This is a genomic window from Pseudoalteromonas sp. SR45-1, assembly GCF_014163655.1.
GTDB lineage: Bacteria > Pseudomonadota > Gammaproteobacteria > Enterobacterales > Alteromonadaceae > Pseudoalteromonas > Pseudoalteromonas distincta.
This window is the reverse complement of the sequence record NZ_JACJDR010000001.1, coordinates 1-57,671: the sequence shown is the minus strand read 5'-3', so window position 1 is coordinate 57,671 and position 57,671 is coordinate 1. Positions and strand designations below refer to the sequence as shown.

Annotated in this window: 58 protein-coding genes and 2 tRNA genes (1 of these 60 running past the window's edge); 27 read left to right on the top strand and 33 right to left on the bottom strand. The window is 38.6% G+C overall.

Annotated elements, in window-relative coordinates:
- The 10 genes from prc to H5089_RS00255 all read right to left on the bottom strand — a co-directional run.
- On the bottom strand, positions 1 to 526 hold the start of the coding sequence (prc, locus tag H5089_RS00300; protein ID WP_165723491.1) for a carboxy terminal-processing peptidase. The gene continues 1,499 nt to the left of window position 1, outside the view; 526 of the gene's 2,025 nt are visible here — the first part of the coding sequence; its start codon is at positions 524 to 526; its stop codon lies off the left edge, out of view.
- A gap of 26 nt (positions 527 to 552) precedes the next feature.
- Positions 553 to 1,203, bottom strand: a complete 651-nt coding sequence (proQ, locus tag H5089_RS00295) for an RNA chaperone ProQ (RefSeq protein WP_182711194.1) — start codon at positions 1,201 to 1,203, stop codon at positions 553 to 555.
- Between the two features lie 15 nt (positions 1,204 to 1,218).
- Entirely contained in the window at positions 1,219 to 1,497 is a 279-nt protein-coding gene (locus H5089_RS00290) for a hypothetical protein (RefSeq protein WP_002961910.1), read from the bottom strand.
- Positions 1,497 to 1,955 (bottom strand): GAF domain-containing protein, encoded by a 459-nt coding sequence (locus H5089_RS00285; RefSeq protein ID WP_165723492.1) that lies wholly within the window; start codon positions 1,953 to 1,955, stop codon positions 1,497 to 1,499. The genes H5089_RS00290 and H5089_RS00285 overlap by 1 nt, the downstream gene beginning before the upstream one ends.
- A gap of 128 nt (positions 1,956 to 2,083) precedes the next feature.
- Positions 2,084 to 2,464, bottom strand: a complete 381-nt coding sequence (locus H5089_RS00280; RefSeq protein WP_002961912.1) for a hypothetical protein — start codon at positions 2,462 to 2,464, stop codon at positions 2,084 to 2,086.
- Positions 2,465 to 2,637: 173 nt separating this feature from the next.
- Entirely contained in the window at positions 2,638 to 2,883 is a 246-nt protein-coding gene (locus tag H5089_RS00275; RefSeq protein ID WP_165723493.1) for a hypothetical protein, read from the bottom strand.
- A gap of 13 nt (positions 2,884 to 2,896) precedes the next feature.
- The gene (locus tag H5089_RS00270; protein ID WP_182711193.1) at positions 2,897 to 3,709 is read right to left on the bottom strand and encodes a CPBP family intramembrane glutamic endopeptidase; all 813 of its coding nucleotides are present in this window, start codon (positions 3,707 to 3,709) and stop codon (positions 2,897 to 2,899) included.
- A 118-nt stretch (positions 3,710 to 3,827) separates the two neighbouring features.
- Entirely contained in the window at positions 3,828 to 4,724 is an 897-nt protein-coding gene (locus H5089_RS00265; RefSeq protein WP_259395140.1) for a LytTR family DNA-binding domain-containing protein, read from the bottom strand.
- 371 nt (positions 4,725 to 5,095) lie between these two features.
- Positions 5,096 to 5,186, bottom strand: a tRNA-Ser gene (locus H5089_RS00260).
- Positions 5,187 to 5,269: 83 nt separating this feature from the next.
- A tRNA-Ser gene (locus H5089_RS00255) sits at positions 5,270 to 5,360 on the bottom strand.
- A 251-nt stretch (positions 5,361 to 5,611) separates the two neighbouring features.
- Between H5089_RS00255 and H5089_RS00250 the strand changes: the two genes are divergently transcribed.
- From H5089_RS00250 to H5089_RS00220, 7 genes are read left to right on the top strand one after another with little or no spacing between them, the layout of a single operon-like run.
- Positions 5,612 to 6,277, top strand: coding sequence for a Bax inhibitor-1/YccA family protein (locus tag H5089_RS00250; protein WP_008133668.1), 666 nt, complete (start codon positions 5,612 to 5,614; stop codon positions 6,275 to 6,277).
- Between the two features lie 55 nt (positions 6,278 to 6,332).
- A complete protein-coding gene (gene tusD, locus H5089_RS00245; RefSeq protein ID WP_024596911.1) occupies positions 6,333 to 6,686 on the top strand; it encodes a sulfurtransferase complex subunit TusD in 354 nt (117 codons plus the stop codon).
- Positions 6,683 to 7,039, top strand: a complete 357-nt coding sequence (gene tusC, locus H5089_RS00240; RefSeq protein WP_182696472.1) for a sulfurtransferase complex subunit TusC — start codon at positions 6,683 to 6,685, stop codon at positions 7,037 to 7,039. Before tusD ends, tusC begins: the two co-directional genes overlap by 4 nt.
- On the top strand, positions 7,036 to 7,302 hold the full coding sequence (locus H5089_RS00235; protein WP_008133664.1) for a DsrH/TusB family sulfur metabolism protein: 267 nt from the start codon (positions 7,036 to 7,038) through the stop codon (positions 7,300 to 7,302). The genes tusC and H5089_RS00235 overlap by 4 nt, the downstream gene beginning before the upstream one ends.
- A 3-nt stretch (positions 7,303 to 7,305) precedes the next feature.
- Positions 7,306 to 7,635 carry a TusE/DsrC/DsvC family sulfur relay protein gene (locus H5089_RS00230; RefSeq protein WP_007375712.1) on the top strand — a complete coding sequence of 110 codons (330 nt, stop codon included), beginning with the start codon at positions 7,306 to 7,308 and terminating at the stop codon, positions 7,633 to 7,635.
- Positions 7,635 to 8,321, top strand: coding sequence for a pseudouridine synthase (locus H5089_RS00225; RefSeq protein WP_165723496.1), 687 nt, complete (start codon positions 7,635 to 7,637; stop codon positions 8,319 to 8,321). Before H5089_RS00230 ends, H5089_RS00225 begins: the two co-directional genes overlap by 1 nt.
- A complete protein-coding gene (locus tag H5089_RS00220; protein ID WP_033028398.1) occupies positions 8,314 to 8,751 on the top strand; it encodes an NUDIX hydrolase in 438 nt (145 codons plus the stop codon). The genes H5089_RS00225 and H5089_RS00220 overlap by 8 nt, the downstream gene beginning before the upstream one ends.
- Before the next feature lies 1 nt (position 8,752).
- Here H5089_RS00220 and H5089_RS00215 read toward each other — a convergent pair whose 3' ends face one another.
- Positions 8,753 to 10,024, bottom strand: a complete 1,272-nt coding sequence (locus tag H5089_RS00215; RefSeq protein ID WP_182711192.1) for a sensor domain-containing diguanylate cyclase — start codon at positions 10,022 to 10,024, stop codon at positions 8,753 to 8,755.
- A gap of 361 nt (positions 10,025 to 10,385) precedes the next feature.
- On the opposite strand from H5089_RS00215, the gene mnmA reads away from it, so the two are divergent.
- The 5 genes from mnmA to H5089_RS00190 all read left to right on the top strand — a co-directional run bounded on the left by mnmA (position 10,386) and on the right by H5089_RS00190 (position 15,349).
- The gene (mnmA, locus tag H5089_RS00210; RefSeq protein ID WP_002962705.1) at positions 10,386 to 11,486 is read left to right on the top strand and encodes a tRNA 2-thiouridine(34) synthase MnmA; all 1,101 of its coding nucleotides are present in this window, start codon (positions 10,386 to 10,388) and stop codon (positions 11,484 to 11,486) included.
- Positions 11,486 to 12,088, top strand: coding sequence for a high frequency lysogenization protein HflD (gene hflD / locus H5089_RS00205; protein ID WP_007375707.1), 603 nt, complete (start codon positions 11,486 to 11,488; stop codon positions 12,086 to 12,088). The genes mnmA and hflD overlap by 1 nt, the downstream gene beginning before the upstream one ends.
- A 31-nt stretch (positions 12,089 to 12,119) precedes the next feature.
- Positions 12,120 to 13,490 (top strand): adenylosuccinate lyase, encoded by a 1,371-nt coding sequence (gene purB, locus H5089_RS00200; RefSeq protein ID WP_182711191.1) that lies wholly within the window; start codon positions 12,120 to 12,122, stop codon positions 13,488 to 13,490.
- Positions 13,491 to 13,578: 88 nt separating this feature from the next.
- Positions 13,579 to 14,736 (top strand): cupin domain-containing protein, encoded by a 1,158-nt coding sequence (locus tag H5089_RS00195; RefSeq protein ID WP_182711190.1) that lies wholly within the window; start codon positions 13,579 to 13,581, stop codon positions 14,734 to 14,736.
- Between the two features lie 154 nt (positions 14,737 to 14,890).
- Entirely contained in the window at positions 14,891 to 15,349 is a 459-nt protein-coding gene (locus tag H5089_RS00190) for a GNAT family N-acetyltransferase (RefSeq protein ID WP_024594684.1), read from the top strand.
- Between the two features lie 62 nt (positions 15,350 to 15,411).
- On the opposite strand, the gene H5089_RS00185 is transcribed toward H5089_RS00190, so the two are convergent.
- From H5089_RS00185 to H5089_RS00175, 3 genes are all read right to left on the bottom strand, one after another.
- Complete coding sequence (locus H5089_RS00185; protein WP_024594685.1) at positions 15,412 to 15,858, bottom strand: DUF4826 family protein; 447 nt, start codon at positions 15,856 to 15,858, stop codon at positions 15,412 to 15,414.
- 117 nt (positions 15,859 to 15,975) lie between these two features.
- Complete coding sequence (locus H5089_RS00180; protein WP_002962717.1) at positions 15,976 to 17,379, bottom strand: M28 family peptidase; 1,404 nt, start codon at positions 17,377 to 17,379, stop codon at positions 15,976 to 15,978.
- A gap of 173 nt (positions 17,380 to 17,552) precedes the next feature.
- Complete coding sequence (locus H5089_RS00175) at positions 17,553 to 17,966, bottom strand: hypothetical protein (protein WP_002962719.1); 414 nt, start codon at positions 17,964 to 17,966, stop codon at positions 17,553 to 17,555.
- Between the two features lie 149 nt (positions 17,967 to 18,115).
- On the opposite strand from H5089_RS00175, the gene H5089_RS00170 reads away from it, so the two are divergent.
- Positions 18,116 to 18,913: a hypothetical protein gene (locus H5089_RS00170; protein WP_182696478.1), complete on the top strand. Its 798-nt coding sequence runs from the start codon at positions 18,116 to 18,118 to the stop codon at positions 18,911 to 18,913.
- 6 nt (positions 18,914 to 18,919) lie between these two features.
- Here H5089_RS00170 and H5089_RS00165 read toward each other — a convergent pair whose 3' ends face one another.
- Positions 18,920 to 19,324 (bottom strand): GFA family protein, encoded by a 405-nt coding sequence (locus H5089_RS00165; RefSeq protein WP_182696479.1) that lies wholly within the window; start codon positions 19,322 to 19,324, stop codon positions 18,920 to 18,922.
- 224 nt (positions 19,325 to 19,548) lie between these two features.
- On the opposite strand from H5089_RS00165, the gene H5089_RS00160 reads away from it, so the two are divergent.
- Both H5089_RS00160 and H5089_RS00155 read left to right on the top strand, forming a co-directional pair.
- Positions 19,549 to 20,385: a hypothetical protein gene (locus tag H5089_RS00160; RefSeq protein ID WP_182711189.1), complete on the top strand. Its 837-nt coding sequence runs from the start codon at positions 19,549 to 19,551 to the stop codon at positions 20,383 to 20,385.
- Between the two features lie 96 nt (positions 20,386 to 20,481).
- The gene (locus H5089_RS00155; protein ID WP_154903025.1) at positions 20,482 to 22,329 is read left to right on the top strand and encodes an ABC transporter ATP-binding protein; all 1,848 of its coding nucleotides are present in this window, start codon (positions 20,482 to 20,484) and stop codon (positions 22,327 to 22,329) included.
- Positions 22,330 to 22,456: 127 nt separating this feature from the next.
- On the opposite strand, the gene H5089_RS00150 is transcribed toward H5089_RS00155, so the two are convergent.
- The 3 genes from H5089_RS00150 to H5089_RS00140 form a co-directional block, all read right to left on the bottom strand.
- Positions 22,457 to 22,876: an MAPEG family protein gene (locus H5089_RS00150; RefSeq protein WP_002963227.1), complete on the bottom strand. Its 420-nt coding sequence runs from the start codon at positions 22,874 to 22,876 to the stop codon at positions 22,457 to 22,459.
- A 189-nt stretch (positions 22,877 to 23,065) separates the two neighbouring features.
- Positions 23,066 to 25,453 carry a GGDEF domain-containing protein gene (locus tag H5089_RS00145; protein ID WP_182711188.1) on the bottom strand — a complete coding sequence of 796 codons (2,388 nt, stop codon included), beginning with the start codon at positions 25,451 to 25,453 and terminating at the stop codon, positions 23,066 to 23,068.
- A gap of 177 nt (positions 25,454 to 25,630) precedes the next feature.
- On the bottom strand, positions 25,631 to 26,734 hold the full coding sequence (locus tag H5089_RS00140; RefSeq protein WP_182711389.1) for an endonuclease/exonuclease/phosphatase family protein: 1,104 nt from the start codon (positions 26,732 to 26,734) through the stop codon (positions 25,631 to 25,633).
- A 506-nt stretch (positions 26,735 to 27,240) separates the two neighbouring features.
- On the opposite strand from H5089_RS00140, the gene H5089_RS00135 reads away from it, so the two are divergent.
- The 4 genes from H5089_RS00135 (at position 27,241) to H5089_RS00120 (ending at position 33,257) form a co-directional block, all read left to right on the top strand.
- Positions 27,241 to 29,532, top strand: coding sequence for a peptidase U32 family protein (locus tag H5089_RS00135; protein ID WP_182711187.1), 2,292 nt, complete (start codon positions 27,241 to 27,243; stop codon positions 29,530 to 29,532).
- Positions 29,533 to 29,542: 10 nt separating this feature from the next.
- Positions 29,543 to 30,202, top strand: a complete 660-nt coding sequence (locus tag H5089_RS00130; RefSeq protein WP_154903022.1) for a glutathione S-transferase — start codon at positions 29,543 to 29,545, stop codon at positions 30,200 to 30,202.
- A 136-nt stretch (positions 30,203 to 30,338) separates the two neighbouring features.
- Entirely contained in the window at positions 30,339 to 31,601 is a 1,263-nt protein-coding gene (locus H5089_RS00125) for a valine--pyruvate transaminase (RefSeq protein WP_182711186.1), read from the top strand.
- A gap of 456 nt (positions 31,602 to 32,057) precedes the next feature.
- Entirely contained in the window at positions 32,058 to 33,257 is a 1,200-nt protein-coding gene (locus H5089_RS00120; protein WP_182711185.1) for an Nramp family divalent metal transporter, read from the top strand.
- Positions 33,258 to 33,360: 103 nt separating this feature from the next.
- On the opposite strand, the gene H5089_RS00115 is transcribed toward H5089_RS00120, so the two are convergent.
- Positions 33,361 to 33,813, bottom strand: coding sequence for a hypothetical protein (locus tag H5089_RS00115; protein ID WP_182711184.1), 453 nt, complete (start codon positions 33,811 to 33,813; stop codon positions 33,361 to 33,363).
- Here H5089_RS00115 and H5089_RS00110 point away from each other — a divergent pair.
- Entirely contained in the window at positions 33,798 to 34,988 is a 1,191-nt protein-coding gene (locus H5089_RS00110) for a PQQ-dependent sugar dehydrogenase (protein WP_182711183.1), read from the top strand. The genes H5089_RS00115 and H5089_RS00110 overlap by 16 nt on opposite strands.
- Before the next feature lie 196 nt (positions 34,989 to 35,184).
- On the opposite strand, the gene H5089_RS00105 is transcribed toward H5089_RS00110, so the two are convergent.
- The 11 genes from H5089_RS00105 to lrp all read right to left on the bottom strand — a co-directional run bounded on the left by H5089_RS00105 (position 35,185) and on the right by lrp (position 45,797).
- Positions 35,185 to 35,607: a hypothetical protein gene (locus H5089_RS00105; protein ID WP_259396021.1), complete on the bottom strand. Its 423-nt coding sequence runs from the start codon at positions 35,605 to 35,607 to the stop codon at positions 35,185 to 35,187.
- A gap of 126 nt (positions 35,608 to 35,733) precedes the next feature.
- On the bottom strand, positions 35,734 to 36,153 hold the full coding sequence (locus H5089_RS00100; protein WP_182711181.1) for a hypothetical protein: 420 nt from the start codon (positions 36,151 to 36,153) through the stop codon (positions 35,734 to 35,736).
- Positions 36,154 to 36,383: 230 nt separating this feature from the next.
- On the bottom strand, positions 36,384 to 37,499 hold the full coding sequence (locus H5089_RS00095) for an FRG domain-containing protein (RefSeq protein ID WP_182711180.1): 1,116 nt from the start codon (positions 37,497 to 37,499) through the stop codon (positions 36,384 to 36,386).
- Positions 37,500 to 37,573: 74 nt separating this feature from the next.
- Positions 37,574 to 37,888, bottom strand: coding sequence for a hypothetical protein (locus H5089_RS00090; protein WP_182711179.1), 315 nt, complete (start codon positions 37,886 to 37,888; stop codon positions 37,574 to 37,576).
- Between the two features lie 70 nt (positions 37,889 to 37,958).
- Entirely contained in the window at positions 37,959 to 38,645 is a 687-nt protein-coding gene (locus tag H5089_RS00085) for a hypothetical protein (RefSeq protein WP_154903015.1), read from the bottom strand.
- Positions 38,646 to 38,999: 354 nt separating this feature from the next.
- A complete protein-coding gene (gene serS, locus H5089_RS00080; RefSeq protein ID WP_182711178.1) occupies positions 39,000 to 40,304 on the bottom strand; it encodes a serine--tRNA ligase in 1,305 nt (434 codons plus the stop codon).
- Between the two features lie 9 nt (positions 40,305 to 40,313).
- Positions 40,314 to 40,694, bottom strand: a complete 381-nt coding sequence (gene crcB, locus H5089_RS00075) for a fluoride efflux transporter CrcB (protein WP_021032117.1) — start codon at positions 40,692 to 40,694, stop codon at positions 40,314 to 40,316.
- Positions 40,687 to 42,030, bottom strand: coding sequence for a replication-associated recombination protein A (locus tag H5089_RS00070; protein ID WP_154903010.1), 1,344 nt, complete (start codon positions 42,028 to 42,030; stop codon positions 40,687 to 40,689). The genes crcB and H5089_RS00070 overlap by 8 nt, the downstream gene beginning before the upstream one ends.
- Positions 42,023 to 42,649, bottom strand: coding sequence for an outer membrane lipoprotein chaperone LolA (gene lolA, locus H5089_RS00065; protein WP_182711177.1), 627 nt, complete (start codon positions 42,647 to 42,649; stop codon positions 42,023 to 42,025). The genes H5089_RS00070 and lolA overlap by 8 nt, the downstream gene beginning before the upstream one ends.
- Positions 42,646 to 45,144, bottom strand: coding sequence for a DNA translocase FtsK (locus H5089_RS00060; RefSeq protein WP_182711176.1), 2,499 nt, complete (start codon positions 45,142 to 45,144; stop codon positions 42,646 to 42,648). The genes lolA and H5089_RS00060 overlap by 4 nt, the downstream gene beginning before the upstream one ends.
- Positions 45,145 to 45,317: 173 nt before the next feature.
- The gene (gene lrp, locus H5089_RS00055; RefSeq protein ID WP_007582985.1) at positions 45,318 to 45,797 is read right to left on the bottom strand and encodes a leucine-responsive transcriptional regulator Lrp; all 480 of its coding nucleotides are present in this window, start codon (positions 45,795 to 45,797) and stop codon (positions 45,318 to 45,320) included.
- Positions 45,798 to 45,939: 142 nt separating this feature from the next.
- On the opposite strand from lrp, the gene ald reads away from it, so the two are divergent.
- Positions 45,940 to 47,061, top strand: coding sequence for an alanine dehydrogenase (ald, locus tag H5089_RS00050; protein ID WP_002962982.1), 1,122 nt, complete (start codon positions 45,940 to 45,942; stop codon positions 47,059 to 47,061).
- A gap of 120 nt (positions 47,062 to 47,181) precedes the next feature.
- Here ald and pssA read toward each other — a convergent pair whose 3' ends face one another.
- On the bottom strand, positions 47,182 to 48,507 hold the full coding sequence (gene pssA / locus H5089_RS00045; protein ID WP_002962483.1) for a CDP-diacylglycerol--serine O-phosphatidyltransferase: 1,326 nt from the start codon (positions 48,505 to 48,507) through the stop codon (positions 47,182 to 47,184).
- Between the two features lie 287 nt (positions 48,508 to 48,794).
- On the opposite strand from pssA, the gene trxB reads away from it, so the two are divergent.
- The 4 genes from trxB to infA all read left to right on the top strand — a co-directional run bounded on the left by trxB (position 48,795) and on the right by infA (position 51,565).
- Positions 48,795 to 49,745 carry a thioredoxin-disulfide reductase gene (gene trxB, locus H5089_RS00040; RefSeq protein ID WP_182711175.1) on the top strand — a complete coding sequence of 317 codons (951 nt, stop codon included), beginning with the start codon at positions 48,795 to 48,797 and terminating at the stop codon, positions 49,743 to 49,745.
- A 97-nt stretch (positions 49,746 to 49,842) separates the two neighbouring features.
- The gene (gene aat / locus H5089_RS00035; RefSeq protein WP_182711174.1) at positions 49,843 to 50,559 is read left to right on the top strand and encodes a leucyl/phenylalanyl-tRNA--protein transferase; all 717 of its coding nucleotides are present in this window, start codon (positions 49,843 to 49,845) and stop codon (positions 50,557 to 50,559) included.
- A complete protein-coding gene (locus H5089_RS00030) occupies positions 50,552 to 51,256 on the top strand; it encodes an arginyltransferase (RefSeq protein ID WP_182711388.1) in 705 nt (234 codons plus the stop codon). The genes aat and H5089_RS00030 overlap by 8 nt, the downstream gene beginning before the upstream one ends.
- A 90-nt stretch (positions 51,257 to 51,346) precedes the next feature.
- On the top strand, positions 51,347 to 51,565 hold the full coding sequence (gene infA / locus H5089_RS00025; protein WP_002962494.1) for a translation initiation factor IF-1: 219 nt from the start codon (positions 51,347 to 51,349) through the stop codon (positions 51,563 to 51,565).
- Positions 51,566 to 51,779: 214 nt separating this feature from the next.
- On the opposite strand, the gene clpA is transcribed toward infA, so the two are convergent.
- Positions 51,780 to 54,041, bottom strand: a complete 2,262-nt coding sequence (gene clpA / locus H5089_RS00020) for an ATP-dependent Clp protease ATP-binding subunit ClpA (RefSeq protein ID WP_024595509.1) — start codon at positions 54,039 to 54,041, stop codon at positions 51,780 to 51,782.
- A 93-nt stretch (positions 54,042 to 54,134) separates the two neighbouring features.
- Positions 54,135 to 54,443 (bottom strand): ATP-dependent Clp protease adapter ClpS, encoded by a 309-nt coding sequence (gene clpS / locus H5089_RS00015; protein WP_002962498.1) that lies wholly within the window; start codon positions 54,441 to 54,443, stop codon positions 54,135 to 54,137.
- A 208-nt stretch (positions 54,444 to 54,651) separates the two neighbouring features.
- Between clpS and cspD the strand changes: the two genes are divergently transcribed.
- Both cspD and H5089_RS00005 read left to right on the top strand, forming a co-directional pair.
- Positions 54,652 to 54,870, top strand: a complete 219-nt coding sequence (gene cspD / locus H5089_RS00010) for a cold shock domain-containing protein CspD (protein WP_002962500.1) — start codon at positions 54,652 to 54,654, stop codon at positions 54,868 to 54,870.
- A gap of 511 nt (positions 54,871 to 55,381) precedes the next feature.
- Positions 55,382 to 57,604, top strand: a complete 2,223-nt coding sequence (locus tag H5089_RS00005) for an NADP-dependent isocitrate dehydrogenase (protein WP_182711173.1) — start codon at positions 55,382 to 55,384, stop codon at positions 57,602 to 57,604.
- Positions 57,605 to 57,671 lie beyond the last annotated feature (67 nt).

Here is a 57,671-nt window from a genome sequence, read left to right as displayed (position 1 = left end):
AACGCAGTGCGTCGTACTTTACACGCTCACGCCAAATTTCATCAAGCTCAGCTTGTGACGCAGGCCATGCTGAATCTTCACGGTCAAAAAAGTATTCATCTTCTTTATCAAACGTCATCTCTTTTTCAAGCAGAGTAAGTGAATACTCGTAACGTTCAAAACGGCGTTTAAGACTTAAGTTAAAAATATCAAACGTAAAGTCTAATTTACCGGTAGTAATAGCGTTATCAAAGTCATCACGATATTGCTCAAATGAGGCTATATCGCTGGCTAAGAAAACGCTTTTATTAAAATCAAGGGATTCGATATAACGATCGTACACTTTACTAGAAAGCTCATCGTTAAATTGAACCGGTGTATAGTGTGAACGAGCAAATAAGCTAGCCACTCGTTTGCTAGCAGTACCATGTTGACTCTCTTGCTTGAGCTGGGGTAAATCGTCAATAGTGACGGCTTCTACAGCAGCAAATAATGAACCTGAAAACAGGGCAGCAACTAACGGAATGAGCGTAAACTTTTTACTCATACACAACTCCTTAATTTATTTACAACTTAAACAACGTATAAGCTGTCAGCTTTGGTTTTAACTTGCATACCTGTTACTAACTCAACATGAACATCATCTTTGTTCACTTCAGTTATTACTGCATTTACAAGTGCTTGGCCAAGTTTAACCTTAACCTTATTATTAACCTTGACCTCAGTTGCTGGCAAAGGTTCAATTTTTCCTGAACGCTTAGCCGGCGCTGCTTTAGCAGGTTTGTTAGCTGCAGGAGCGTTTTTATCGCCTGGTTTGCTAGCATGAGCTGGTTTTTTCTTGAAAGATTTAGAATCAGAATCTTGGCGAGGACGCTGTTGTTTTTTGCGTTTAGCCATTTTAGCGCGGCTTTCTTCCAATGCTTTTTGTGCATGGTCGATATGCTCTTGCTCAACTTTTTCACCTTGATTACCATCAAGATCAATACGAAACTCTGACTTGGTCACAGCTTCTAAATAACGCCAGTTAGACGTGTATTTTCTAAGCGCTTGACGAACTTGAGTCTTACTTACTTTTTCAGACCCTTCAATACGCTCAGCAATATCTTTAAAAATACCTACTTTAAGCGGCTTGATGCCATCTTTTTGTTTAAAACATTGTGGGAATTCTTGATATAAAAATTCCAACACTTCATTAATATCTTTTAGCTTGTTTGTGGTTTCCATTTTAGAACCTATTTTTCACATCTTTTCATCAAGGGACGAATCGACGTAGTGTGTTACCCAGTCGACCAACTCTTCGAAATCGGCTTCTATAACAGCCATATCACCTCGAAGGTGTTCCCAAATACCATTTATTGTTTCATCAATAAATTCACATTCTGAATCATCTGGAAGACGATCCCATGCAATATGAATCAAATCATTGAGCGTTTCCGCTACATGTTCTTCTTCGCCTTCCCAATCGCCGACATCTTGTACAGCAAATAGGTAGTCTTGAACATTTAGCAAATCTTTCATTACAAGCTCGCCTCTAAGCATTTTACTAATGCTTCTAGACCGGCTTTATCGTCAGCATCAAATCGACCAATACTCGGACTATCAATGTCTAGTACAGCAAATACTTTACCATGTTTCATGATAGGTACAACTACTTCAGAATTAGACGCTGCATCACAGGCTATGTGGCCTTCAAAAGCGTGAACATCTTCAATTAATTGTGTTTCTACGGTTGCCGCAGCAGTTCCGCATACACCCTTTCCTACTGGAATACGAATGCATGCAGGGTTACCTTGAAACGGGCCAAGTACTAATTCAGTAGGAGAATCCATAAAGTAAAAGCCCGCCCAATTTACATCCTCTAAAGAGGTAAATAACAGCGCGCTTATGTTTGCCATATTGGCAATTACATTGGATTCACCAGCTATCAGCGATTCAGTTTGCTTAACTAATGACTGGTAAAAATCGTGCTTTTGCATACCAAACTACTTCTTATTAAACATACAGTAGCTAAAGGTACTCTTTGTCGTGAAAAATTGGAACCTTTTGGAGGTAAAAAAAAGGAAATCACACCGTTTATCAGTGCGCTTGGTTAATAATGCTGCGATTATTTTTTTGCCGTTTTACGAAGACCAAACAAAAACAGCCCTGCAGCGAATGCTGACATTACACTATTGATCAAAAATATCTCGCCAGTTGTGGCACTTAATAAGTAACTAAATATCGCTCCGCCTAGTAATCCAAGAGTTAATACCCCTGAATAATTAACTTTAGAATACTTAAACATGAGTAAATACCCAGGCACAACAAAAGCAGCCATTGTTAAGCCTACTATGTGTGCATTTGATATAGCAGTCATTAATAAGGTAAGAAATATTGATACAAACTCGCCTTCAAGCGTAAGTGAGTAATAAACACCAAGTAAACTGCCTACAATAACAGGCGATAATAACGAAAGCCCTACGCTTTTTGCTAGCTGATGTTTCATTTAAAATCCTTAATACACAAATCTAAATTCTATGTATAAAGCATGCACCAAGATCTAAAGGTTAGAAACAGAGACTATGGTCGTAATTTATGATTAAAAATAAACCTTATTGCAGTTTGAGCCTATTCCTTTATTAATAGGCTCATAAGTTTGGGTTACACTTATCAAAATGCTTATAACTTAGCTATTTTATTTGATAACTCAAAGTGGCGAGATGTTACTATTTCCTCAAGCACTGCTACCCTTTTGCTCAACATCGCTGTTTGTTCCTCTAATTTTGTTATCTTGTTATTATTTAGTCCTTTAAATTTTGCGTGCGCTGCCATTATTGTAGTTTTATAGGAGAAATAACGTTTAGTAATAATAAGAATCAAAAAGGGTGAGCTAAATATAATTATTACAATAAATAATTCTAGCATGGTCATTTCCCACTCAGTTTAAGTTAGCTTGTTGCGTGTAAAGGCCATTTTTAGTGCATTGAAATAATTTTGATAATGTAACTTCGCGCTGCTTTCCTCGTCGAATTAGCATCTCAACATACACAATACTTAACACAATGGCTGTTGCTTTAAATAAGTTACCTTGTAGATCACCTACTGCGCCACCCGACATACCAAATATTCCGTAAGCTGCATTCATAAAAATATGCATCCACATAGGAAACCAAATACGATAACCACATTCACAATATAGCCACGCAAACCATGTACCTGCTACAGTAGTGATTGCAACCGCCATCAAAGCAGAAATCGCATCATTGCCTTGATAAATATGGCCCAGACCAAATATTACTGAACTAATTAATGCCGCAGGCACAAAGCCCCATCTACAATATTTAAATAAAACACCAAACAATGCAGCCCTAAAAATTAGCTCTTCAAAAAAACCCGCATAAACTGAGCCAGTTATTATTGCTGGTATTGATAGGTTAAGTTCATCACTCAAAAATCCATAACCTATTGCCATAGGAGTACAACAAATAATTGCTGCAAGTGCATAGTTAATAAAACCAGAGGAAGTGAGCCCTATAGTTTCAAAAGGCTCACTTTGTTTAAACAAAATAATAGCCGCAATAACTAACGGTCCATATAAAAAAGTATATTTAGCGGGGGTAAATAAAATGCCAGTTAGATTATCAAGTTCAGACAACCAGCTAGACCAACCTTCTCCCCAAAACTGCCTCATTACATAGTGGCAAAATACAAATATAGAAATTATTACAAATGCCTTGATAGCGTATTTCATATCTATTTTTCTCGTTAAGTTGTAAATTTCAACTTAATCTTGGCAATAGTAAAAATACAAAGCGACCTATTAGGTCTCAATTACAAGACGAGGTATAAAGCCCATGTTTTAGGGGGAATTAACATGTTTTTGGGATTAATGACAAAGCATCTTTTATTACTTTTACATAAGAACGAGACACAGGAATTTTAATATCAATTGTATGTAGCGATAATTGCAACCCTCCAGCATTACCACTGTAGTGTTGAATGTTTTGCAGGTTGACCGCATAAGAACGGTGGCATCGTAATATAATTGTTTTTTCTGGAAGCTGCTTTAATAAACCGCTAAGAGATACACGTAATAGTTTACGTGAAGTTGAAGCTCCTTCTTGTATTGTTATTTCACAATAGTTGTCTGAAGATTTAATAAATAAAATATGGTGAGGAGCCGTATTAATTTCGTCGTTTTTGTTATCGCCTTTGAGAGTAATTGTCTTTAACTCAACTTCTCTCAACTGCTCTTGAGCAACGCTAACTGTACTTGGCTTAGTTAAATCTATTACATGCCTATTTACCACAAGTAAAAAAATAAGAGGAAATACACCAATACAAAAAATATACCCTACAAAAAGTAATTGATTCTGCCAATGCCAAGATCCAAGTACAGCAACCACAAAATACCCATGATTGAATATCGCAGTAATTAAAATATATGTGATAGGAATAATAATTAAACGGTTTAATTTACTTAGCTTAAACTTAAGTAACACTATTTCTATGAAACCTGACAATAGCAAAGCACAAAAGGTTACTAACCCATAGCCAAAAAGTCGCAGAAACTTGTAAGACTCGGTATCGCTTGAAGTGCCAAAAGGTTGAAATACAAAAAGTACAAAAAGCGTTATAAACGAAAACATGACGGCACGATATACAACTAACTTTCTCGAATCTAGATCATCTTTGAGCCACAACATCCTATTTTGCATACCTTTAATCCACCAATATTTAAAAATAACACACATTAATATGTGCATTCCAACTCATTTAAAGTTTTTTGTGATGGTAGTTTTAATAAAAACAAAAATAGGAAGAGAACATCAACGTTTTTTAACATCAGAAGATGATGTGTGAGCAATTCTATCTGCTTTTAAGGTTTTACTAATAAGAGATAAGAGATGTAATACCAATTCGCTTAATTAAGTGATCTATTTAGAGGGCGGATAAACGTGTTTACAGCTAGCCAATAAATTCGCTATTTAGTTGTTCAAAATGAGAATTTTTTAACGCAGGGAGCGACACGTTTAGCCACGCAAAATGATTAAGTATTATTGCGGGTTGGTATAAGTGTACTGATTTTGTTCCAAACACAAAAAAACCCGCTAAGTTAGCGGGCTATTCTGTTATATGGTGGAGAGATAGGGATTTGAACCCTAGATGGGCTATAAACCCATGCCGGTTTTCAAGACCGGTGCATTCGACCACTCTGCCATCTCTCCGATACTGCTAAGTTAAAAGTAAGAGTGTACTAATAACTATTTAAATGAATGATATTTTAATTACCACACACTTATTAAATAAGTGGTGGAGAGATAGGGATTTGAACCCTAGATGGGCTATAAACCCATGCCGGTTTTCAAGACCGGTGCATTCGACCACTCTGCCATCTCTCCGCACGGCCTGCATAATAGGGAAACCCATCCCTTTTGTGAAGCTTTTTTTTAAATTAATTGTTTAAGTGCCTAAAAAACAATTGATTTGTTTAAAGTTAAAACAAAATGTTTTTAATTTAGCCATCAATATACTTTTATTTAAATATTTAACTCTATTGATCTACAAAGGTTTGCCCAAACATATAAGAGTTGGTAATCTAATTTTAGTTAAATTATCGAAACACACACGTTTCACTTAAAGGAGCTCTACAATGGCGTTTAATCAATCGTACAATACCGCGAAACCGGTAATGTCTACCATTGAAACAAACAAGGTACTTAAAAACACCTACTTTTTACTAGCTATGACACTTGCATTTAGTGCAGTTACAGCCGGTATTTCAATGGCACTACAATTACCTTACTTTATGGGAATTGTGTTTACACTCGTTTCGTTCGGTTTATTATTTGTTGTAAATAAAAAAGCAGATACAGCATCTGGTGTATTTTGGGTGTTTGCTTTCACAGGTTTAATGGGGGCAGGCTTAGGTCCATTGCTTAACCATTATGCCGCATTACCTAATGGCCCAATGCTTATTATGCAAGCCTTAGGTTCTACAGCGCTTATCTTTTTTGGTTTATCTGCTTATGCACTAAATACTAAAAAAGACTTCTCATTCATGGGTGGCTTTTTAACTGTTGGCTTAATCGTTGTGATTGTAGCAAGCATCGTTAATATTTTTATTGGCAGTTCATTGATGTTTATGGTGCTTAATGCAGCAGTTGTACTGATTATGTCTGGTTTGATTTTATTTGATACAAGCCGAATCATAAACGGTGGTGAAACTAACTACATTCGCGCAACAGTGTCTTTATACCTAAGCGTATATAACTTATTTACTTCTTTGCTTGCTCTACTTGGCGCAAGTGATGACTAATTAAATAGTTCTGTTAAAATAGCCCCTTTATTGGGGCTTTTTTATTGGAATTGTTTTGGCACGCTTTGTTCTTTCATTACATACACCACCATCCGATCACGATACCACGCAACGCATAGTTAAATTTGCGAATGCATGTTTAGCCCAAGGGCACACCATTGATGCTATTTTTTTATACCAGCAAGGTATTTATCATGCATCTACCCACTTTGATTTATCCTCAGACGAACTTCAAATTTCAGCACTTTGGCAGCAACTCGCTGATCAAAAACTAAATTTAATGCTGTGTGTTACCGCCGCGCAAAAGCGCGGGTTAGATATTAAAAACACAGGTGTATTTAAAGTCGCAGGGTTAGCTGAATTTGCAATGCTTGCAAGCGACGCAGATAAATGGGTGCAATTTAAATGATAAACGTATTAGTAATGAGTCAGTGCAGCCCATTTGACGATTTAAATATTCGTGATGCACTAGATATGACATTGATTTTTGCTGCTGTTGACCAAAATGTAAGTTGGTTGTTTAGCGGCCCCGCCGTTTTAGCTTTAAAAAAGCATCAGCAACCAAACAATATTGGCTTAAAAGACCTTTTTAAAAATATTAAAACACTCGAAATTTATGATGTTGAAAACATTTTCGTGTGTGAAAAATCATTGCTTGATTATGGTTTAAATAAACATGATTTACTCATAGAGGCAAAAGCTCTTAACTTTAGTCAACAACAAACACTAATTAAAGCGCAGCAACATGTGGTGAACCTATGAGTACGTTACATATTTTTTCAAAGCCGCTTAACTATTACTCGGCAAATCAGCTTGAGAATTTAATTTTATCAGGCGATAAGGTACTACTTGTTGGTGATGCCTGCTTTGCAAAAAAACAATTTAGGCAATTTGCAGATACACTGCTAATACTTGAACAAGACGCGCAAGTACGTGCAATAAAATTAGCAGATAACGATAAAGCAATTAGCTATGAAGACTTTGTGGCACTCACTTTATCAACTAACCAATCCATTACGTGGTAACTCATGCTTGAATTTAACAACCAACAGATTGAAACCGACAAACAAGGCTACTTGCTCGACCATACTTTATGGTCAAAGGAGCTGGCGCCTGTAATTGCTACTCAAGAAAACATCACACTTAGTGAGCAACACTGGGAAGTCATTAATTTTGTTCGTGATTTTTACATTGAATATAACACCAGCCCAGCAATTAGAATGCTTGTAAAAGCAATGGCTAAAGCACTCGGTGAAGATAAAGGAAATAGCCTTTATTTATATAAATTATTTCCTAAAGGCCCAGCCAAGCAAGCAACAAAAATTGCCGGATTACCAAAACCAGCTAGGTGCATATAATGAGAGCTAAATCAGGCAATAATCAAGCAACACAAACCAAGCCAAAAAGAAGTACTGGGCGTACTTATTCACGCAGTGCACTTAACAAAACGCCATCTGGTAAAAGAGAAATAAAGCCGCAGATAGCATCTAAAGACAGAAAAATTGTGTTATTCAACAAGCCGTTTGATGTGCTATGTCAATTTACGGATGACGCAGACAGAAAAACGCTTGCAGAGTTTATACCTATTAAAGAAGTTTACGCAGCAGGAAGGTTAGACAGAGACAGTGAGGGTTTATTGCTTTTAACAAACTGTGGGAAACTACAAAACACCTTAACTGCTCCTGATAAAAAAACGAATAAAACCTACTGGGCACAAGTTGAGGGTGAACCAACGAGTGAATCAATTAATGATTTATGTAATGGCGTAGAACTTAAAGACGGGCTTACACTCCCCGCTAACGTTAAAATAATTGATGAGCCAACAATTTGGGCGCGTAATCCCCCTGTACGCGAGCGAAAAGCAATCCCTACCACTTGGCTAAGTATTACCATTAATGAAGGTAGAAACAGACAAGTTCGTCGAATGACCGCGCATATTGGACACCCTACACTTCGCCTCATCCGCTATAGCATTGGCAACTATACGTTGGATGATATTAATTGTGGTGAATACAAAGTAATTAAGGGCGTAGTTGATGCATAAACCGCATGTCACGGTTGCAGCAATAGTAAAAAAGCAAAATGAGTTTTTACTTGTAAAAGAGCGCGATAAATTTACAAAGCAAATTTGTTACAATCAACCTGCGGGTCATTTAGAGCAAAATGAGACACTTGCACAAGCTGCAAGCAGAGAGCTACTAGAAGAAACAGGCTTAGCGCTTGCGCCTATTGGTTTTTTAGGTGTTTATAATTTGCATGCCGATAACGCAGTGCACTATTTGCGATTCTGCTTTTTATTTGAAGCACCTAATAATATAAAAGCACCAACACCAATAGATTCTGACATTATCAGCGCTAACTGGCATACATTAGAGCAAATAAAATCATTACCGCTTAGGAGCCCTTTAGTGCTCAAGTGTATTAACGACAGCCTGAATCGACCAGCGTTAAGCTTAGAAACTATTTATAATTGATTTACTCAGAGCTTAGCGCTATACAATTACGCCCTTGTTTTTTAGCATAATACAGGGCGTTATCAGCGGCTCTAACAAAGCTGACTTCATTGCTATTTGTATAGTTGCTGATGGTATTAATACCCATACTTATAGATAAAAATCCGGTAAAACTATCCTGGTGAGCAATAGCTAAGCTTTCTACAGCTTTTTGTATTTGCTCAGCTATAAACAACGCTCCTTGCCTATCCGTTTGTGGAAGTAAAACAACAAATTCTTCTCCACCATAGCGAGCCACAAAATCTTCTGGGCGACTAACCGTTGAAGCAATTTTTTGAGCCACGTCATATAAGCACGTATCGCCCGCTACATGCCCATACCGGTCATTAAATTGCTTAAAATGGTCAATATCAATAATAATCATCGATAGCATGCCTTCGCATTCTTTTGCTCGTTCAAACTCATGCGTTAGCTTTTCATCAAACCGACGCCTATTCGCAATTTTGGTTAATGCATCCAAAAAGGCCATATCCCTGAGTATATCTTCTGCTTCTAAGCGCTCTGTTGCATCATTAAAAACAGCTAAAAACTCTTCACCTATATCAATCCCTGAAATTTCCATCATCACTTGTGAGCCATCACGACAAGAAACTCGATAGTTATTTGCGGGTATGTCGTTATTGTTATTTAGTGCCTTTTCAAGTGAGTCTTGCCACAGCTCTTTTGCAAGTGCTCTGTATTGGGGATCTGGATACGCTTTTTCCCACCATGATTTAAGATTTGGCACATCTTCTACTGTATAACCAAAAACATCTACAAAACGTTGATTAACTTTCAAAATATAACCCGTCTTGGCACATACATTACATACAGGCATTGGCAAAACGGTAAATAACCTAGCGTAGTGACTTATCTCATGTTTGCGCATAGGGTTGAGTGTACTTTGAGGTAAGTAACTCATTGGCATATCACTTTTTTCTATACTAAGCTTTTCGTCCATTTCTAAAGCGAAATACCATTCAAGCCACCAGTGCTCTACATGATCAAGCACCTTTAACTCAACGTTTTTTTTAACTGTTGAACCTTTTATTAAGCTAAATAACTCATGTACATGGTTTGGCTCTTGGTAAATATGAGGGTTTTTGAGTTTTATTAACTCATAAAAAAGATGATAGGCTGATTTTTTAAACTCTGTCGTTTTGCTAGAAAGTAATTCGCTATCCACAAAATCAGGTTTTCGTGTGTAATGCTCAACTAAAGAATTTATCTTGTTTATTTGATAGGCATAATTCATATATTCATTCCATTGACTATATTTCAAGCGGCTTTAAAGTGGTTTACATTCATATACTCACCACTATTTTATTTTTATTAAGTGTATATTTACTCTAGTAGTTTTAAAAGAAAATACTATTAATAAAACTCAATAACTACATGAATTATTCTATAGTCTTAATTTATTAGTAAAGATCACTTTAATATTACTAAAGTTACAGCCTGATAATGCGTTTAAGTCTAGTTTGCTATTTGTTATACAAATAAAATAGTGACAAATTATGTCCTTTGCCGCCCTACGCTCTTTAAGCACAAACAAAATACATGCTATAATCGCGGCCTTTCCAAGTTAACAGCAATCTGTATAAGCGAAATTATTCATGAGCGAAAATAGTCACATTAAAGTCATTGTTGGCATGTCCGGCGGTGTTGATTCTTCTGTATCTGCATATTTATTACAACAACAGGGCTACCAAGTAGAAGGCCTGTTTATGAAGAACTGGGAAGAAGACGACAATGATGAATACTGTGCCGCCGCTGATGACTTAAAAGATGCACAAGCCGTGTGCGACAAATTAGGCATTGAGCTTCACACAGTAAACTTTGCTGCTGAATACTGGGATAATGTATTTGAGTACTTTTTAGCAGAGTACAAAGCGGGTCGTACGCCAAACCCAGATATAATGTGTAATAAAGAAATTAAATTTAAAGCCTTTTTAGAATTTGCGGCTCAAGCACTCGGTGCTGACTTTATTGCAACCGGACACTACGTTCGCCGTGAACTTCGCGATGACAAATACGTAATGTGTCGCGGACTTGATAACAATAAAGATCAAAGCTACTTCTTATATACCCTAAGCCATGAACATATTGGCCAAACGTTATTCCCTGTAGGCGATATCGAAAAACCAGAAGTGCGCCGCATAGCAGAAGAACAAGACCTAATCACTCACGATAAAAAAGACAGCACCGGAATTTGCTTTATCGGTGAGCGTAAATTTAAAGACTTTTTACAAAAGTTCTTACCAGCGCAACCTGGCGTTATCGAAGACACTGACGGTAATAACGTAGGCGAGCACGAAGGCTTAATGTACCACACACTTGGACAACGCAAAGGCTTGTTAATTGGTGGTATGAAGGAAGGTTCTGGCGAACCATGGTACGTAGTTGATAAAGATTTAGAACGTAACGTACTTGTTGTTGGCCAAGGCAAAGATCACCCTCGCCTATACAGTAATGGTCTTAATGCAAACCAATTACATTGGGTAGACCGCGTTGGCCCTAAAGGTACCACTCGCTGCACAGTTAAAACACGTTACCGCCAAGAAGACTTAAGCTGTACCCTACTTGTAGGTGAAGACGGCATGGCTCGTGTATTATTTGATGAACCACAAAAAGCAGTTACGCCAGGTCAATCTGCTGTATTTTATGCAGAAGATGTGTGTTTAGGTGGTGGTATTATTGACTCGGTGATTAAGTAATGAATGAACACCAAGTCATGGCGCTTGCCGCCATGTGCCAGGTTGCTAAGCAAGTTCAAAAAATTGCCCAGTACGGCAGTAATAATGAGCACGACTTAGAAGTATTACTTTCAAGCATTATTCAAACATCACCGGCATCGCCAGAAGATGTTTACCAAGGTACTGACAACTTACGTGATGGCTATAAAACATTAATGGCGCAGCTAACTGCTGGCGCTCAAAAAGATGTTGAAATAGTAAAATACGTAGGTGGTTTGATGCAGCTTGAGCGAGCACTAAGTGCAAACGACAAAAGCTTAAACGAATTAGGCAAACGAATTGATGATATTCATCGTCGTTTAGATCATTTTGCTATTACCGACGAGAGCGTTGTTGCCGGTTTAGCAGATATATACTCGTCGGTGCTGAGCCCCCTTGGGCACCGAATACAGGTTTATGGTAAACCCGAGTTATTAAAACAGCAGCTCACTCAAAATAAAATCCGTGCGTTATTATTAGCCGGCATTAGAAGTGCAGTATTATGGCGACAAATGGGCGGTAAACGCCGTCACTTTTTCTTTGCAAAAAGAAAAATACTCGCCATTGCTAAAACAAAAATTTAACTATCGTTCAAACTAAAATTTAGGAGTTATTATGGAGCTTTCAGCGTTAACGGCTATCTCTCCAGTGGATGGTCGCTACGGCAGCAAAACCACTGAACTACGCAGTATTTTCAGCGAATTTGGCTTAATTAAATACCGCGTAATTGTTGAAGTGCGTTGGTTGCAAGCGTTAGCTGCAGCAAGCGATATAAAAGAAGTACCTGCATTTAGCGAAGAAGCTAATGCACTTCTAAACGCCATTGTAGATAACTTCAGCGAAGCTGATGCACAGCGCGTTAAAGATATTGAACGCACTACAAACCACGATGTTAAAGCGGTTGAATACTTATTAAAAGAAAAAGTAGCCGATAACAGTGAGCTTCATGCAATCAATGAATTTATTCACTTCGCTTGTACTTCAGAAGATATTAACAATCTATCTCATGGTTTAATGCTTAGCGAAGCACGTAACAAGGTTTTGCTTCCTTATTGCGATGAGCTTTTAAGCGCAATTAAAGAAAAAGCGATTGAGTACAAAGCAATCCCAATGATGACTCGTACGCACGGGCAACCAGCTACACCATCAACGATGGGTAAAGAGTTTGCTAACGTATACATGCGTTTAAAGCGTCAACGAGACCAAATTGCTCAAGTAGAAATGCTAGGTAAAGTTAACGGTGCTGTTGGTAACTACAACGCTCACCTTAGTGCATACCCAGATTTCGACTGGCATACTCACGCAGATAAATTTGTATCAAGCTTAGGTTTAACACTTAACCCATTTACTACACAAATTGAACCGCATGACTATATTGCAGAGTTGTTTGACGCAATTGCACGTTTTAACACTATTTTGCTCGATTTTGACCGTGACATGTGGGGTTACATCGCACTTAATCACTTTAAGCAAAAAACAATTGCGGGCGAAATTGGCTCATCTACAATGCCGCATAAAGTTAACCCAATTGATTTTGAAAACTCAGAAGGTAACTTAGGTTTAGCAAACGCTATTTTTGCTCATCTTGCACAAAAATTACCAGTTTCTCGCTGGCAGCGTGACCTTACCGATTCAACAGTATTACGTAACTTAGGTGTAGGTATGGGTTATGCGATTATTGCATACCAATCAACACTTAAAGGTGTGAGCAAGCTTGAAGTAAACGAGCAACGTTTAGCTGACGAGCTTGATCAAAACTGGGAATTGCTAGCCGAGCCGATTCAAACAGTTATGCGTAAATATGGTATTGAAAAGCCATACGAAAAACTTAAAGATTTAACACGCGGCAAACGTGTAAATCAAGAAATAATGGCTGACTTTATCGATGGTCTAGACCTTCCTGAGCACGCTAAAGTAGAAATGAAAAAACTAACACCTGCTAATTACATTGGTCGTGCTGTTGAGTTTATTGATGATTTAGTTTAAAAACTAAATTGCTCTTTTAAAAAGCGAAAGGATCATCCTTTCGCTTTTTTTGTTTTAACCCCATTGCACTAACTAGTAGGCATAATGTATGTATCAATTAAAAATAAATAATTTGTCTGAGCAAGAGTTTTTAAGCCATTTTTGGCAAAAAAAGCCGCTTTTAATCAAACAAGGTTTTGCTGATTTTCAAGACCCACTTGATGCTAATGAACTTGCCGGTCTCGCAATGGAAGAAAGCATAGAGTCACGTATTATCACCAATCATAAAAATGATTGGCAAACGCACCAAGGTCCATTTGAAGACTTTGAAAAGTTAACAGACGAAAATGCCACCTTATTAGTGCAAGCTGTTGATCATTGGCATCCTGAAGCTGCACAACTACTAGAGCCATTTAGGTTTATTCCAAACTGGCGCATAGATGATTTAATGATTAGCTATTCAACGCCTAATGGTGGTGTTGGCCCACATTTAGACCAATATGACGTATTTATTATTCAAGGCGAAGGTAAACGTCATTGGCGCGTAGGCCTGCCCGATCCAACACTTAAGCAGTTTGCTCAAAACAAAAAATTACTGCAAGTAGAAGCATTTGAAGCCGTGATCGATTGCATATTAGAGCCTGGCGATATTTTATATATTCCACCAGGGTGCCCTCACGAAGGTTACGCTGTAGAAAACGCACTAAATTATTCAGTTGGTTTTAGAGCGCCAAATCAACAAGATTTACTATCGAGCTTTGCCGATCATATTATTGATACCGAAAGCGGCCAAAAACGTTATACCGATCACAACATCACATTAAGAAAATCAAAGGGTGAACTTACAAACCTTGAAGTTGATAAAGTTAAAACATTGATGGCGGCACTTTTAGAAAATGACGATTTATTTAAACAATGGCTAGGCTCAACGCTTAGTCAGCCCAAACATGAAATGGATTTAGCGCCAGTAGAGCCTCCATTTACGTCAGAGCAAATAAGCGATGATTTAAGTAATGAAGAAACAGTGTTTGAACGCTTAGGTGGCACACGCGCTATTTATCAGCAACTCGATACAGAAGTCTTACTAAGTGTAAATGGCGAAAATTACGCTATGCCGTTAACCGACTTAGCGGCGGTTAAACTACTTACCGATCATACTGAGTTTGAAAGTTCAGCATTAAATTTAACAAAGCCAAGTTTAGTTTTTACTCAAACTTTTACTACACTTGTTAATGAGGGGATCTGGTTTAATATAGACCACGAGTAATAATACCAATTATATTAATAATGATGAGCATTTTACAGCGTAAGATATTATGTATACAGGTCAGTTAAAATTTTTAATTTTCATCTGATATTGGCTTAAATAATTTTGCTGTGATTGCTTACTCATTCTAATTTGGTATCAATAGGAGTTTGCAATGGGCTATCTGGTTGATAAGGTTGAATGGGATATAAAAAAAGATATGCTACAAAAAATTCGAGAGCGAGTTTTTGTTTACGAGTTACATATCCCCAAGCATATCGAATTTGATAGCCTAGATAAAATTGCATTACATGTACTTGTTACAGACGATGCAAACTGCCCAATAGCAACAGGTAGATTATGTAAAGATGGCTTAATCGGCAGAATAGCTGTATTACCTGAGCACCGTAATCGCAAAGTATATAAATCGCTTCTCAACTTTATTGTAGAATTAGCGTCAAACCAAGGTATTGAAGAAGTAAGCATTAATTGTATTTTAAATGAAGTAGAGCGTTTTAAGCGCAATGGCTTTATTCAGCAAGGGAATGTATTTATGGAGGCGGGAATTCCTAGGCAACGTATGCAATGCCCTGTTTCGGCGTTTAATACTACTCCCTTCACACTTGTCCATTAGATAAAGAGAAGGGCGATAAATAAGCTATCACCCTCTACTTTTTTACTTAACCCAAACCGTCGTTACTTTGCCTCATTTGCCCACAGCGGCTCATTATCATACATTTCGTACAAGCCATGGGCTCTATTGATAAGTAAGTTAGCAAAGTCTACCTGTGTTTTATCACGCGCGCCTGTACTCATAATCTGATCCGCTTTTAATTGCCACTGCAAAGAAAAGTAACGCATTGCATCACGAGCATCTGTAGCTGCACTTACTTCAGCATGATCTGTAGGTAACCGCCCTGTTACTACCCAATATGTTTTACCGTTCTGTGCTTTAAATTTCCACATTGCACAAAGTGGTGCTAAAAATCGACTGTCTTTATCAACTACTGATTTTGGCATAATGCCCTTTTCGGCTAAATGCTTTTGCGCTGTTTGAAAACATTCGCGTTGCCACTGCATTCTTTGCTCATCAGTTATAACTTGTTCTTTTGCTGTTAACGGCTTTTTTTCTTGTTGCTGCATTTTTATTAACCTTTTACTTCTTTTTTAACACTCTAAGGGCTTAGTAAATAAGGTGCAAGTATAAAACGGTCATTTGCACCTTAAAGCGCTCTGTTTGCTGTGTTTTTAGCCAAACTATTATTTTATATTGTGATCAAACGAACCCACATCACCCGGAAATACTACTGGCGACTCAACACCGTCTTTACTGACAGAGGCTACACCAAAGTAATAATTATCAATCACTACGTTTTTAAGTGTGTACTGTGAAACCTTACCAACGTATTTACTAAACTGCCATTGCGGCTCGCTCGTGTAACGCCAATAAATTTTATAGCCAGCAATATTTTCATCACTGCTTTGTTGCCATGAAAACGACGTATCAGCTGTAACAGCTCCCTTTATTTTAACTTCTTTTGGTGGTGCGGGCGCCCACGCCATAGATGCCATCGTTACCGCATTAAGTGAAGTTAACTTAGCTGTATAATCAAAATCAACGCCTTCAATAGTATCGCCATACTCAACGCCATTTTCAGTGCGTAAATCTTGATGCTGACGATCGTAGTGCTCGTTAGTTTCCATAATACGCACTGCTGCAAAACCTGCATCATTAAATGGACGATGATGCCCACCACGGCCAAATCTATCTAATCGATATACAAGCATTGTATCTAGGTTAGGAATGTATCTGTCAGCAATAGTATCTATGTAGCGCGCTAAATTTCGACTCGCCGAATCAACTTCACCACCCGTAAAGCGGCGAGTATTAGCTTGCTCTTTTGTTTCTACAACACGGGTACCTTCTGAAAATATACGCGCAGTTGTATTATCAGTTACCCCATTAATACCGGTAATATTGCCAATCATATCGTTGTTTAAAACGCCATGAACTTGCCAGTCATGCTTTTGCGCATAAGCCGTTAATATTTTTCCGCCAAACAAACCCTGCTCTTCGCCCGAAAGCGCCGCGTAAACTACCGAACCATTAAATTTGTATTTACTTAAAACACGAGCAGCTTCAATTACTCCCGCTACACCTGATGCGTTATCATTTGCCCCAGGTGAATCACTCGTAAAGTCCATAACATCACTTACACGAGAATCTATATCACCCGACATAATCACCATGCGATTAGGTTCGCTTGACCCTCGTTGAATAGCCACAATGTTAACCACTTCAACAGGATTAGGAATGCGTTTTTCGCCAGATATAGTGTCCTTTACTTCAATGATTTCCAAACAACCGCCACACTGCGCGGATATTTTTTCAAATTCATTTTTTATCCAGCGCCTGGCCGCACCAATGCCTCGAGTATCCGATTTAGTTTCTGAAAGCGTATGGCGAGTACCGAAATCCACCAGCGTTTGAATGTCACTACCAATACGTTCGGCTGATACTTGAGCTGCTATATCATGTAATTTTTGCTGTTCTGTGTATTGAAGTTGTGTTTTCCCATGTGCTGATAATGCAAGTGTGCAGGCGCCTGCAATTGCAGTAAATTTAAGTAACGTTGTTGTGATTTTCAAAGGTGTTTTAAGCATCTATTAGCTCCTAATTATTATAGTGTAACCATTACTTAACTAAGATTTTATGGCAATACATTTGAGGTAGATGCAGAAAGGATCACGCTAAAGCGCATTTACAAGAGTTTATTAGGATAGTAAAAAGCCCACTACCTTTTATAGGTACTGGCCAAAATTTATTATGCATACTTTTAATGAGTGGTTTTAATATCAAATTCTTTCAAAAAGGCCTCATGTCCTCCTAAGCTTGCAAGCACACCAGCAGAAAACATAAATATTAATACAAATGCTAAACAGCTCAAAAACTCCGAACTATTTTCAGGCTTAATATAGTAGTTAAGTAAAAAACCACTCAACACACCTATAAAAGCTATTTTGCTAAATAAAAAGTAACTTGGGATCTCAAATGCCCAAACTGAGGTATTGTTTACAAACTGCCTATATCCATACGTCATAAAAGCCAACATACCAACAATACTAATTGCAAAAGTAGACACTGTGGTTAATACGCTCATATTTTTATAAATAAGCACATACCCTAATCGTAAAGAATAGATAAATACCGCAAACCACGCTAAAACAGCAGGCCCTAGAATCAATCCCATTTCCAATCCTTGAATAACGTCTAAGTAATTAATTGCTAATACAATATTATATTTAGAGGTTAAATTACAAACCTTGTTACACAATAATCTATAAAAAAATGCGATTTTCGTGGCACACTGTAATTGTGTATACATTAATAGTTTAAGTTATGCGTCAACTAAAAGAAGATACAATTAAAAGTAACCTTATTGAGTCGCAGCAAAGCGCGTACGGCCCCGTATGCGTGTATCAAAATAAAGAATATCGGTGGTTAACGCTTGCACAAAAAACCAATGAAGACATAACAATTCAAGGCGTTATGAACCTTACGCACCCAGAGCAAGTAATAGTACCTGTAAACCAATGTATGATGTTATTTTTACTTAAACCGGTAGATACACTCAATATATTAAATTTAGGTTTAGGCACTGCAGGGTTTGAGCGAATTATGTATCACTTGCAAAGTAGTACGCCTTACATAAACACCATCAATACATTTAACACGGTAGAAATAAACCCAAACATTGCCTTAATTGCTGCACAGCACTTTAAGTTACCAATTAAGCACAGCAGCTATTTACAATGCGCCGAACAATATATTACCCAATGCCCTGATCACTTTAACGTAATCACTATCGATATTTTTAGTGGTGAATATCATCAGCCTTTTTTAACCAGCGATAGCTTTTGGCAAAATATAAATCGCTGCAGTGAGCAAAATACGCAAGTAATCATTAATTTAAACCCACAAACTGGCCAAGAGCTGCAAATGCTTTTAGTACTTTTAAGGCAACATTTTAAGTGCTTAGCGATAATAGAGTTTAACGAATACAAAAATATAGTGATCATACTAAGCCAGCAAACATTAATGCATATAAACGTTGATGAAATACAAAACTCACCGGTGTTTATAAACTTTGCGCCAGACCTTTATAAAAGTATTAACAGCATTTACCACATTGAATGAAACGCTTTACCGCCCAGGTTCATGTTTTTCATAGCACGGTAAGCTTGTTTCTAACTTCTCCCAGTTAGCTTTAGACGTAACAAAATTATGCGATAAAACCTGCTCAGTAATATCGCTATCAAATATTCCTAAACGAATTCGTATTCTGCTTTTGTCATCACTGTTGCTACTGTAAACAGGCGAGCCACAACATCTACAAAAATAACGTGTGCGCCCTGCTTTAAAACTATATTCACTGAGTCGTTCTTGACCTTTTGTTATTGTAAAGTCACTTGTATTTACAAAGCCATTGGTTGCAAATGCAGTCCCGCTGTTTTTTCTGCACAGTGAACAATGACAATGAATAATGCTGGTTATACTGCCCGACACTTCAACGTTTACTTCACCACACAAACACGAACCCGTATACATATAACATCCTAACTATTAAATTATTTTTATACTCAGTTAAAATTTGCTGAGTTGATTTTATAAATACAATAACAACATTATATTTCTCAAGCTCTATTAAACCATAACTTTTGTTTTAGTGATTGACATAAAAAAATTAAATTGGTTATATAGTTATTAATAAAAAGCTATAGCCAAAATTAAAATTGGTTAACCAAATATCAATAATATTGCGAGAGCCAATTATGCATTCCAAACATATTCTAATTCTTTGCTTATTCAGCACGCTCTCAGCGTGTTCAAACATTCACAAAAGTACATCGAACGATTGGCTGCTTATTGATGATTTTGAAAGTTCACTTAGCAAGTGGCAGAGTGTCGATACCCAAAATGAAACTAAACCACAGGTTAAAAATCCACAAATAACAGTTATACAATCAGAACAAGCAAACTCATCAACAAATCATTATTTACTAAAAAAGCCTGCGGCTGAGGGCATTGTAGGAAATCGTAAAGCACTTTCTTATACAAAGCTTCCACAAGCGGTTGAAGTTGGTCAAACCTACACATTTTATATACGTATAAACGTCGCTGCGTTTCCTAATAATCATGCTTTTGGATTGAGTAACCTTACTCCAGCGCTAATAAATAAACATGCGTACGATGCGTTTGAGCCAACACTTCGCGTAACCGATAAAACAGAATCAAACGGGTTTGTAAACGATGGCGCTTTAATGGTTAAAACCGACAGCGGATATAGCAACATTCAAAACTACACTACAAAACAGTCAGCTAAACCTCTGCAAACAAATACTTGGTACGACGTATGGTACGTTGTTAATAACGCAGCAGCCTCAGAGCAAGGTCAGCAATATGATGTTTACGTAAAAGGTGGTGAGTTTAACAGTCAAACGCTGGTATATAAAAATGCACAATTTAGAATGAAGCGCGAACAACCTCTTATATACTTTTTAGCAAACTGTAATACAGGCCCAATTAAAAAGCCTTACGGAAATGGTGGTCTCAGATATGACGATTTATACATGAGCGAAGGAATAAACCTAAGTAACCCAACGCAATAAATAAGAATAATACTCATAATTAGTGCCCTACAAACCTGCATTTAAAAATACTTAAATGGTATGATACTCGTCATTATTTGCCATTTAAGTTTTAAAATGTATCGATTATTTGAAAAAATGACAAAAGCATTTCCTGAGGACCAACCCACTCAGCCGCCTTCTACTTTATTTGCTTTTTGTCGCCACTACACCAAAGGAATGGAACTGTCGTTGCTGCTTATGTCAATCAGTGCCGCCATGCTCGCTATTTTAGAGGTTTCTTTATTTAGCTACATGGGCCAACTTGTTGATTGGTTAACCGCCTACACGCCCGAAACTTTGTTTATAGAGCAAAAGTCTGAACTTATTAAAATGGCTGTCATGCTGTTATTAGTATTGCCCATTGTTGTCTTTTTCCATTCTGCTATTTTGCACCAAGCATTGCTTGGCAATTATCCTATGTCAATTCGTTGGTTAGCACATCGTTATTTACTGCGCCAAAGTGTTAGCTTTTATCAAAATGAATTTGCAGGAAGAATAGCCACTAAAGTACTGCAAACTTCTTTAGCCGTTCGCGAAACAGTGACCAAACTACTCGATGTATTAATGTATATCGTGGTTTATTTTGGCTCAATGGTATTTTTAGTTGCCGAAGCTGATTGGCGCTTAATGATCCCTTTATTAGTTTGGTTGGTTTTATACATTTGCGTGCAACTTTACTTTGTACCGCGCCTTAAAAAAATTGCCAGCTCACAAGCCGATGCGCGCTCAGAAATGACTGGTCGTATTGTTGATAGTTACACTAACATTTCAACTATTAAATTGTTTTCGTATACCCAGCGTGAAGAGCAATACGCAAAACAAAGCATGGATGTATTTTTACAGCCTGTGTACAAGCAAATGCGCTTAGTAACCAGTTTAAACTTTGTTATTCAAAGCTTAAATTACCTATTAGTATTTTCGGTTGCCGCTGTATCACTTTATTTATGGTCGCTTAGCGTAATTAGCGCCGGAGCTATTGCTGTTGCTGTTAGCTTAGCGCTTAGATTAAACGGTATGGCGCAGTGGATCATGTGGGAAATAAGCAGCTTGTTCGAAAACATTGGCACCGTAGCCGATGGTATGAAAACACTGTCGAACCCTATCGAAGTTGCCGATAAACCAAATGCTGATACGCTTAACGTAAGCCAAGGTGCTATTGAGTTTAACAACGTACACTTTAACTACGGCAAAGCTGCAAAAGAGACTAATCGCAGCCCTGTAATGAACGGTTTAAACTTAAATATTAAACCTGGCGAAAAAATTGGTTTAGTCGGTCGCTCTGGCGCGGGTAAATCAACACTTGTTAACTTATTACTGCGCTTTTACGATACCGACTCTGGAACAATAAAAATTGATGGGCAAAACATCACAGACGTTAGCCAAGAAAGCCTACGCCGCTACATAGCAATGGTAACGCAAGATACCTCCTTGCTTCATCGCTCAGTAAAAGACAATATTTTGTACGGTCGCCCCGATGCAACCCACGATGAGATGATCAACGCGACCAAACAAGCTAAGGCGCTTGAGTTTATAAACGACTTGGTCGACAGCAAAGGCAATAAAGGCTTTGATGCACAAGTGGGCGAACGCGGTGTTACGCTTTCAGGCGGTCAACGCCAACGTATTGCTATTGCACGTGTACTACTTAAAAATGCACCCATACTTATACTCGACGAAGCCACCAGCGCACTCGACTCAGAAGTAGAAGCCGCAATTCAGGCAAGTCTTGATGATTTAATGACAGGTAAAACAGTTATTGCCATAGCGCACAGGCTATCAACCATTGCACAAATGGATAGATTAATTGTACTTGATGACGGCGGCGTAGTTGAGCAAGGCACTCATGAACAATTAATCGCTAAGGGTGGAATATACGCAGCCCTATGGACACACCAAACAGGCGGGTTTATAGGCGTCGATTAGCCATTAATATTACATTACGGTAGAGGTAGTTTTATTCTGCTTCTACTTTAAACAAAAAAGCGAAGATGCCTTAAAGGCTCTTCGCTTTTTTTATCGTTATAAATAAATTTTATAACTTTTTTATAAATTAAGAGATTAGCCTTAACCCTATCATTATCAGCATAACCACATTAGCAAGTACGCCGATTAAAAAAAAGTAACTACGTGGGCTTGGGTTTTTCTCCGTTGCTATAGCGTAGTACAGCGCCATGTGAATTAAACGCGCAATTAAATACACCCAAATACACATTGCAAAAATCGGGCTTTGATAATTAATTACAAACGCAAATAACACCGTACCTATAAATAATGCACTGTTTTCAAGCGTATTATGAAACGTACGATGTGCTCTAAATATAAAGCTGTCGTGCGATAAATCCTCGTCAATTTTACCTGGTACAGCATTTGGTTCTTTAGCTTTGCTAAACGTAGCCACAGCCCACTGTACAAGCAACATAATTAAATAGAGGTAAAATGCCAAATAGGCCGAAAGTGCAACTTCAGTCATTATTAAATCCCTTGTTTTGTTTTTAACTTAGTATTGATTGCAATTTTGAAGCCTAAGCTAACATACTGATATTCAAAGGGTTAATCTAATAGACCTAATTACATATGTAAGTAACACACAGCATTGTATAAAATTTACTTGTTATAATTTTAAAAAATAACATCAAAACTAAACTGTATACTGCTGGATTTACTCCGATCTATAAAGTTTAAACTCTTCAAGCGAAGCATCCCATAACGCTACCTGATTACGCCCCAAGGACTTAGCCTCATAAAGAGCTAAATCAGCCTGTTCAATCAACTCAGAAGGTGTTCTGGCTTTAAATTTAATAGACGTAACCCCAAAGCTACACGTAACAGGAATATCTTCAAATGTCGCTTTTTCAACTTTAATACGAATAGCCTCAGCTATACGTATTGCTTGCTCTTGAGTTGTGTTGGGCAAAATAATACAAAATTCTTCGCCACCAAAACGGGCCACGCTATCACTTTTACGTATATTAGCTTGTAAAAGTTCGGCTACGCCACAAAGTACTGTGTCACCAATGCTATGCCCATAGGTGTCGTTAACGCTTTTAAAATGATCAATATCGACCATTAAAATACAGTACTCTTCAATCTGAGGTAAATCCATAAAGTCGCGATTCATAACCTCAAATAAAATACGACGGTTATAACAATTGGTCAAAGGGTCTCTTGCTGCCAAATAGTCTAACTCTTCATTACGTTTTTTAGAGGCAATAAAACTTCTATAAACCAGTAATACAATAGCTAAACAAGCGGCTAATAAAAATGCTAGCGCAATACTGGCGTATTTATTCTTTGAAAGCTCTAGCTCTGATATAACTCTAGCTTGGGCGGCGATTTCAATTTGATTATTTTTCTTTTCAAGCTCAAGCTGATGGCGTTTTTCTTTTTCTCTTAACGTCTCAAGCTCTATTTCCATTTTGTGCGAATGTAAATGTGCTTTTTCAAGCGCCAATTTATCTTCATTTCTTTCATTTTGAATGATATCGGTCAGGGCTATTTCTTCTTCCGCGTAACGAAGTGACTCGTCTATGCGCCCACGCAGCTTTTCGGCTATTCGAATTTCACGATAAGCGTATAGCATATGTAACTTATCATCTAACTGCGTTGATAAAGCGAGTGATCTTTTAAGTAAGATAATCGCCTCATTTGTATCAATTCCAATTAAAATCGCGGCTAACGCAGTAAGCGACTTTATCTCATAAAGTTTACCACCTGCTTCTCTGGCAAACGACAATGACTCTTTGTAATACTCTATAGCCTTGTTGTTATTTCCTTGGGCACGATAAATATTACCAATAATACGTGCTGTTGTAGAAATGTACGATGTAAGGTTTTTGTTTTTATAAGTGATATAAGCTTTTTTAGCATATTGCATTGCTGATGCTAAGTCGCCAGATTCGAGGTTAATAACAGCCATTTCTCTTAAAGCTGAAGCGAGCGTTTTTTCCTCGACCATACCTTTTGGCAAATCGATAGTTATTTGATAGAAAAATTCGGCCTGATCAAACTGCCTTAATCGTGTATACACCAGTCCCATTTGATTTGATGTTTTAGCAATCCCAAGCATGTTATTTACTTTTTTATAATATAAATATGCCTCATTTATATGTTCAAGTGATTTTTCATAAAGGTTAATATGACGATAAATAATACCCGCCCCTAGTAATGCCTTAGCAAAGCCAACAGGGTCGTCAATGTCTTTATGTATTTCTAATGCGCGAGTGGAGTAATCAAGGGCTAAAACTAAGTTATCTAAATAACGGTGTGCTTCTGCTAGTGTATTTAAAGTACGCGCCATTAGCTTTAAATCACCTAAATTAGAATATACCTCTAAAGCTTTTGTATAAAAGTGAGCCGTTTGCTCTCTATTTTTGAGGCGTTTATACGACTGAGCTAATTTTTTATACGTTTCACCTAACTGTCTTTGTATTAATTCGTCTTCGTCAACAAGGTATTTTAAAGCAGATGTATATTGCGCGTTCGCGTTATTGTACTTTTTTTGTTCATAAAACGAATCCCCCTTAGTAAGGAGCACTTGCGCTATAAAAAAGTCATCGCCATATACAAGGGTTGTTGGTAATAAAGTTTCAATGCGTGTAGTAAGTTCGTCATAACGTTTTTCTTCTAATAATATATTTATATAATTAATAGACGCCTTTATTTGGTTTCGTGAATCATTTAATTTGCTGTAGTAAACAGAGGATTGTAAAAAGTGTTCGAGCGATGCATTAATATTGTTATTTTTTTTATTCGCCCTACCTAGCAAGTTATGTAGCTTTGCGCTGAGTAACGTGTCATCAGCACTTTGCGCTTGTGACAACAACGACTTACTTAGTTCAATACTTGTTATAACGTCAGTATCTATAAGTAATTCAGCTCTTTTTAGCAGCCCTGCATTAGATTCATTAGTTAAATTGTATGAGGTGGTTTCTTGTGCGTAAGCGCTGTTTAAGCTAACAAACAAAGCAAAAAGCAAAGCTTTCACTAAAAATGTAAAATTATAAATTCGCTTTACATTGAAACTATGTATTTGCGAAGGTAAATCCATATTTCGCTTATGATTCAAGTAGGTATAAAATTCCATATTTACCATTTTAGTAATTTATTATTAATACAATTCAAAAGGCTGATGATAAAATATACAAACCGGCGCAATACATCAAGTATTGCTGCTATATGAATACTTTTAATTTATAATTTTAGCATAATTATGCATAGAGCAAGCCTAGCTTCTTAGTTTTAGTGTAACTAACACAATACCATGATCGGTACTTAAATCATCACGCTCAAATTCGGGGTTAATTAAGTGACGATCATAAGTATTATACTCAATCACCTCAAAAAAACTGCCAAGGTAGCTGGCATCAAACTCACAAGATAATAAAATATAATCAAGCACGGAGCTGCTCGCGCCATAATAATGTGTTGGTGCTCTTAAGGGCATAAGCTTAGTTGCATTAACATTTTTTGCTTCGTTTTCATCAGCTAAATCAAAAATGCTATTGCTTTCACTATCGCTTATTTCATCGCTAGTCATTGCCTCACCATTAAATAGTCCATCTTCGTTTAGCTGCGACTTAACAAACAAATCCCATGAATCATTTAAACAATATTTAGCGAGGTAGGTTTTAGCATCAAATGCAGGCGCAAAGCGTAGCGTACTTGTCAGTAAATGGCTTAATACGCCATCCGCTAGTTCATTATTAAAGTCCCCCATTAATAGCATGGGTTGTTGCGTAGCTTCGCGACGGGCAATCATTTGTATCATTAGTAATGTAGCTTCACTGCCACGCTGAATAGTTGAGCCCCACCCACCCGCTACATTCGCTTTTAAAATTTCAATTATGTTTTGCTCGGGTGTAAGCTCTTTATTATGCTCATCGACATTAATCATTGGGCGCTTAGATTTAAAATGCACCACGTAACAATCAGTATTGCCTATATGCGGCAGCGTTATAGTTGCTCTTAGTACTTTACGACTAAAAGTAAACTCACTATTAAGGCCAAGCGCAATTGCAAGCTCACTATCGTGCTCAACCGCTGCTACTTCAACTATGGGGTATTTAGAGGCGATTGCCACTACAGGGCGTTTATAAATAAAGTCATCAATCACCTCTGGCGTATCAACTACAGCAAAGTAATTATAACCTTGCTCGCCTACTAGCTCTTTTAATGAGTCAATGCTAAACACTTCCTGAAAACCAATCACATCAGGGGCATGTTCTGTTAAGTAATCAACAATCCAACGCTGCTTTTTAGCCCACTGCTGCACAGTATAAATTTTTTCAAACTCATAGTATGCATTGGGCGGCTCAAGATAGTTAAACAGGTTAAATGTGGCTATTTTTAGTTGGGTGTTAATAATTCCAGATTCATCACTTTTTAAATCTGTATCTAACTGTTTAAGATCTTGATTGCTGATGGGTATCGCCTAAGTAAAGTTGAAAGTGTTGCTGGCTTATAAACTATCATTTTATTACATGTTTACGTAATAAATCAGCCAGCTTAATTGTAATTTTATACACTCTTTTACTTTATACCAATCCGCAATAATACTTAATCATTTTGCGGGGCTAAACGTGTCGCTACCTGTGTTAAAAAATTCTCATTTACGACTGCATGGATGCAGAAGGTAGAGCAATGCAGGAGCAATTGCCGAGAACAACTAAATAGCGAATTTTTTGCCTAGCTAACAACACGTTTTTCCAGCCTCAAAATAGATCACTTAATTAAGCGAATTGGTATTAGTCTTTATTATATCCCTCAATAAATAGCATTAACGTGCTTAACCATATAAAATTCGCGGCAATTAAATATGAGCGAAGCGACATTGTAATGAGTAGAAAGATTGAACTATTAGCCCCAGGCGGTGATGTTAACGCGGTAAAAGCCGCCATTGTAGCCGGTGCTAATGCGGTTTATTGTGGGTTAGATACCTTTAATGCACGTAACCGAGCGTCTAATCTTTCGTTTGATGAGCTTAACGGCGCACTTCGCCTAGCCCATGAATACGGCTGTGAAATATTTTTAACGCTAAATGTAGTTATATTAGAGCACGAAATGGGCGCGCTATTTAAGCTACTTAACCAACTCGTAAATACCACGCTCGATGGCATTATTGTGCAAGATTTAGGGTTGTTCAATATAGTTAAAAAGCACTTTCCTACTTTGCATATTCACGCATCAACTCAGTTAACCACCCATAACGAATCACAGGTTGAGTTTTTAGCGCGCATTGGCGCTACACGTGTAAATTTATCGCGCGAGCTTAACTTAACTGAAATTAAAATATTGACCGACGTAGCGCACAAATGCGATGTATTAACCGAGGTGTTTGTACATGGTGCATTGTGTATTGCGTTTTCGGGGCAATGTTATTCAAGCTCAGTAAGTGTGGGTAACTCAGGTAACCGTGGTCGTTGCTCACAAGCATGTCGTGATGAATACGAGCCAACCGCCATGGGTAACAAACATCCGTTAAACTTAAAAGATAATTCAGCCTATTTTGATTTACCGGAGTTGGTAGCCGCGGGTGTTGACTCGTTAAAAGTAGAAGGCCGCATTAAAGGTGCTAACTACGTACATACCGTTATTGATAGCTGGCGCAAACAAATAGATACCTTTGTACAAACAGGTAATTTAATTGAAGACGATTCAAGCTTATACAAAGTATTTAACCGTAATTTTACTAATAAGTTTTTGCAAGGTGACATGACAAAAAACATGTTTACCGACAACCCGCGCGACCATAGCTTTGATCACGCTAACGAAAAGAGTAACGCGATTTCGGTTGTGCAAATTTACGATGCACAACAAGAGCTCGCCGCAGAAAAAAATGACATTGATACGTTAGTTAAAAAGAAGATTGAGTTTTTAGATATTTCAAAACGAGAACTACGCTTTGAGTTTAGCGGCCAATTAAACCAGCCATTTACAGTAACACTGACAATAAACGATAAACACGACAACACCCTAGCAGAGCAAAGCGCTCTGCAACCTCTACGCTTTGAAGTTCAATCGCAAATGCCTATGCAAACCGCCGATAAATCGATTGTGGACATTGCAGCTATTGATAAACGCTTTAAAACCTTTAGTAATGCCAATTTTGAAATTAAAAATATGGATTACTCAAACTTAGGCAACAACTTGAGCATTCCGTTTAAAGAGCTTGCCCGTATTAAAAAGCAAGTCGCGTTTTTATTAAACGAAGGCAAAGACGTACTCGCCCCTGTTGAACTGCCAAAACTAGTAAACCACCCTAAAGCCGATAACAAAACAACACTCTCTATTTTAATATCGGACATAAAAGACGTTCATCTATGTGATTTAACAGATGGCGATGTTTACTTTAAATTACCAGAGAGCTTTAGAACCGATAACGATAAATACATTAATGTATTTTTAGAGCACCCACATTTAATTCCGTGGTTTCCGGCGGTGTTAATTGGTAAAGATTTTGAAGAAGCGGTACGTTTGCTCGAGGTTGTAAAACCTAAGCTTATTATTAGTAACAACACAGGCGTTGCATTTAAAGCAGTACAAATGGGTATTGACTGGATTGCAGGCCCGTTGTTAAACACCACAAACTCTTATGCGTTACTAACACTACAAGAAGATTTAAACGCAAAAGGCGCGTTTATTTCAAACGAAATAAACAAACCACAAATGCGTAATATTAAACGCCCTAACAATTTTAAAATGATGTACAGCATTTATCATCCAATACTAATGATGACTAGCCGACAGTGTTTTTTCCAACAAACCGTTGGCTGTAAAAAACCACGTATTGACGCAAGCTGTATGCTGAGCTGTAAAAAAGAAACCACCGTTACCAATGTTAAAGGTATTAGCTTTGCTATTGATAAACAAAAAGGCGGCTACCCAAGTATTTACAACCATGAGCAATTTTTAAACATGGATATTGTGAGTGACTTTGCCGACAAATTTGACGAATTTATGATTGATTTAACCGACATTGGCTCAGGCGATAAAGAAAAACTGGATAAAGCCGTGTTACTTGCGCATTTTCAAGATTTAATTAACGGGCAAACACAAGCGGTTGAACACTTAAATAGCTTGGTTAAAGTACAAACCCGCCAGCAGTATGTTGAAGGCCTAAACAGCTAAGGTAACTAACATGACATTGCCATTATTATATTCATTACAACACTGCCCATACGCAATGCGTGCACGAATGGGTATTTTAATGGCAGAGCAACAAGTACTTCTACGCGCTATAAAAACTAAAAATAAACCGCCGCATCTGTTGCAAATATCGCCTAAAGGCACGGTGCCTGTTTTATTACTGCCTAATAACCAAGTTATAGATGAAAGCCTCGATATAATGCTGTGGGCTTTAAAGCAAAACGATCCGCATAATTTACTGCATACTCAAGACCCATTAGCACTTGAGCGCATGCTTGAGTTAATTAAGCTAAACGACACGCAATTTAAACCGGTGCTCGAAAAGTACAAATTTTATGCTCGTACAAAAGACATGGCACAAATTTATTATCAAAAAGCCTGCGAAGAGTTTATTAAGCAATTTGAAGTAAAACTAACCACGCATAAATACTTAATAGGCGATGAAAAAAGTCTAGCCGATTATGCCCTGCTGCCATTTATTAGACAGTTTGCCCGCGTAGATAAACACTGGTACTTACAAAGTGAATATACGCATGTTCGTGCATGGTTAAACGAGTTTTTACACGCCCCTATTTTCACCAAAGTCATGGCCAAATTTGATTTGTATATGGACTGCGGCGAAGAGTTTTTATACGGCGTTAAAAAGTCTTAAATTAGCCTTTGTTTTATAAGGAATTACATTACTTTAACTAGCTGTAAATCTTAGCATTGAATTATTCTCATCATCGGATTTAAGCCCTTTATTTACGCTATACTGCCCTCCCCATTATTAACAAACGCTATGCATTATGAACTACTCAAACTTTGGCACTAAATTTACACAACCCAACGGCATTACTCAGTTAATGGAAGATTTAGGTGGTGCTAAAAATAGCAACAATCCTAATATTGTTATGCTGGGTGGCGGTAACCCCGCATTAGTACCACAAGTAAATGAGGTTTTTTTAAGTGAATTACAAAAACTCGTTGCCAGTAACATGGTATCGCAGGTATTTGGCCTTTACGACGGCCCAACCGGTAACGACGAGTTTAGAGCGGCATTAGCAGGCCAGCTAAGTAAAGAGTATGCATGGGATATTAGCGCCGATAACATAGCACTTGGTAATGGCAGCCAAGCTAACTTTTTTGTGCTGTTTAATATGTTGGCAGGCGAAATGCCGGATGGCAGCCATAAAAAGATTTTATTTCCCCTTGCGCCAGAGTACATAGGTTATGCCGATCAAGGTTTATCGGCTGATATGTTTGTTGCCATAAAGCCTGATATCGAAATTTTGAATACAGGCAGCACATCAAAACAGTTTAAATACGTCATTGATTTTAAAGCAGTTGAAAAAACACTTACAAACGACAGCAGCATAAGCGCGCTGTGCGTATCACGCCCTACTAACCCAACAGGTAATGTAATTACTGATGATGAAGTAAAACACCTTGATTTACTTGCTAAGCAATATGGTATTCCACTCATTATTGATAACGCATATGGCGATCCGTTCCCAGGTTGTATTTACACCGATGCAAACCTAACGTGGAACTCAAATATTATTTTATGTATGTCACTTTCAAAACTTGGCCTACCGGGTTTACGCAGCGGTATTGTGGTTGCCAATAATGAGATTATTAAAGCAATTGGCCGCGTAAACGGCAGCATGGTTTTATCACCAAATAGTATTGGCCCAAGCTTAGTGACACGCTTAATTAACGACAACGAACTACTGCCACTGTGTCGTAATGTTGTACTGCCTTTTTATCGTAATAAAGCACACATAGCGATTGAGTTGTTTGACGAAGTATTTGCCGAACTGCCTGTTTATTTGCACAAAGTTGAAGGTGCATTTTTTATGTGGCTGTGGTTTAAAGATGCAAAAATAACAAGCGAGGTATTGTATCAACAACTTAAAGAGAAAGACGTGTATGTGATCCCAGGTCATAACTTTTTTATCGGCATTGACAATGATTGGGCGCATAAGCACGAGTGTATCCGTATTAACTATGCTACCGATGCAGATACCCTAAAAAAAGGCTTAGAAGCGATTAAAAGCCTAATAAAGTAAATATACTGATGCCGATATAAATATCGGCATCATTCATTTAACTCGCTTATATATTCGTTTAAAATTCATGCAAACGCACTGTATCCCCTTTAAATTTATATACAAGTTGGTATCCTACGCGCCCTTTTTTAATAGCAATTCGCTTAATTAAGTGATCTCTCTGAGGTGAGAAAATCGTGTCGATAACCAGGCAAAAATTTCGTTATTTAGTTGTTCTATATCAGAAAATTTTAACGCAATTAGCGTCAGATTTAATCCCTCAAATTGATTAAGTATTATTGCGGGTTGGTATAACATATGCCTATTAAAAAAGAAATCGTCAAGGAGCGAATACTGCTGCAAGGCACTTACTGTAAGTGACAGCTTTAACACAATCGGCATCGCGTATAAATATTGGTTTTAAACGTAAGATGTAACTTTAAATAGCAACATGCAATAGCACTATTAAGGTCAATTATGCGATTAGGACCAGGACTACTCGTCACCGCTGCCTTCATTGGACCAGGGACCATTACTACCGCCAGCGTGGCAGGTGCAAACTTTGGTTTTGCACTTATATGGACATTACTGTTTTCAGTAATTGCCACTATATTATTACAATCTATGGCGGCGCGCCTTGGCGTTGCCACCGGGCAAGATTTAGCTCAAGCGCTCAGAGCACATATTCAAACGCCTTTATTTAAATCTTTAGCTATATTTTTAGTCATCAGCGCCATTGGTGTGGGCAGTGCAGCTTATGAAGCGGGTAACTTAAGTGGCGCTAGCATGGGATTAATTGAAATATTCCCTCAAGTTAGCTCCCAACTATGGACACCACTTATTGCTTTGTTAAGTGCTGTTTTACTGTATAGCGGCAAACATAAAGTGGTTGAAAACGCGCTAATTTTACTCGTTATTTTAATGAGCTTAGTGTTTATCTCAACACTTGTAATGGCAGCGCCTTCACTGGGTGATGTATTTGCTGGTTTTATTCCTAGTATGCCTGAAGGCTCTATTACAACCATACTAGCTTTAGTTGGCACTACCATTGTGCCGTATAACTTATTTTTGCACTCCGGCGTACTCGCTGCTAGACACGACAGTAACAGCGACATGCAAAAAATGATTAAACAAACAAATGTTGATACAGGCCTATCAATCACTTTGGGCGGTGTGATCACTTTAGCTATTTTATCTACAGCTTCAGTTGCATTTTATGGCACCGATGCGGGGCAAATTAGTGCGGCTAACATGGCCGTGCAACTAGAGCCATTGCTTGGCGACGCCGCTCATTACTTTTTTGCTATTGGCTTATTTGCTGCAGGTTTAACAAGTGCTATTACAGCGCCGCTTGCCGGTGCTTATGCTGTGTGTGGCATGTTAGGCTGGTCTAACGATATGAGCAACACGCGCTTTAAAGGCGTCGCTATTGTTATTTTATTGTTTGGTGCTGCGGTGGCGTCACTCGGTTTAGACCCTGTCGCGGTAATTATATTCGCGCAAGCGGCTAACGGGTTATTACTCCCTATTGTTAGCACCTACCTTGTATGGCTGGTTAATCAAAAAGGGGTTATGGGAAACTACACAAATTCTTTGCTGTTAAACCTGGTAACCCTACCCGTTTTAATCCTAATTTTTGGGTTAAGTAGCTACAAACTGATTAGTTTAATTTTCTAATTAATTTCTAAAGGCCATATTTAAAGCCCGCTGTTTATAATAAACAGCGGGCTTTATTTATTAATCACTATATAACGTATAAACCGTACTTATATTCACACATCTAACACGCTTTTTGGTTTTTAGTTACTTTAAATAATTGCGAAAATGTAAAACCACCTACCGCGCCTGCAAGCAGTTGAGCATAAAAACCCCAGCCTCTTGCGCCCGCTATAATATGAATATTCATAATTGATTCAATGGCAATTAACACAATAGCAAATGCCACAATGCCAGCAATAACAAATAACTGAGTAGTGTATTTTTGAACCTTTTTATTAAGCTTTGCGGTAACAAAAAAAGCGATGGCAAGTGCTACGGCAATAATAGCGCCGTAGGTAGGTAACAGGCCTAACCAATCATCAAGCGTTAAACTAGCACGATCACTAAAGCCCACCACTACACCTACATTAACTAATTGATTGACAACGTATTGGCTATGAAACAAGCTAGCTAGTGTGAATGTAAGTAACCAAGAAACTAAAAATGAAGGCAATACACGTGTTAAAAACGACATGGTTATCTCAACTTAAAATAAAGCTTTTTTCTTATACTGGCCATGCTAACAAAGGCTTGCCCGGTAAACAATGTATCTCTTTTTTTACTCTGCTTTCGCTTTGTGCGTTTTCTGTTAATGCAAGCGCTGCGCTACCAAAGGAGCAATACAGTACACAAACACTGGCTACGCAATTACAGTCTCCGTGGAGCATGGTTGAACTACCAAACGGCACATGGTTAATTACAGAGCGTGATGGTCATGTAGTTATAGTTAAGAACAACGTGCAATCAAGAGTAAAATTAAACCTTGAGGGCTTATACGTTGCGGGCCAAGGTGGTTTACTCGACATTGTTTTATCACCAGATTATAACGACTCAAAAGAAGTTATTTTTACTTATGCCCAAGGTGATGCAAGCGCAAACAGGCTGGTTGTTGCCAAAGCCACGTTTAATGGCACTGACTTTTCAAAGCCTGACGTTATTTATAAAGTAGCGACTGATAAAAACACACCACAACATTACGCTGGTCGCACCCTCGTATTACCCGATAGCACATTATTAATTTCAACGGGTGATGGCTTTGACTTTAGAGAGCAAGCACAGGTTATAACAAGCCAACTTGGTAAAATATTACGTATAAACCTAGATGGCACCATCCCAAAAGATAATCCATTTATTAATCACGAAAACCAAAATGCACATGCTGTTTACTCACTTGGTCACCGTAACCCTCAAGGCTTAGTTTATGATTACGATACGCAGCAAATTGTTAGCAACGAACACGGCCCTGCAGGCGGTGACGAGCTAAACTACTTAACCGCTGGCACTAATTACGGATGGCCGGTAATCACCTACGGTAAAGATTACTCGCAAGCGCGTATTTCACCATTTACCGAATATAAAGGCATGCAAAAACCAAGTGTTAATTGGACGCCATCAATAGCGCCATCAGGCATGGCGTATTACGGCTCTAAACATGCAGCTTTTCCTTCGTTACAGCAACATGTGCTTATCACTACCCTTGTTGATAAAAAGCTGTACAGCGTTAATCTGGCCAGTGGTGAATTTACGCAGTCTCACGTATTTCCCAAGGCCGCAGGCAGGTTAAGAGATGTGCTTATAACTGATAAAGGTAACGTCGCGGTATTAACAGACGGTAAAGAGGCAAAGCTAATGTTGATGACAGCAAACTAATTCATAAAGCAAATAAAAGCCGCTGCGCTTTTAAAGTAAGTAGCGGCTTTCAATAAGCCACTTTGGTTAATTAAGTAATTTGATCAGTAAGATCAGGGGTTAACCCCTTTAGTTTTAAAATTAAGATGAGCGTCTTTATTATGTTATTAATAACGTTCCTGTCTCCAATTCCCTTTGCATATACTTACTGTGCTTGTTATTTACCCGCTTCTAATTGCTGTCTCAATAATTCAATAAGTTGAGTGTTAAGCCCTGTAATTTCGGCTTCTAGTAATTTCACTTTAGCTTGTGACTCTTCATCTTCTTTACTGCGTAATAATGCAGCTTCTTGTAGTAGTTTTTCTATCTTTTCTTGTATTTCAGCAATCTGTTCATCAAGTGGGTCTTCTTCAGATTGCGATGCCTGATTTACATCTTCATTGCCTGATAATTTACGTAACGCCTCTCGATTTTGATCTTCCAGACTTTTTTCTTTTCCTTCTTCAGATATATCCACTTGGTCACTTTGATCCGCTGCTTTGTGCACAGTCGCTTTTTCGGTTACTTCATCAGCTACCATCTTTAAAATTTGTTTTTGCGGGTAAGTTTCTAAAGGTTTAGAGGTTAAGTGAACTGACATTTTATCCATTTTAATATTCCTTGTTCCGTCAATTATTTGCGACCAGTAGTTAACCACAAATATAATGCTTTACCAAAAGCCAATTGTAATGGCCCTTGTTTGATTCTTTATTAGATTACACTTTACTCACAAGCTTGCCCATTGTTGTTTTAAACCAACAAGGTGAACAATACCAAAAGATAAACAAATAATAGAACTCCAAACCCAAAACTCAGGCGAACGCCCCATAGGGTTATTTATTAAAAAAAATCCAGCAACACCGCGGGCTAAATAAATAAAAGTTATTAGTATAAGAGCTAGGCGGATGAATGGAAGTTTAAAAATCACACCTGCGGCTGAAAATGCATACAATGACCAAGTTGATAGAATCAGAACAATTACACTAGTAATAAGAGTTGGTTGAATACTTCCTTGCTCAGAAAGTAATGCCATTTGCTCTCCTGCACCGAAGAACCGATACCAAGAACCTCCAAAATAGATACAACCTAAATGCAAAGTTGCTACAACAGCACTTAATGTACCTGCAATTATTAGAAAAACATTCATAGAGCGATAAAACCCCCGTGAGACATAACGAGCCTATAAATTAGCTGGTTTATTTATTTTGATAAACAAACCATAGCCGGGTTTTTATCTGGGTACAATCGATTGTTGAATGTTTACGCGTGATATCAAAGCTCGCATTAAACTAGACAGCCACTCCAATTGCAAATTAATCTGGCACTTCACTAAACTGCAAAAAATAGGATGGGTGTCACTGTTATTTTTTTATGCAATTAACTCTCATACTTGGTTTTCATCTGCATAGCTACGTGTTCAATTTCTGGATATATTGTTGATCTCATTATTCCTAAAGATGCTAATTGTTCTAATATTTTATGCTTGTGTTCTCTCATCACAATTAGCCTTTTAGAATCTATTAGAGCTTGTTTGCTTTCAGAAAAGTCCGCGCAACTCGTCTTTTTATTGTTGATACCAAACAATAGAAAAGCACCTTCTTGCTTAATAATTCTTGGGTTGTCTAGTCTAGGCTTAACACAAACAACAGTTTCCAAATGCTCAGCTTTAATCAGGGGCGCGAAATATGGCTTTTCCTCTTTTATTTCATGTAAAAGAAGTTTGATTTCACCTTCTTTATTAAAATCTTCTTCACTTTTAAATTTAATATTTTCAATTGAAAAAGCAGGAGGTCTTCGGGCTAAGTTTGCAATTACAGAAACAGTGTCACTGTTATAGAATTTGATATCATTCATATCAAAATCATAAATTATGACCTCTCCGTCATCATTTTCTTCACTACTACAAGCGAAATAAAGAGCAATTAAGGGGTTTTTAGTAATATCTAAAAGTCTGCTGGGAAGGAAGTAATGTTGCATTTTTACTAAATGTTCAAAGGTGCTCGCAGCTTCTTGGAAGTCATTTGGACATTTAGTAATAATTTCACGGTACATTCTATGTTCGTTTTCTATGAGCCCGTCATTTCTATAAATCGAAGGTTGTGCTTTAAATCCAAAATAACCTTGCCCTCGATAATACAATTCACCATTAGAATTAAGCTTTTCAATCTCGCCTAAGAATGTTCGTACACTACCAATTGACGTATGGTTGGCAATTGATGTCCGCTTTTTACGGTCATCAATCTCACTCATCTGACTTTGATGTTGCCTAAAACTCTTTTTATCGTATTTAGAGAATGAATCACTAACAGTAAAAGTGCCTTTATCCTCAACTAACAACGTTGACCATTTTTTTCTTAGATAGGTTCTTACCGTAGGAATGCTCCAATCAGTATATTTAGCTAATTCTGAAAGCTTAAACTTAGACTTAGTTTTATGCTTTTCAGAAAAAAACATAAAGGCTTTATCTACGTGATTCCATTTATCAGCTACCACTGAACTCTCCTTGCATATAACACCCCAATAAGCGGCAGCCGCGCTCTTTGCGGATGTCCGACTTCATTGGTTTGTTATACGTTTTGCTCACACAACCTCGTAATGTCGAAGTAAATAACCCTTGTATTAATAAGCTCATTTTGCAACTCTACCGCCAATAAATAACCTTTAGATACGAAATCACTTTCTAATTTGTTAGATAAAAAGCCTGATTTAGCTGGATCATCATGATTGAGCGTACTGTCGAATTCATATTGCCACTCATTTAAATCTGTGACCAGTTTTTCTGAAAGACTTATTGATGCAGGATCAATACAACCAACAGTATCATCGTTGTAGTACCAAAGTGGATAACAGCCATAATCTGGCATTAGCTTAATATGTGTCATGATCCCTTACGTATAACACTTACCATAACCGGTTTGTGGCGTTCTTCCACAAATCCGGTTAATGGTTTTGTTAGGTAACCGGTAACTCCGAGCTATCAATTGAAAATATAGGTTTCTCAACTCTATTAGTAATTGTGAAAATTGAGTCACGCCATGCTCCGTGGAAAAGAATAAACCAAGTTGAGTCCCTGAATTGGTTCGAAAATAATTGCTTTGAGTATAAAACACTACCACTCTTATCAATCAATGCAAAGTTGATATCTATCCCGCCAATTTTATAAGTTAGGGTCGTAGTAGCTCGGATATTCCTAGACTTATTCCATTTGCTGGTTTTTTTATGTATTCGTTCCAACTGGAAATCACAACCTAAGACCTTTTCAGCAATTAGATCAATGGTGTTTAAAATCTCAAAAGGTACGTTGAGCCTATTTCCTATAATTTTAAGAGAATCAGTTAGATAATAAAGAGACTTAACACATTTACTATGGTCGGAAAGTTCGCAAAAATCATCGAATATAAAGTCATCTCTTTTATAAGCCGCTATTCCATCAGATCGTGGTGGGATGTAATCCTCACCTGAATATCTTCCCAGATATACATTCAGCTTTGCCAACCCTGCAAAATCAAACTTATCAGGCAGATATATACAAAAAATATCTTCAACTAAGTTCCAATAGTTCATCAAGTACTTATTTTGTTCAAGCTTCTCTTTACTCGATTTACCACCGTTAACTAATTGAACATCGCGAAGTATCATAAGGTTACCTAACAACTTTGTATCCGACATTTGTCGGTTTATAAACCGAAAAATGTCCAAATATTACAAAGGTTCTAATTTAACCAGCTAATAAGCATTTGTAAACAACTAGTTAGCCGATATTTAAGCTTCCTTAATGTAGAAATGCCTCAAGATGGTAGAGATCAGTAATATCGGACAAAAAAGTAATGAACTATAAAAAATAGGTGTAAGCGATATTATTAAAAAGATAACTTAAATTTTTCTCTAAGCTTTTGCCTTTAACCTACAACAAAAAAGCCGCTATTAATTACAAATAGCGGCTTTCGAATTAAGATTTACAAGCTTAAAGCTTGCTTAACTTAAACTTGAATTTTATTGTTTACCAATTACTTCTAGTCCACCCATGTATGGGCGTAATACTTCTGGTACTACTACTGTGCCATCGGCTTGTTGGTAGTTTTCTAGTATGGCGACTAGTGTACGACCAACTGCTAAACCTGAACCATTTAGTGTATGTAGTAACTCTGGCTTTTTAACACCTTCACGGCGAAAACGTGCTTGCATTCTACGCGCCTGAAAGTCAGCCATGTTTGAACATGATGAAATTTCGCGATATGTGTCTTGCGCAGGTAACCATACTTCTAAATCGTATGTTTTAGCTGAACCAAAGCCCATGTCGCCCATACATAAAATTACTTTACGGTACGGAAGCTCAAGCGCTTGTAGTATTTGCTCTGCGTGACCTGTTAACTCTTCAAGCGTTGCCATTGAGTCTTCTGGTTTTACAAGCTGTACAAGTTCAACTTTATCAAACTGGTGCTGACGAATTAGGCCACGTGTATCGCGACCATAGCTGCCTGCTTCACTTCTAAAACACGGAGTGTGAGCAACTAAGCGAATTGGTAAATCGCTTTCATCGTAAATTTCGTCACGGGCGCTGTTTGTAAGCGGTACTTCTGCTGTAGGAATTAAGCTAAAGCCGGCTTGTTGTTCGCCGTCGTCATTTACAAGGCCTAATGTGTGGAATAAATCGCCTGCAAATTTAGGTAATTGGCTGGTGCCATAAAGGCTTGCGCTATTTACTAGGTACGGTACATACATTTCTGTGTAGCCGTTTTTATCAGCGTGTGTATCTAGCATAAATTGCGTTAGTGCACGGTGCATACGCGCAACTTGGCCGCGCATTACAGTAAAGCGTGCGCCACTAATTTTAACGCCCATTTCAAAGTCTAAACCTTTTAGGTCTTGGCCTACATCTACGTGGTCTTTAACTTCAAAATCAAACTTTTTAGGTGTGCCCCACGTTAAAATTTCAACGTTGTCGTCCTCATCTTTACCTTCAGGTACTGACTCGTCTGGCAAGTTTGGAATTGCTAAAGCAATGTCGTTAATAGCGGCTAATACTTCATCTTGCTCTGTTTTAGCGGCATCTAGCTCACTGCCTAAGTTAGCTACTGCATCAAGTAGTGGCTGTGCGTCTTCGCCTTTAGCTTTGGCTTGACCAATTGCTTTTGCGCTTGCATTACGTTGACTTTGAAGTTCTTGCGTTTTTACTTGTAATGTTTTGCGTTTTTCTTCAAGTGCCGTTACCGTCGCTACATCGAGTTCGTAACCGCGAGCTGCTAAACGTGCTGCAGTTTGTTCGATGTCTTGACGTAAAAATTTAGAATCTAACATGTTAGTTTTTTAACCTTTTTGCATTACTAGCTGAAGGCCCAGCCAAGCCATAAAAATACACACCATCACGTTTAAGATGATATTGAGGGCCATTTTAATAAAGTGACCTTGTTGTAATAACAACAACGAGTCCATTGAGAATGTTGAAAAGGTGGTTAATGCACCTAAAAAGCCAATACCGATAAGGGTTTTGGCGGGGCTTGCGGTGATAATTTCTTTATCTATCAAACCGTACAAAATGCCCATTAACAATGAACCCAGAATATTAACCGTCAACGTGCCAAAAGGGAATCCCCTACCGAGGAGTTTTAGCATGCTTTCGCTAATAAAAAACCGTAAACACGCACCTGAGGCTCCGCCAAGGGCGATCATCATATAAAGTTTAATCATTTTCGTATCGTCTAAGTGGGCTTTGCGCATCGCGCTCTTTTAGGTAATCGAGTTTTTGTTTTATTTTTTGCTCAAGTCCGCGCTCGCTCGGTAAGTAATATTCTTTGCCGTCCATCTCTGGTGGTAAGTATTTTTCACCTGCGGCAAATGCGCCTTCTTCATTGTGCGCATAACGGTACTCAGCGCCATACCCTAAGTCTTTCATTAAGTTAGTTGGGGCATTACGTAAATGCTCTGGTACTGGGTAACTTGGCTCGTTTTTGGCATCTGCTTTTGCTTGATTAAACGCCATATAAACTGCATTACTTTTAGGTGCGCTGGCTAAATACAGTGTGGCTTGTGCTATTGCACGCTCGCCCTCGCTTGGGCCAACACGTTGAAATATATCCCACGCGTTTAAAGCCACTTCCATCGCACGCGGATCGGCGTTACCAATGTCTTCTGTAGCTATGGCAAGTAAACGCCTTGCTACATACAAAGGGTCGCCACCACCGGCTAAAATTCGGCAATACCAATACAGTGCACCGTCGGGGGAGCTACCTCGTACTGATTTATGAAAGGCCGATATTAAATCGTAAAACTCATCGCCGCCTTTATCATATTTAGCTAAATGCGTGGGTAGCACTTGGCTAAGTACGTGCTCATCTACGTTGTATTGACCGTTTTTCTCGGTTGTTAAGTCAACTGCTTGTTCAAGTAAATTAAGTACTTTACGCGCATCGCCGCCACTTGCTTGGCACAGTGCCTTTTTAGCGTTGTCGGCAATAGTGATGTGTTTTTGGCTTAGCTGCTCGTCTTGTTTAAGTGCGCGCTCTATTACGGTGTATAAGTCGGTATCGGCAAGCGATTTTAAAACATACACGCGCGCACGCGACAATATAGCGTTGTTAAGGGCAAACGATGGGTTTTCTGTGGTTGCACCTACAAATATAAAGGTGCCGTCTTCTATGTGCGGTAAAAATGCATCTTGTTGGGATTTATTAAAGCGATGAACTTCGTCAACAAACATAAGGGTGCGTTGGCCACGGCTTTCTAGGTTGTCCCGCGCTTGCGTTACGCTGTCGCGTATATCTTTTACGCCTGCAGTTACCGCCGACATTTGAATAAGTGAGGCATCAGCATGGTTGGCAATTATTTGCGCAAGTGTTGTTTTACCAACACCAGGCGGACCCCATAAAATTAAACTATGGCATCGCCCCGCGACAATGGCTTGATGCAGTGGTTTATCAGCACTTAATAAGTGCTGCTGACCAATGTATTCATCAAGCGTTGTAGGGCGCATACGCGCAGCAAGTGGGCGTACATCGGGCCCAAAATTAAAACCTAAATTACTCACCGTTACTCTGATCGTCTATTTCAACACCTTCAGGAGGCGTAAATTCAAAAGTGCTTTGATCAAGCGGCGTATTAACTTGGGCATTGTTAAACGTAAATGACGATAGCTGCCCTGAGTTGTCGGTAACCACTAGTTTAGCAAGCCCTTGCTCGTTACCCGCAAATGCTATATCAAGTTGTTCTACTTGGCTTTCTACGCCTTTATTTGGCGTTACGCTAAAGCCTGTACTTGTTGCAAGTACGCTGTATTTTTCCCACTGTACTGGGTCTTTTGATGTCAGTAGCACAAATGGTGTTGAGTCGATTAGGCTGCTGGTTTTCATAATTGTTACTTGCTCAGCAAAGCTGTCGAAGTAATATGTTTTATCACCGTTTGATACAAATAACGTATCGTCTGGATTAGTTTGCTGCCAGCGAATCATCATAGGCTGTTGAAGCGCTATTGTGCCCTCGCCTTGCATAACTGCTTGGCCTTCTTTGTCTGTTACTTGTTGTGCAAACTGCGCTTTAAAGCTTTTTAAAGTGGCAAGTCTGTCTTGTAATGCTTGGCTGTCGTCAGCAAAGCTTGGTGCGGCAAGTACGCTGCCTAACACTAATAATAAGGCGTTAACTTTTTTCATGAATTTGCTCCATTAGGTACTAATACATCGCGAGCGCCGTTATGACCTGGTGAACTCACGATACCCGATGTTTCCATTTGTTCTACTAAACGTGCTGCGCGGTTATAGCCAACACGTAATTTACGTTGCACTGACGATACCGATACTTTGCCGGTTTCAATTACAAACGACACAGCTTCGTCGTATAACGGATCAGATTCTTCATCTGTATTTTCGCTAGCTTCACCCGGTAATAAAATATCTTCAGTGGCATCGCCATTGAGTATTTCGTCAATGTAATTTGGTTTAGCACGTGCTTTCCAATCGTTTACTACGGCGTGTACTTCGTGGTCGTCTACAAACGCGCCATGCACACGCTCTGGTACGCTAGTGCCTGGCGGTAAATAAAGCATGTCGCCCATGCCTAGTAAGTTTTCTGCGCCTTGTTGGTCAAGTATTGTCCGTGAATCTATTTTGCTCGATACCTGAAACGCCATACGTGTTGGAATATTAGCTTTAATTAAGCCGGTAATTACATCAACTGACGGGCGCTGCGTAGCAAGCACTAAGTGAATCCCTGCCGCACGTGCTTTTTGAGCAATACGTGCAATAAGTTCTTCTACTTTTTTACCTACAATCATCATCATGTCGGCAAATTCGTCTATTACTACAACAATACTTGGTAATTTACCTAGCTCGTCGGGGCCTTCTTTCATGCCATCGGTGTCTTTAAATAATGGATCAAGAATTGGGTAACCCGCTTCATTGGCTTCAAGCACTTTTTGGTTGTAACCTTTTAAGTTACGCACACCCAATGCTGACATTAATTTATAACGACGTTCCATTTCGCCTACACACCAACGCAATGCGTTAGCAGCTTCTTTCATATCGGTAACTACTTCACACAATAAATGCGGAATGCCTTCGTATACTGAAAGCTCAAGCATTTTAGGGTCAATCATGATCATACGTACATCGTCAGGACCCGATTTGTAAAGCAAGCTTACTATCATGACATTAACGCCCACTGATTTACCTGAACCAGTTGTACCGGCTACCAATAAATGTGGCATTTTACCTAAGTCAGCACATACCGGCTGACCAGCAATGTCTTTACCAAGCACCATGGTAAGAGGCGACGGATTTTGCTCAAATTTAGGGGCGTTTATTACTTCTGATAAACGAACTATTTCACGGTGTTTATTTGGAAGCTCAATACCAACATAGGTTTTACCTGGGATAACTTCTACAACACGTACACTAATTGCCGAAAGCGAACGGGCTAAATCTTTAGCTAAGCCTGTAATTTTAGACACTTTAATACCTGGCGCTAAATCTAGCTCAAAACGCGTAACAACGGGGCCTGGGTATACCGCTACTACGGTTGCTTGTACGTTAAAGTCGAGAAGTTTTGTCTCTACTAGGCGTGATACGCTATCAAGCTCTTCTTGCGAAATTGGGTTTTTAGCTTTATCCGGTCTGTCGAGTAAATCGAGCGATGGTAATGGCCCTGGTGGTGGCTCTTGCGTTAATAATTGCTCAAACTTTTCTTTTGCTGTTGGTGGTGGTTGATATTGCGCTTTTGGTTTAGGCATTGGTCTTGCTGGCGATACCACCGTTGTAACTGGTTTTTCAGGCTCCACAACTGGGCTTTGATCAAGCGCATTTAATGCAGCAGCCGTGTCCATTGGTTCGTCGTCTATGGCGCTAAAGCCAATTTCTTGATCGAGTATATCGTCAAGTTCATCAAACGGCATAAAGTCATCACTGATTTGTGGTTCACTAAACGGTGTTTGAGGCTTATCTATCGCTTTTTGTTTATCTGCTTTTTTAGCTGATGTAGGCAGCTCTATCTGCTCTTTTATATCGTCTTCAAAATGGGCGTCTGCTTCATCGTTATTATTTACTTTACCTGCAGTATGTTCTCGGTGCATCCAGCCTTTTGCATACGATACAACATAGCGATAAAGCCTAACCATTAAATCGCCAAGGTAATCTACAAAATCAACCCACGATACTCCCGTCAATAAGGTAAGCCCTGCAAAAAAGAAACACAGCAATAATATAGATGTACCGGTAAAGTTAAACGCAGGCATCATGGCTGATGCAATAACATCGCCCACTACCCCACCCGATGAAAAGTTATAAATATCGTCGAAATTAATACTACTAATAGCGGTAGCTGAGGTAATAAATAAGGCAAAACCAATAACACGCAGCGCTAAGGTAGTGTAATCAAGCTGTAAAATGCGGTGAGGTTGTTTAAATAGCAAGTAGCCAAATAGCTGAATGGCCGCTGGCACTAAGTAAGCCAACCAACCAAAGGTGAGTAATAAAATGTCGGCTATCCATGCACCGGCTGCTCCTGTGATGTTGCTTACTTCGCTAAAACTAGTTTGCGACCATGCAGCATCTGCTGGATCAAAGCTGATCAAGGCACATAAAATAAATATTGCCGTAAAGGTACTGATAATCAGCCCTGTTTCTAATAGTCTTTGCACACCGTTTAGGCGCATAGTTCCCTATTCCTCTTTATTATTCTATTTTTATTCACACTTACTTAGCAGTGAAATACCTTAGCAGGAAATGCAATTTGTTGCACTTTATCTTAACCTTGATGGCCTGATTATGAACAAGTTTTTATAATTTGAGCTTATATAAGCAAATGACGCAGTTAATATAAATAACCTCAAGTAATATAAGGACGAATAATTACGCCTTCTTCACCTTTTACTTCTTCCATTACTACATAAGTTCGGCTTTCACTTACGTTTGGCAGTTTCAATAGTATGTCGCCTAATACGCCACGGTATTCTGACATATCATTTACGCGCGTTTTAAGTAAAAAATCAAAATTACCCGATACTAAATGACATTCAATAATTTCTTCGTGCTTTTTAACCGCAGCACTAAACTCATCAAATACGTCGGGAGATGTTTTAGTAATCGTTACTTCTACATACACCGATAAACCTTGCCCAAGCTTAGCGGGATCGACCACCGCTTTATAGCCAAGTATATAACCTTCTCGTTCTAGCTTTTTTACTCGCTCCAAGCAGGGCGTGGCGCTTAGGCCAACTCGTCTGGCCAGTTCTACGTTCGACAAGCGTCCATCGTGTTGTAATTCCATTAAAATTTTACGGTCAATTCTATCTAATAATTGATGCATAGTGCCAACTAGTTTTTTATGCTGTTTATTTTTATTATCTAGATGATAACACTAGATTTGAGTTTAAAAAAGGTGAGACACACGGGCTTATGATGAATATAATAGTGGAAAATGTTAATCCGTTCTTAATAAGGCAAATGATATGATTATTGGTGTTCCTAAAGAAATTAAAAACCATGAATACCGTGTAGGTATGGTTCCTGCAAGTGTTCGTGAATTAGTAAACCACGGTCACCAAGTGATTGTAGAAACTGATGCAGGCATGGGCATTGGTTTTACTAACGAAGATTACACACAAGCGGGTGCTGAAATTTTAGCAACTGCTGCTGATGTTTTCGCTAAAGCAGACATGATTGTAAAAGTAAAAGAGCCGCAAGCTGTTGAACGTGCAATGCTACGTGAAGACCAAATTCTTTTCACTTACTTACACCTTGCACCTGATCTTCCACAAACTGAGGACCTTGTAAAAAGCAAAGCTATTTGTATTGCATACGAAACTGTAACTGACTCACGCGGTGGTTTACCGCTTCTTGCTCCTATGAGCGAAGTTGCTGGTCGTATGTCTATTCAAGCTGGTGCACAAGCGCTAGAAAAATCTAACCACGGTCGTGGCATGCTACTAGGTGGCGTACCAGGCGTTGAAGCTGCTAAAGTTGTTGTAATTGGCGGCGGCATGGTTGGTCGTAGCGCAGCGCAAATGGCTGTTGGTCTTGGTGCTGAAGTTGTCGTTCTTGATCGTAACATCGACGTATTACGTGCACTAGACGCGCAATTTGGTAATAAAGTTAAAGCTATTTACTCAACTGCTGATGCACTAGAAAAACACGTACTAGAAGCTGATTTAGTAATCGGTGGTGTACTGATCCCTGGTGCAGCTGCACCTAAACTAGTAACTGCTGAGCACATTAAAGCAATGAAACCTGGTTCTGCAATTGTTGACGTTGCAATCGACCAAGGTGGCTGTATTGCTACTTCTAAAGCAACGACGCATGCTGATCCAACTTTCATCGTTGATGAAGTTGTTCACTACTGTGTTGCTAACATGCCAGGTGCTGTTCCACGCACATCTACGTTTGCACTTAACAATGCAACATTGCCTTTCATCATTAACCTTGCAAACAAAGGTTATAAAAAGGCGCTACTAGATGACGCTCACTTCTTAAAAGGCTTAAACGTAATTAAAGGCCAAGTAACTTACAAAGAAGTAGCTGAAGCGTTCAACATGGAATATGTTGACCCACGCACAGCAGTAGAAAACGCATAATTTAGCGTTTCGTAGTTAGGTTGGTATTAAATAATATAGTAACCTAACTACAACCCATAAAAAAAGCAGCTAATTAGCTGCTTTTTTTTATATTTAAATTTCAGATTTATATAAACTTATTTAGATAAAACGCTTAATTATAAAATCTACTTTTACGCGCTTAGCTTGGCCTAGTAGTTTTTTAACTGGCTGCGGGTAATCATCCATTGTTTCTAAATCATCTGGGCCTGTTAAACGGCGGCAGTGTTGTAAAATTTCCTGCTTTTCGTTATCAATAGCATCCATAATTGTTTGCTCTGGATCTTCTATTAAAATACCGTTTTCGATATCAAGACCCCATGCACGCGGATTTAAGTTATGCCCACTCAGTAAATGTTTTGTTCTATCTGAGCAAATACCTTTTAAATGAAACGAATTACTTTCATCTTTCCACAGATACACATTTAAATTACCGTTATCGATGTGGCGTTTTTGCGTTTTTACAAACTTATGCAAAATAGTTTCGTATAAATAAGGCAACGCCCCTATTTTACTAAACGGCTCGCTTGGCGGTAAATAAAAGTCATTAGCTGTTTTATCCCCTACCACAATCGTAACTTGCTTGCCTTGCTTTAATAATCGGCGCAGTGATCGCATAAGTGGCGCCGGAAAATTAAAGTATGGCGTATACAACACAAGCTCTTGCTCTGTGGTATCAAATAACGCTTTTATTAAACGATTTAATTCGTTATTACGACGACCAAGCCCTAAAAACAAACGAATACCTAATGCTTGCGTATTCAGTTGCTCTGCTGCGTTGTAACTTGCGACTTTTAAATCACGCATTAATTGCTTTTGATCAAGTTTGAAGTCGTGTAAACGCTTAAGCGGTCGTGTGTCTATGCGTGGCACAGCAACGGAGCTAATTAGCTTTGTCTCAATAAAATCAACCACTGAGTCACACAGCTCGCTCTGCGTTATTAAAAAGTAACGATCGAGTCTGTAACGCTCGTTATATTGCAAATACACGTTGTTTAAGCTTGCGCCGCTGTAAAGTAAGGTATCGTCAATGACAAAACCCTTTAAATGTAATACGCCAAATAATTCTTTAGCTTTTACAGGTACGCCATAAACTTGTACGTTCGATTTAAACTTTTCTAAATCGTCACAGTATAAACTTGCGTTACCATCAGACTTCTCTGCACCAATTAAACCACGTTGCGCACGATGAAAATCCACCAGCACTTTTACATCAAGCGCAGGGTTCTCTAATGATACTCGATGCAGGGCTTCTAAAATCTCGCGGCCTGCTTCGTCATCCTGTAAATAAAGCGCTGTGATATAAATTCGTTTTTTTGCATTAGCTATCAAACGTAGCAATTGCGTTCGGTAATCTTGCGCATTGGTTAAGACGTTAACGTCTTTTGAAGTCAACCCGAATGCGGGTTTTTCCTGCCAAAATAACATAGTTGCCTATTCGCTTAGGTCACATAATCTATCAGTGACAAATAAAATTAGGTAAAACATAACAAAAAAAATCAAAGGGGTCATGAATTAACGCTGTTTTGTTGCCTGTTAGTCTATTTATTGAGCTACTTAGGTGTTTTAACTGTAAAAGTACTGAGCTCTAGTACACAATACTGCACAGCTTTTCGATTTGCGAAAAAAAATAATCGCGGATTTTGTTTACATCCGCCTTGATTTTCTTAGAATCGAGCGCATTAAAGACCGTATTAAACGTTTAGGAAAAAATAATGACTGAAGCAAAACATTGTAAGCTACTAATTTTAGGCTCTGGCCCAGCTGGTTATACTGCCGCAGTATATGCAGCACGTGCAAATTTAAACCCTGTTTTAATTACAGGCATTCAACAAGGTGGCCAATTAACAACCACGACTGAAGTTGAAAACTGGCCTGGTGATGCACACGGCTTAACGGGCCCTGCATTAATGGATCGTATGAAAGAGCACGCTGAGCGCTTTGAAACTGAAATCATATTCGATCACATCAATAAAGTAGATGTATCTAAGCGCCCTTTCACACTAACTGGCGACCAAGGTACTTACACATGTGATGCGTTAATCATTGCAACAGGTGCGTCTGCTAAATACTTAGGCTTAGAGTCTGAAACTAATTTCCAAGGCCGTGGCGTTTCAGCGTGTGCTACATGTGATGGCTTTTTCTATAAAGGTCAGAAAGTAGCGGTTGTTGGTGGTGGTAATACAGCGGTTGAAGAAGCGCTATACTTATCTAACATTGCTGACGAAGTACATGTTATTCACCGCCGTGATAGTTTCCGTAGTGAAAAAATACTTGCAGACCGCCTTGCTGAAAAAGCAGCTAACGGTAACGTTGTTTTACATTACAACCGCACGCTTGACGAAGTATTAGGCGACCAAATGGGCGTAACTGGCATTCGTATTAAAGATGCACACTCTGAAGCGACACAAGAGCTAGATTTAGCCGGTGTATTTATTGCTATTGGTCATAAGCCAAATACAGATATGTTTGTTGGTCAACTAGAAATGAAAGATGGCTACTTAGTTGTAGAGTCTGGATTGAATGGTAACGCAACTCAAACAAGTGTAGAGGGCGTTTTTGCTGCAGGTGATGTGTCTGACCACATTTACCGTCAAGCAATCACATCAGCGGGTACAGGCTGTATGGCTGCCCTTGATGCAGAGCGGTTCTTAGATAATTTATAAGCAATTAAATAAATTATAATAGGGCTGATTATTCAGCCCTTTTTTTATGTCTAAAATATAGTTACACTTTTACGATCAATTATAAAATAAGTACTGTATGAGAAATCAGCTATACCAATTAAGTGAAACCGATATAGCATTCCCCAATCCGGAATACGCATTAGAATCCCCTGATGGCTTGTTAGCAATTGGCGGAGATTTAAGTTTACCTCGCCTAAGTAATGCATACAAAAGCGGAATATTCCCTTGGTTTAGCGAAGATGAGCCTATTATGTGGTGGTCACCGAGCGAACGCGGGATTTTTGAACTGGATGATTTTCATATAAGTAAGAGCCTGCGTAAACATTTAAAAAAGCACCCTGTAAAAGTAACCATTAATAATGCCTTTGAGGAGGTAATAGAAGCTTGTCGCGATCAACGCCTTGATACCGATGGCACTTGGATCACCTCTGACATGCTCAACGCTTACGTTAATGCACATAATGCTGGCATTGCCCATAGCTTAGAAGTGTGGAGCAACGGAGAGCTTGCAGGTGGCTTATACGGTATTATGCAAAATGGTGTTTTTTGTGGTGAATCAATGTTTCATCATCAAACCAATTGCTCAAAGCTTGCTATGTGGGCACTGGTAAATTGGCTTAAACGTCATAATGCGCATTTTATTGATTGCCAGTTAGAAAATTCTTATTTAATGACCTTAGGTGCACAAGTAATCCCCCGCTCAACATTTTTGACTAAACTAAAAGCTGCACATAACTATATTATTAATCCTATTATGTGGGAGCCACAAGAACTTGACGCAATCTATGAATGAGCAACTTCCTGCACGTGTTGGTTTAACCCAAGAGTTTGACTGTAGTTATTTACCCAACAGACAAGAGCAACTATTAGTTATTCTTGATCCTAGTTGCTACAGCACAGACAAATTTGAGTCATTATTAGGCTTAGGGTTTCGTCGCAGTGGTAACCAAATATATCGTCCACACTGCCCAATATGCAGTGCATGTAATTCTGTACGTGTATTAGCACAAGACTTTATCCCTTCAAAATCGCAAAAACGTAAACTAAACAAAGCAAAAAACCAGTTTGAAGTGAAATACTCGATGCAAGAACGCCCTGAGTATTATCCGCTCTATAGTAAATACATAACGATGCGCCATCAGGATGGAAGTATGTATCCTCCTGAAAAAGAACAGTTTCAAAGCTTTTTACTTTGCAGTTGGCTCAAAATCACATTTATTGAACTATGGCACCAAGATACTTTAGCCGCAGTTGCCGTAACTGATTGTATGAACAGCTCTATTTCTGCAATTTATACTTTTTTTGACCCCGACTATGAACACTATAGTTTAGGCTCTGTGATGATATTAGAGCAGCTTAAATTTGCAAAAGAGCAAAATAAGCAATACGTGTACTTAGGCTATCAAATTGATGAATGCGATAAAATGAAGTACAAAACTCAGTTTTTACCAGCTCAAAAACAGCTCAATGATGAGTGGGTGGCTATTTAATTTGCAAATATAGCCCCTGCGCCTTTACTTATTGGTGTATTTTGGGCAAAATCTGCAGCGTTTAACTATTAAAGAGGTGTTACGCTAAACATGGCGAAAGAAGACGTAATCGAAATGCAAGGGACAGTCCTTGATACTTTACCAAATACAATGTTCCGAGTTGAGCTAGAAAATGGTCACGTAGTTGTGGCTCACATTTCAGGCAAAATGCGCAAAAACTATATCCGTATTTTAACCGGCGATAAAGTAACGGTAGAAATGACTCCTTACGATTTATCAAAGGGTCGTATCGTATTCCGTGCTCGCTAAGTAAGTGCGTAAACGAGATTTAGTTTTTGGCTAGTGTTTTACTAGCTTTAAGCGTTTATTAAATGTAATTGATAGACATTGACTAGCAATTACATTTAATAAACAAAAAACCCAGTTTTTACTGGGTTTTTTGTTGCCTATAAAAATGGCAAAAAAATGGCCCGCTATTATTTAGCGGGCCATTTTTATTTAACTTAGTTGTGTAATTAACGTTTTACGCTGGCGTTAAATTGCTCTCGTAATCAAAGCGGATCTTCTTGTCTTTAACCGATACTTTAACTGTACCGCCATCAACAAGTTCACCAAACAGTATTTCATTAGCTAATTGCTTTTTAAGCTCTTCTTGAATAACACGTGCCATTGGTCGTGCACCCATAGCCTTGTCATAACCTTTATCTGCGAGCCATTCACGCGCTTTAGGCGTAAGCTCAAGATTAACCGATTTTTTATCAAGCTGAGCTTGCAGTTCCACAATAAACTTATCAACCACCAGTAAAATAACTTCACGTTCAAGGTGGTTAAACCAAATAATGTTATCTAAACGGTTTCTAAATTCTGGCGAGAAAACTTTATTAATTTCGCCCATTGCATCGTGCGTGTGATCTTGCTCTGTAAAACCAATCGACTTACGCGTAGTTTCTTGTACGCCCGCATTGGTAGTCATTACAACCACTACATTTCTAAAATCAGCTTTACGACCGTTATTATCGGTTAACGTACCGTGATCCATAACTTGTAGTAAAATATTGTAAATATCTGGATGCGCTTTTTCAATCTCATCTAAAAGTACAACCGCATGAGGGTTTTTAATAACCGCCTCGGTTAATAACCCGCCTTGCTCAAAACCAACATATCCTGGTGGAGCACCAATTAGTCGGCTGATTGCGTGGCGCTCTACATACTCAGACATATCAAAACGAATAAACTCAACACCCATACATTTAGCAAGTTGCTTAGTTACTTCTGTTTTACCAACACCTGTTGGGCCTGCAAACAAGAACGAACCCACTGGTTTTTCTTCGCTTGATAAACCTGAGCGAGATAAACGAATAGCCGATGTAAGCGCATCAATAGATTGATCTTGTCCAAACACCAGCATTTTAAGGTTACGGTCTAGATTTTTAAGCGTCTCTTTATCTGTTGAAGACACATTTTGTGGTGGAATACGTGCCATCTTCGATATTATTAGCTCTATATCAGCCACACCAATGGTTTTTTTACGTTTAGAACTAGGCTGTAAACGTTGGTTAGCGCCCGCTTCATCAATTACATCAATTGCTTTATCTGGCAAGTGGCGCTCATTGATGTATTTAGCACTAAGTTCAGCAGCTGCTTTTAATGCTTTTTGAGTGTAGCGAATACCATGGTGCTCTTCGTAACGCTCTTTTAATCCATTTAAAATTTTAGTGGTATCAGCAACACTTGGTTCAAGTACATCAATTTTTTGAAAACGGCGTACTAATGCACGGTCTTTCTCAAAAATATTTTTATACTCATTGTAAGTGGTTGAACCCATACAGCGTAACTTACCACTTGAAAGAAGTGGTTTAAGTAAGTTTGAAGCGTCCATAACGCCACCAGACGCTGCGCCAGCACCTATTATGGTATGTATTTCATCAATAAATAAAATAGACCCAGGTTGTGCCTGAAGCTCTTTTAATAAGCTTTTAAAGCGTTTTTCAAAATCGCCACGGTATTTAGTACCTGCAAGCAATGCCCCCATATCTAGTGAGTACACAACTGCATCTGCAATTACTTCTGGTACTTGCTCGTTCACAATACGGTACGCTAAACCTTCAGCAATGGCTGTTTTACCAACGCCCGCTTCACCAACAAGTAATGGGTTATTCTTTTTACGACGACACAATACTTGTACCGTGCGCTCTACTTCGCTGTCGCGCCCAATCAATGGGTCAATATTACCTTCACGAGCCTGAGCGTTTAAGTTAGTTGTAAAGCTGTCTAGCTTACTTGCTTCTTCGTTTTGAACTTCTTGCACTTCTTCATGTATATCATCGCTGTCGTCGCCTAGTTCATCATCAGCTTTTGAAATGCCGTGCGAAATAAAGTTAACAATATCTAAGCGCGATACATCATGCTTTTTAAGTAAATAAACAGCTTGGCTCTCTTGCTCTGAAAAAATAGCAACCAGTACATTGACACCCGTCACTTCGTTTTTTCCTGACGATTGCACATGAAACACAGCACGTTGTAATACACGCTGAAAACCAAGCGTTGGCTGAGTTTCACGCTCTTCTTCTAAATCTGGGATGACAGGTGTTGTTTCGTCAATAAATTCTAATAATTCGGTTTTTAAGCCTGAAAGATTAACACCACACGCGTTTAAGGCTTCTCCTGCAGAAGGATTATCTAATAGCGCAAGTAAAAGGTGCTCTACGGTCATAAACTCATGACGGCGAGTGCGCGCTTCACGAAACGCGGCATTTAAAGTGAGTTCTAAGTCTTTGTTTAGCATTGGCAACCCCTTACTGAGATAATAATTTATACCACAACAATCGGATGTTTGATCACCCTAATTGGTATTTATACCAATTGTATTAAATTGGTATTATTCCTGCTCACAACTACAAAGCAGTGGATGCTCGTTATCCCGTGAGTAACGGTTAACTTGTTCAACTTTGGTGTGGGCAACATCGGCGCTGTAAACACCGCAAATACCCTTACCTTTTTCATGAACCTGAAGCATCACATCGGTTGCTCTATCGCTATCCATATTAAAAAACGTCGTTAAAACTTCAATTACGAAGTCCATCGGCGTGTAGTCGTCGTTATTTAAAACAACTTTATATTTTCGCGGCGGCTGTAGCTTTTGCTTTTCACTGTCGCGAACTGTGTCGATAACACCTGAATCTTTCATACCACTCATAATTAAATATAGTCTTGTCTTTGTAACTCAAGCAAACTTGAATAAAAAATAAATAAAATGTTAAAAAATAACTCAAAACACTTGACTGGTTGGCTAAATAAACTACAGTCAAACATAGATTGATTAAACCTTAGTCAGTCTAGCAAATTATACGGTTTAGAATAACTAAATTAGTCAACTTATTGAAGGATGTAGAAGTATGGCTTGTGGTAAAGTTAAATGGTTCAACAACGCCAAAGGTTTTGGTTTCATCGTAGAAGACGGCTGCGAGAATGATATCTTCGCTCATTACTCAACAATTGTAATGGACGGCTATAAAACGCTTAAAGCTGGTCAAGATGTAACATTCGAATTAGAACAAGGGCCTAAAGGCCTACACGCTAAAAATATTGCCCCAGATGGTGACATTATTGAGTGACGATTGTTTTGTTCGACTAAAGCGAGCGACCTTTTAAGATCCTCGCTTAATTCCTTAAGCATACTAACTTATCTCTTCTTCTCTTATTTATTGCCTCTTTTCATTCAAATTCAACCCTTTTCCTTGAATTTATTTTATATACCCCAATGTTCTAAGAGTTGATTGTTTAACTGCTTATTGGGCATGCTCAAACTCTAGCCCTTTTTATTTAAGCTTGTTACACTCTTGGTGCTAAAAATTGCGCATAACACCTTATCGCCTCTTTTATATGTACTAGGCTAAAGGCTGATTTATTTTTGTTAATTTTTTAGCTATAAATACGATTCCAGTTCGTCAGGTGTGACTATTCTGCTTTTATAAAAGAGCAACGCTGAGTACCAACACCTAACAAACTACTCATTACGAGCGTACGTGTTTATTAACTTGTTTAATAATATGTACTCACTCATAAGTAATGATTTTCTTTGCATTGTTGAATAAGACCTTATCGGTCGACTATCTAGGAATGATGATGACATCAAAAATTATCTATACAAAAACGGACGAAGCTCCGGCACTAGCAACTTATTCGTTGCTACCGATCATCCAAGCATATACAAATGCGGCCGGTGTTGAAGTTGAAACTCGCGACATATCATTAGCAGGTCGTGTAATTGCTAGCTTCCCTGATTATTTAACAGAAGAACAACGCATTGGTGATGCACTTGCTGAACTTGGCGAGCTTGCTAAAACACCAGAAGCAAACATCATCAAATTACCAAACATCAGTGCATCTGTACCACAGCTTCGCGCTGTAATTAAAGAGCTTCAAGCAAAAGGTTACGCTCTTCCAGAATACCCTGTGGAACCTAAAAATGATGAAGAAAAAGCAATTCAAGCGGCTTACGACAAAATTAAAGGCAGTGCAGTAAACCCTGTACTACGTGAAGGTAACTCAGATCGTCGCGCGCCAGGCTCTGTAAAAGAATATGCACGTAACAACCCACATTCAATGGGTGCGTGGAGCAAAGATTCTCAGTCTTACGTTGCAAGTATGAGCGAAGGCGATTTCTTCGGTTCAGAAAAATCAGTAACTGTTGATACAGCCACTGATGTGCGTATTGAACATGTTGCAACTAACGGTGACGTTACTGTTCTTAAACAAAGCACACCTCTTTTAGCTGGCGAAGTTATTGATGCATCAAGCATTAGCGCTTCTAAGCTTCAAGCTTTCTTAGCTGCAGAAATTGACGCTGCTAAAGAGAAAGGTGTTTTGTTCTCGCTTCACATGAAAGCGACAATGATGAAAGTATCTGATCCAATCATCTTCGGTCACGCTGTTAAAGTATTCTACAAAGATGTATTTGCTAAACACGGTGAGCTTTTTGAAGAGCTAGGTGTTGATGTAAATAATGGTTTAGGCGACGTATATTCTAAAATCCAAACATTAGACGATGCTAAGCGCGAAGAAATTGAAGCAGATATTCAAGCTGTTTACGCTAACCGCCCTGCTATTGCTATGGTTGATTCTGACCGTGGTATTACTAACTTACACGTACCAAGTGACGTGATCATCGATGCATCTATGCCTGCAGCAATCCGTTCAAGCGGTCAAATGTGGAATAACGATGGTAAATTACAAGACACTAGCTTTGTAATTCCTGATCGCTGTTACTCAAGTGTTTACCAAGCAACTATCGATTTTTGTAAAGAAAATGGCGCGTTTGATCCAACAACAATGGGTAGCGTTCCAAATGTTGGCCTTATGGCTCAAAAAGCTGAAGAATACGGTTCACACGACAAAACATTTGAAGCAAAAGCGGACGGTTCTATCCGTGTTGTTGATGCAAATGGTAATACATTACTTGAGCACAGTGTTGAGCAAGGCGATATCTGGCGTATGTGTCAGGTTAAAGACGCACCAATTCAAGATTGGGTTAAGCTTGCAGTAAATCGTGCACGCGCAACAGGCGTTCCAGCTATTTTCTGGTTAGACGAAAACCGTGCACATGATGCGCAGCTAATCAAAAAAGTAAATAAATACCTACCAGATCACGATACAGCTGGCCTAGATATTCAAATTTTAGCACCGCTTGAAGCAACATTGTTCTCACTAGCGCGTATTAAAGAAGGTAAAGACACTATTTCTGTAACAGGTAACGTTTTACGTGATTACCTTACAGATTTATTCCCAATTTTAGAGTTGGGTACAAGTGCTAAAATGCTTTCAATTGTTCCACTTATGAACGGTGGTGGCTTATTTGAAACTGGCGCGGGTGGTTCTGCACCTAAGCATGTTCAACAATTCGAAAAAGAAAACCACTTACGTTGGGATTCTTTAGGTGAATTTTTAGCACTTGCTGCATCACTTGAGCACTTAAGCGTAACTGCTGGTAACAACAAGGCACAAGTACTTGCTGATACCCTAGATAAAGCAACAGGTACGTTCCTTGCTGAAAACAAATCGCCTTCACGTAAAGTGAAAGAAATTGATAACCGTGGTTCTCATTTCTTCCTATCTTTATTCTGGGCACAAGAACTTGCTAAGCAAGATGATGACAGTGAACTTAAAGCACAGTTTACTCAAATCGCTAGCGACCTTGAGTCTAATAAAGAGCAAATCGTAAGTGAACTTAACGATGCGCAAGGCCCTGCAGTTGATTTAGGCGGTTACTTCCAGCCTAACGATGATGCAGCCTTTAAAGCAATGCGTCCAAGCACTACATTTAACGATATTCTTGCTAAATTAGTATAAATATCGGTTTAAATTTAAAAGCCGCTTACTTGTAAAAGTAAGCGGCTTTTTTATTTCTAAACTTTAC

Coding starts and splice junctions, on each gene's coding strand:
- lolA (WP_182711177.1), bottom strand. CDS start 42,649: ATGAAAAAAGTTAACGCCTTATTATTAGTGTTAGGCAGCGTACTTGCC.
- H5089_RS00275 (WP_165723493.1), bottom strand. CDS start 2,883: ATGCTAGAATTATTTATTGTAATAATTATATTTAGCTCACCCTTTTTG.
- H5089_RS00060 (WP_182711176.1), bottom strand. CDS start 45,144: ATGCGCCTAAACGGTGTGCAAAGACTATTAGAAACAGGGCTGATTATC.
- hflD (WP_007375707.1), top strand. CDS start 11,486: ATGAATGAACACCAAGTCATGGCGCTTGCCGCCATGTGCCAGGTTGCT.
- H5089_RS00170 (WP_182696478.1), top strand. CDS start 18,116: ATGCGTCAACTAAAAGAAGATACAATTAAAAGTAACCTTATTGAGTCG.
- H5089_RS00270 (WP_182711193.1), bottom strand. CDS start 3,709: ATGAAATACGCTATCAAGGCATTTGTAATAATTTCTATATTTGTATTT.
- clpA (WP_024595509.1), bottom strand. CDS start 54,041: ATGCTAAACAAAGACTTAGAACTCACTTTAAATGCCGCGTTTCGTGAA.
- H5089_RS00215 (WP_182711192.1), bottom strand. CDS start 10,024: ATGAATTATGCCTATCAAATAAACAAGATAAATTCTTTAGTTGAGCAT.
- H5089_RS00195 (WP_182711190.1), top strand. CDS start 13,579: ATGTATCAATTAAAAATAAATAATTTGTCTGAGCAAGAGTTTTTAAGC.
- H5089_RS00235 (WP_008133664.1), top strand. CDS start 7,036: ATGAGTACGTTACATATTTTTTCAAAGCCGCTTAACTATTACTCGGCA.
- ald (WP_002962982.1), top strand. CDS start 45,940: ATGATTATTGGTGTTCCTAAAGAAATTAAAAACCATGAATACCGTGTA.
- H5089_RS00150 (WP_002963227.1), bottom strand. CDS start 22,876: ATGACTGAAGTTGCACTTTCGGCCTATTTGGCATTTTACCTCTATTTA.
- H5089_RS00265 (WP_259395140.1), bottom strand. CDS start 4,724: ATGCACATATTAATGTGTGTTATTTTTAAATATTGGTGGATTAAAGGT.
- H5089_RS00285 (WP_165723492.1), bottom strand. CDS start 1,955: ATGCAAAAGCACGATTTTTACCAGTCATTAGTTAAGCAAACTGAATCG.
- lrp (WP_007582985.1), bottom strand. CDS start 45,797: ATGCATCAATTATTAGATAGAATTGACCGTAAAATTTTAATGGAATTA.
- H5089_RS00220 (WP_033028398.1), top strand. CDS start 8,314: ATGCATAAACCGCATGTCACGGTTGCAGCAATAGTAAAAAAGCAAAAT.
- crcB (WP_021032117.1), bottom strand. CDS start 40,694: ATGATTAAACTTTATATGATGATCGCCCTTGGCGGAGCCTCAGGTGCG.
- clpS (WP_002962498.1), bottom strand. CDS start 54,443: ATGAAAGATTCAGGTGTTATCGACACAGTTCGCGACAGTGAAAAGCAA.
- H5089_RS00030 (WP_182711388.1), top strand. CDS start 50,552: ATGAATGAGCAACTTCCTGCACGTGTTGGTTTAACCCAAGAGTTTGAC.
- H5089_RS00105 (WP_259396021.1), bottom strand. CDS start 35,607: ATGTCAGTTCACTTAACCTCTAAACCTTTAGAAACTTACCCGCAAAAA.
- H5089_RS00135 (WP_182711187.1), top strand. CDS start 27,241: ATGAGTAGAAAGATTGAACTATTAGCCCCAGGCGGTGATGTTAACGCG.
- H5089_RS00100 (WP_182711181.1), bottom strand. CDS start 36,153: ATGAATGTTTTTCTAATAATTGCAGGTACATTAAGTGCTGTTGTAGCA.
- H5089_RS00250 (WP_008133668.1), top strand. CDS start 5,612: ATGGCGTTTAATCAATCGTACAATACCGCGAAACCGGTAATGTCTACC.
- H5089_RS00165 (WP_182696479.1), bottom strand. CDS start 19,324: ATGTATACGGGTTCGTGTTTGTGTGGTGAAGTAAACGTTGAAGTGTCG.
- H5089_RS00085 (WP_154903015.1), bottom strand. CDS start 38,645: ATGATACTTCGCGATGTTCAATTAGTTAACGGTGGTAAATCGAGTAAA.
- tusC (WP_182696472.1), top strand. CDS start 6,683: ATGATAAACGTATTAGTAATGAGTCAGTGCAGCCCATTTGACGATTTA.
- H5089_RS00185 (WP_024594685.1), bottom strand. CDS start 15,858: ATGCAGCAACAAGAAAAAAAGCCGTTAACAGCAAAAGAACAAGTTATA.
- aat (WP_182711174.1), top strand. CDS start 49,843: ATGAGAAATCAGCTATACCAATTAAGTGAAACCGATATAGCATTCCCC.
- H5089_RS00230 (WP_007375712.1), top strand. CDS start 7,306: ATGCTTGAATTTAACAACCAACAGATTGAAACCGACAAACAAGGCTAC.
- infA (WP_002962494.1), top strand. CDS start 51,347: ATGGCGAAAGAAGACGTAATCGAAATGCAAGGGACAGTCCTTGATACT.
- H5089_RS00130 (WP_154903022.1), top strand. CDS start 29,543: ATGACATTGCCATTATTATATTCATTACAACACTGCCCATACGCAATG.
- H5089_RS00190 (WP_024594684.1), top strand. CDS start 14,891: ATGGGCTATCTGGTTGATAAGGTTGAATGGGATATAAAAAAAGATATG.
- H5089_RS00225 (WP_165723496.1), top strand. CDS start 7,635: ATGAGAGCTAAATCAGGCAATAATCAAGCAACACAAACCAAGCCAAAA.
- H5089_RS00155 (WP_154903025.1), top strand. CDS start 20,482: ATGTATCGATTATTTGAAAAAATGACAAAAGCATTTCCTGAGGACCAA.
- mnmA (WP_002962705.1), top strand. CDS start 10,386: ATGAGCGAAAATAGTCACATTAAAGTCATTGTTGGCATGTCCGGCGGT.
- H5089_RS00160 (WP_182711189.1), top strand. CDS start 19,549: ATGCATTCCAAACATATTCTAATTCTTTGCTTATTCAGCACGCTCTCA.
- pssA (WP_002962483.1), bottom strand. CDS start 48,507: ATGTTATTTTGGCAGGAAAAACCCGCATTCGGGTTGACTTCAAAAGAC.
- H5089_RS00145 (WP_182711188.1), bottom strand. CDS start 25,453: ATGGATTTACCTTCGCAAATACATAGTTTCAATGTAAAGCGAATTTAT.
- trxB (WP_182711175.1), top strand. CDS start 48,795: ATGACTGAAGCAAAACATTGTAAGCTACTAATTTTAGGCTCTGGCCCA.
- H5089_RS00280 (WP_002961912.1), bottom strand. CDS start 2,464: ATGAAACATCAGCTAGCAAAAAGCGTAGGGCTTTCGTTATTATCGCCT.
- H5089_RS00290 (WP_002961910.1), bottom strand. CDS start 1,497: ATGAAAGATTTGCTAAATGTTCAAGACTACCTATTTGCTGTACAAGAT.
- H5089_RS00175 (WP_002962719.1), bottom strand. CDS start 17,966: ATGGGATTGATTCTAGGGCCTGCTGTTTTAGCGTGGTTTGCGGTATTT.
- H5089_RS00125 (WP_182711186.1), top strand. CDS start 30,339: ATGAACTACTCAAACTTTGGCACTAAATTTACACAACCCAACGGCATT.
- H5089_RS00120 (WP_182711185.1), top strand. CDS start 32,058: ATGCGATTAGGACCAGGACTACTCGTCACCGCTGCCTTCATTGGACCA.
- H5089_RS00115 (WP_182711184.1), bottom strand. CDS start 33,813: ATGTCGTTTTTAACACGTGTATTGCCTTCATTTTTAGTTTCTTGGTTA.
- H5089_RS00180 (WP_002962717.1), bottom strand. CDS start 17,379: ATGCTTAAAACACCTTTGAAAATCACAACAACGTTACTTAAATTTACT.
- proQ (WP_182711194.1), bottom strand. CDS start 1,203: ATGGAAACCACAAACAAGCTAAAAGATATTAATGAAGTGTTGGAATTT.
- H5089_RS00005 (WP_182711173.1), top strand. CDS start 55,382: ATGACATCAAAAATTATCTATACAAAAACGGACGAAGCTCCGGCACTA.
- serS (WP_182711178.1), bottom strand. CDS start 40,304: ATGTTAGATTCTAAATTTTTACGTCAAGACATCGAACAAACTGCAGCA.
- purB (WP_182711191.1), top strand. CDS start 12,120: ATGGAGCTTTCAGCGTTAACGGCTATCTCTCCAGTGGATGGTCGCTAC.
- cspD (WP_002962500.1), top strand. CDS start 54,652: ATGGCTTGTGGTAAAGTTAAATGGTTCAACAACGCCAAAGGTTTTGGT.
- H5089_RS00090 (WP_182711179.1), bottom strand. CDS start 37,888: ATGACACATATTAAGCTAATGCCAGATTATGGCTGTTATCCACTTTGG.